The sequence below is a fragment of the Hydrogenophaga aromaticivorans genome, assembly GCF_013387465.1.
Classification (GTDB): Bacteria; Pseudomonadota; Gammaproteobacteria; order Burkholderiales; family Burkholderiaceae_C; genus Hydrogenophaga; species Hydrogenophaga aromaticivorans.
The window spans coordinates 168,486-223,893 of the sequence record NZ_VYGV01000001.1; the positions used below are offsets into that span (position 1 = coordinate 168,486).

Annotated in this window: 53 protein-coding genes, 1 pseudogene and 1 riboswitch (2 of these 55 only partly in view); of the genes and pseudogenes, 9 read left to right on the forward strand and 45 right to left on the reverse strand. The window is 67.4% G+C overall.

What is annotated here, in order from left to right; all coding sequences use genetic code 11:
* On the reverse strand, positions 1-766 hold the 5' portion of the coding sequence (gene ahcY / locus F3K02_RS00815; RefSeq protein ID WP_177132295.1) for an adenosylhomocysteinase. The gene continues 671 nt to the left of window position 1, outside the view; 766 of the gene's 1,437 nt are visible here — the first part of the coding sequence; its start codon is at positions 764-766; its stop codon lies beyond the left edge, outside the window.
* Between the two features lie 68 nt (positions 767-834).
* A riboswitch (S-adenosyl-L-homocysteine riboswitch) is annotated at positions 835-922 on the reverse strand.
* Between the two features lie 54 nt (positions 923-976).
* Between ahcY and F3K02_RS00820 the strand changes: the two genes are divergently transcribed.
* On the forward strand, positions 977-1,789 hold the full coding sequence (locus F3K02_RS00820) for an HAD-IIB family hydrolase (RefSeq protein ID WP_177132297.1): 813 nt from the start codon (positions 977-979) through the stop codon (positions 1,787-1,789).
* Positions 1,786-3,021: an MFS transporter gene (locus F3K02_RS00825; protein WP_177132299.1), complete on the forward strand. Its 1,236-nt coding sequence runs from the start codon at positions 1,786-1,788 to the stop codon at positions 3,019-3,021. Before F3K02_RS00820 ends, F3K02_RS00825 begins: the two co-directional genes overlap by 4 nt.
* Here the strand turns inward: F3K02_RS00825 and F3K02_RS00830 are convergent, their stop codons facing one another.
* Positions 3,022-4,158, reverse strand: a complete 1,137-nt coding sequence (locus F3K02_RS00830; protein ID WP_218179315.1) for a YeeE/YedE family protein — start codon at positions 4,156-4,158, stop codon at positions 3,022-3,024.
* A 131-nt stretch (positions 4,159-4,289) separates the two neighbouring features.
* Here F3K02_RS00830 and F3K02_RS00835 point away from each other — a divergent pair, with 131 nt between their 5' ends.
* Complete coding sequence (locus F3K02_RS00835; protein ID WP_177132301.1) at positions 4,290-4,676, forward strand: hypothetical protein; 387 nt, start codon at positions 4,290-4,292, stop codon at positions 4,674-4,676.
* 30 nt (positions 4,677-4,706) lie between these two features.
* On the opposite strand, the gene F3K02_RS00840 is transcribed toward F3K02_RS00835, so the two are convergent.
* Complete coding sequence (locus F3K02_RS00840) at positions 4,707-5,438, reverse strand: class I SAM-dependent methyltransferase (protein WP_246309047.1); 732 nt, start codon at positions 5,436-5,438, stop codon at positions 4,707-4,709.
* Between the two features lie 28 nt (positions 5,439-5,466).
* Positions 5,467-5,799, reverse strand: a complete 333-nt coding sequence (locus tag F3K02_RS00845; RefSeq protein ID WP_177132304.1) for a hypothetical protein — start codon at positions 5,797-5,799, stop codon at positions 5,467-5,469.
* 127 nt (positions 5,800-5,926) lie between these two features.
* Here F3K02_RS00845 and F3K02_RS00850 point away from each other — a divergent pair, with 127 nt between their 5' ends.
* Positions 5,927-6,829 carry an SMP-30/gluconolactonase/LRE family protein gene (locus F3K02_RS00850; protein WP_177132306.1) on the forward strand — a complete coding sequence of 301 codons (903 nt, stop codon included), beginning with the start codon at positions 5,927-5,929 and terminating at the stop codon, positions 6,827-6,829.
* A gap of 33 nt (positions 6,830-6,862) precedes the next feature.
* Here the strand turns inward: F3K02_RS00850 and uvrA are convergent, their stop codons facing one another.
* The gene (uvrA, locus tag F3K02_RS00855; protein WP_177132308.1) at positions 6,863-12,760 is read right to left on the reverse strand and encodes an excinuclease ABC subunit UvrA; all 5,898 of its coding nucleotides are present in this window, start codon (positions 12,758-12,760) and stop codon (positions 6,863-6,865) included.
* A gap of 130 nt (positions 12,761-12,890) precedes the next feature.
* Between uvrA and F3K02_RS00860 the strand changes: the two genes are divergently transcribed.
* Complete coding sequence (locus F3K02_RS00860) at positions 12,891-14,024, forward strand: ABC transporter substrate-binding protein (protein ID WP_177132309.1); 1,134 nt, start codon at positions 12,891-12,893, stop codon at positions 14,022-14,024.
* A gap of 58 nt (positions 14,025-14,082) precedes the next feature.
* On the opposite strand, the gene F3K02_RS00865 is transcribed toward F3K02_RS00860, so the two are convergent.
* From F3K02_RS00865 to F3K02_RS00935, 15 genes are all read right to left on the reverse strand, one after another.
* On the reverse strand, positions 14,083-14,520 hold the full coding sequence (locus tag F3K02_RS00865) for a universal stress protein (protein WP_177132312.1): 438 nt from the start codon (positions 14,518-14,520) through the stop codon (positions 14,083-14,085).
* A gap of 135 nt (positions 14,521-14,655) precedes the next feature.
* Positions 14,656-15,330: a 2-hydroxychromene-2-carboxylate isomerase gene (locus tag F3K02_RS00870; protein ID WP_177132766.1), complete on the reverse strand. Its 675-nt coding sequence runs from the start codon at positions 15,328-15,330 to the stop codon at positions 14,656-14,658.
* 29 nt (positions 15,331-15,359) lie between these two features.
* Entirely contained in the window at positions 15,360-15,575 is a 216-nt protein-coding gene (locus F3K02_RS00875) for a DUF1289 domain-containing protein (RefSeq protein ID WP_177132314.1), read from the reverse strand.
* Positions 15,572-16,099, reverse strand: a complete 528-nt coding sequence (locus tag F3K02_RS00880; RefSeq protein ID WP_177132316.1) for a YbaK/EbsC family protein — start codon at positions 16,097-16,099, stop codon at positions 15,572-15,574. The genes F3K02_RS00875 and F3K02_RS00880 overlap by 4 nt, the downstream gene beginning before the upstream one ends.
* A gap of 24 nt (positions 16,100-16,123) precedes the next feature.
* Positions 16,124-16,777, reverse strand: coding sequence for a LysE family transporter (locus tag F3K02_RS00885; RefSeq protein ID WP_177132318.1), 654 nt, complete (start codon positions 16,775-16,777; stop codon positions 16,124-16,126).
* 5 nt (positions 16,778-16,782) lie between these two features.
* On the reverse strand, positions 16,783-17,691 hold the full coding sequence (locus tag F3K02_RS00890; RefSeq protein WP_177132320.1) for a hydroxymethylglutaryl-CoA lyase: 909 nt from the start codon (positions 17,689-17,691) through the stop codon (positions 16,783-16,785).
* 65 nt (positions 17,692-17,756) lie between these two features.
* Positions 17,757-18,677: a 2-hydroxyacid dehydrogenase gene (locus F3K02_RS00895; protein WP_177132322.1), complete on the reverse strand. Its 921-nt coding sequence runs from the start codon at positions 18,675-18,677 to the stop codon at positions 17,757-17,759.
* Between the two features lie 130 nt (positions 18,678-18,807).
* Positions 18,808-20,814 (reverse strand): acetyl/propionyl/methylcrotonyl-CoA carboxylase subunit alpha, encoded by a 2,007-nt coding sequence (locus F3K02_RS27930; RefSeq protein WP_177132324.1) that lies wholly within the window; start codon positions 20,812-20,814, stop codon positions 18,808-18,810.
* Between the two features lie 8 nt (positions 20,815-20,822).
* Complete coding sequence (locus F3K02_RS00905) at positions 20,823-21,548, reverse strand: DUF4126 domain-containing protein (RefSeq protein ID WP_177132326.1); 726 nt, start codon at positions 21,546-21,548, stop codon at positions 20,823-20,825.
* A 27-nt stretch (positions 21,549-21,575) separates the two neighbouring features.
* A complete protein-coding gene (locus tag F3K02_RS00910) occupies positions 21,576-22,361 on the reverse strand; it encodes an enoyl-CoA hydratase/isomerase family protein (RefSeq protein ID WP_177132328.1) in 786 nt (261 codons plus the stop codon).
* Entirely contained in the window at positions 22,358-22,894 is a 537-nt protein-coding gene (locus tag F3K02_RS00915; RefSeq protein WP_177132330.1) for a DinB family protein, read from the reverse strand. Before F3K02_RS00915 ends, F3K02_RS00910 begins: the two co-directional genes overlap by 4 nt.
* Positions 22,891-23,292 carry a type II toxin-antitoxin system VapC family toxin gene (gene vapC, locus F3K02_RS00920; RefSeq protein ID WP_177132333.1) on the reverse strand — a complete coding sequence of 134 codons (402 nt, stop codon included), beginning with the start codon at positions 23,290-23,292 and terminating at the stop codon, positions 22,891-22,893. The genes F3K02_RS00915 and vapC overlap by 4 nt, the downstream gene beginning before the upstream one ends.
* Positions 23,289-23,612: a type II toxin-antitoxin system VapB family antitoxin gene (locus F3K02_RS00925; protein WP_177132335.1), complete on the reverse strand. Its 324-nt coding sequence runs from the start codon at positions 23,610-23,612 to the stop codon at positions 23,289-23,291. Before F3K02_RS00925 ends, vapC begins: the two co-directional genes overlap by 4 nt.
* Before the next feature lie 44 nt (positions 23,613-23,656).
* On the reverse strand, positions 23,657-25,279 hold the full coding sequence (locus F3K02_RS00930; protein WP_177132337.1) for a carboxyl transferase domain-containing protein: 1,623 nt from the start codon (positions 25,277-25,279) through the stop codon (positions 23,657-23,659).
* 13 nt (positions 25,280-25,292) lie between these two features.
* Entirely contained in the window at positions 25,293-27,020 is a 1,728-nt protein-coding gene (locus F3K02_RS00935) for an AMP-binding protein (RefSeq protein ID WP_177132338.1), read from the reverse strand.
* Between the two features lie 127 nt (positions 27,021-27,147).
* Between F3K02_RS00935 and F3K02_RS00940 the strand changes: the two genes are divergently transcribed.
* Positions 27,148-28,188, forward strand: coding sequence for an AraC family transcriptional regulator (locus F3K02_RS00940; protein WP_177132340.1), 1,041 nt, complete (start codon positions 27,148-27,150; stop codon positions 28,186-28,188).
* Positions 28,189-28,234: 46 nt separating this feature from the next.
* Here the strand turns inward: F3K02_RS00940 and F3K02_RS00945 are convergent, their stop codons facing one another.
* The 4 genes from F3K02_RS00945 to F3K02_RS00960 are packed head-to-tail and all read right to left on the reverse strand — an operon-like array spanning position 28,235 to position 30,635.
* The gene (locus F3K02_RS00945; protein WP_177132342.1) at positions 28,235-29,125 is read right to left on the reverse strand and encodes a hypothetical protein; all 891 of its coding nucleotides are present in this window, start codon (positions 29,123-29,125) and stop codon (positions 28,235-28,237) included.
* A gap of 9 nt (positions 29,126-29,134) precedes the next feature.
* Positions 29,135-29,791, reverse strand: a complete 657-nt coding sequence (locus F3K02_RS00950) for an HAD family hydrolase (RefSeq protein ID WP_177132768.1) — start codon at positions 29,789-29,791, stop codon at positions 29,135-29,137.
* A 5-nt stretch (positions 29,792-29,796) separates the two neighbouring features.
* Positions 29,797-30,192 (reverse strand): YchJ family protein, encoded by a 396-nt coding sequence (locus F3K02_RS00955; RefSeq protein WP_425485552.1) that lies wholly within the window; start codon positions 30,190-30,192, stop codon positions 29,797-29,799.
* A 5-nt stretch (positions 30,193-30,197) separates the two neighbouring features.
* On the reverse strand, positions 30,198-30,635 hold the full coding sequence (locus F3K02_RS00960; protein ID WP_177132345.1) for a rhodanese-like domain-containing protein: 438 nt from the start codon (positions 30,633-30,635) through the stop codon (positions 30,198-30,200).
* A gap of 139 nt (positions 30,636-30,774) precedes the next feature.
* Here F3K02_RS00960 and F3K02_RS00965 point away from each other — a divergent pair, with 139 nt between their 5' ends.
* A complete protein-coding gene (locus F3K02_RS00965) occupies positions 30,775-31,482 on the forward strand; it encodes a glutathione S-transferase N-terminal domain-containing protein (RefSeq protein WP_177132348.1) in 708 nt (235 codons plus the stop codon).
* Positions 31,483-31,575: 93 nt separating this feature from the next.
* On the opposite strand, the gene F3K02_RS00970 is transcribed toward F3K02_RS00965, so the two are convergent.
* The 12 genes and pseudogenes from F3K02_RS00970 to F3K02_RS01025 form a co-directional block, all read right to left on the reverse strand.
* Positions 31,576-33,036, reverse strand: a complete 1,461-nt coding sequence (locus tag F3K02_RS00970) for a TrkH family potassium uptake protein (protein WP_177132350.1) — start codon at positions 33,034-33,036, stop codon at positions 31,576-31,578.
* 9 nt (positions 33,037-33,045) lie between these two features.
* Positions 33,046-34,518 carry a TrkH family potassium uptake protein gene (locus F3K02_RS00975; RefSeq protein WP_177132352.1) on the reverse strand — a complete coding sequence of 491 codons (1,473 nt, stop codon included), beginning with the start codon at positions 34,516-34,518 and terminating at the stop codon, positions 33,046-33,048.
* A 16-nt stretch (positions 34,519-34,534) separates the two neighbouring features.
* Complete coding sequence (gene trkA, locus F3K02_RS00980) at positions 34,535-35,926, reverse strand: Trk system potassium transporter TrkA (protein WP_177132354.1); 1,392 nt, start codon at positions 35,924-35,926, stop codon at positions 34,535-34,537.
* Between the two features lie 47 nt (positions 35,927-35,973).
* Positions 35,974-37,101, reverse strand: coding sequence for an acyl-CoA dehydrogenase family protein (locus F3K02_RS00985; RefSeq protein WP_177132356.1), 1,128 nt, complete (start codon positions 37,099-37,101; stop codon positions 35,974-35,976).
* A gap of 30 nt (positions 37,102-37,131) precedes the next feature.
* A pseudogene (locus F3K02_RS00990) lies at positions 37,132-37,801 on the reverse strand (SDR family oxidoreductase).
* Positions 37,798-38,190: a VOC family protein gene (locus F3K02_RS00995; RefSeq protein WP_177132357.1), complete on the reverse strand. Its 393-nt coding sequence runs from the start codon at positions 38,188-38,190 to the stop codon at positions 37,798-37,800. Before F3K02_RS00995 ends, F3K02_RS00990 begins: the two are co-directional and overlap by 4 nt.
* A gap of 22 nt (positions 38,191-38,212) precedes the next feature.
* Positions 38,213-39,400 carry an acetyl-CoA C-acyltransferase gene (locus tag F3K02_RS01000; RefSeq protein WP_177132360.1) on the reverse strand — a complete coding sequence of 396 codons (1,188 nt, stop codon included), beginning with the start codon at positions 39,398-39,400 and terminating at the stop codon, positions 38,213-38,215.
* 19 nt (positions 39,401-39,419) lie between these two features.
* The gene (gene aceK, locus F3K02_RS01005) at positions 39,420-41,255 is read right to left on the reverse strand and encodes a bifunctional isocitrate dehydrogenase kinase/phosphatase (RefSeq protein WP_177132361.1); all 1,836 of its coding nucleotides are present in this window, start codon (positions 41,253-41,255) and stop codon (positions 39,420-39,422) included.
* Positions 41,256-41,286: 31 nt separating this feature from the next.
* Entirely contained in the window at positions 41,287-41,955 is a 669-nt protein-coding gene (can, locus tag F3K02_RS01010) for a carbonate dehydratase (RefSeq protein WP_177132363.1), read from the reverse strand.
* A gap of 74 nt (positions 41,956-42,029) precedes the next feature.
* On the reverse strand, positions 42,030-43,211 hold the full coding sequence (locus F3K02_RS01015; RefSeq protein ID WP_177132365.1) for an isovaleryl-CoA dehydrogenase: 1,182 nt from the start codon (positions 43,209-43,211) through the stop codon (positions 42,030-42,032).
* A 79-nt stretch (positions 43,212-43,290) separates the two neighbouring features.
* The gene (locus tag F3K02_RS01020) at positions 43,291-43,737 is read right to left on the reverse strand and encodes a PaaI family thioesterase (RefSeq protein ID WP_177132366.1); all 447 of its coding nucleotides are present in this window, start codon (positions 43,735-43,737) and stop codon (positions 43,291-43,293) included.
* Positions 43,738-43,841: 104 nt separating this feature from the next.
* Positions 43,842-44,420: a TetR/AcrR family transcriptional regulator gene (locus F3K02_RS01025; RefSeq protein ID WP_177132368.1), complete on the reverse strand. Its 579-nt coding sequence runs from the start codon at positions 44,418-44,420 to the stop codon at positions 43,842-43,844.
* An 82-nt stretch (positions 44,421-44,502) separates the two neighbouring features.
* Here F3K02_RS01025 and F3K02_RS01030 point away from each other — a divergent pair, with 82 nt between their 5' ends.
* Positions 44,503-44,940: a VOC family protein gene (locus tag F3K02_RS01030; RefSeq protein WP_177132370.1), complete on the forward strand. Its 438-nt coding sequence runs from the start codon at positions 44,503-44,505 to the stop codon at positions 44,938-44,940.
* Between the two features lie 58 nt (positions 44,941-44,998).
* Here the strand turns inward: F3K02_RS01030 and F3K02_RS01035 are convergent, their stop codons facing one another.
* Positions 44,999-45,415, reverse strand: a complete 417-nt coding sequence (locus F3K02_RS01035) for a MerR family transcriptional regulator (protein WP_177132372.1) — start codon at positions 45,413-45,415, stop codon at positions 44,999-45,001.
* Positions 45,416-45,539: 124 nt separating this feature from the next.
* On the opposite strand from F3K02_RS01035, the gene F3K02_RS01040 reads away from it, so the two are divergent.
* Positions 45,540-46,610: an MBL fold metallo-hydrolase gene (locus F3K02_RS01040; protein ID WP_177132374.1), complete on the forward strand. Its 1,071-nt coding sequence runs from the start codon at positions 45,540-45,542 to the stop codon at positions 46,608-46,610.
* Between the two features lie 3 nt (positions 46,611-46,613).
* Here the strand turns inward: F3K02_RS01040 and F3K02_RS01045 are convergent, their stop codons facing one another.
* The 8 genes from F3K02_RS01045 to F3K02_RS01080 all read right to left on the reverse strand — a co-directional run.
* A complete protein-coding gene (locus F3K02_RS01045; RefSeq protein WP_177132375.1) occupies positions 46,614-47,519 on the reverse strand; it encodes a M48 family metallopeptidase in 906 nt (301 codons plus the stop codon).
* 8 nt (positions 47,520-47,527) lie between these two features.
* Positions 47,528-48,286: a lysophospholipid acyltransferase family protein gene (locus F3K02_RS01050; protein ID WP_177132378.1), complete on the reverse strand. Its 759-nt coding sequence runs from the start codon at positions 48,284-48,286 to the stop codon at positions 47,528-47,530.
* A gap of 13 nt (positions 48,287-48,299) precedes the next feature.
* Positions 48,300-48,890 (reverse strand): D-glycero-beta-D-manno-heptose 1,7-bisphosphate 7-phosphatase, encoded by a 591-nt coding sequence (gene gmhB / locus F3K02_RS01055; RefSeq protein ID WP_177132380.1) that lies wholly within the window; start codon positions 48,888-48,890, stop codon positions 48,300-48,302.
* A 103-nt stretch (positions 48,891-48,993) separates the two neighbouring features.
* On the reverse strand, positions 48,994-51,114 hold the full coding sequence (gene glyS / locus F3K02_RS01060) for a glycine--tRNA ligase subunit beta (RefSeq protein ID WP_177132382.1): 2,121 nt from the start codon (positions 51,112-51,114) through the stop codon (positions 48,994-48,996).
* A gap of 16 nt (positions 51,115-51,130) precedes the next feature.
* Positions 51,131-52,075, reverse strand: coding sequence for a glycine--tRNA ligase subunit alpha (gene glyQ, locus F3K02_RS01065; RefSeq protein WP_177132384.1), 945 nt, complete (start codon positions 52,073-52,075; stop codon positions 51,131-51,133).
* 124 nt (positions 52,076-52,199) lie between these two features.
* Positions 52,200-54,002, reverse strand: a complete 1,803-nt coding sequence (gene lnt / locus F3K02_RS01070; protein WP_177132387.1) for an apolipoprotein N-acyltransferase — start codon at positions 54,000-54,002, stop codon at positions 52,200-52,202.
* A 39-nt stretch (positions 54,003-54,041) separates the two neighbouring features.
* Complete coding sequence (locus F3K02_RS01075; RefSeq protein WP_226464832.1) at positions 54,042-54,908, reverse strand: CorC family transporter; 867 nt, start codon at positions 54,906-54,908, stop codon at positions 54,042-54,044.
* Between the two features lie 122 nt (positions 54,909-55,030).
* Positions 55,031-55,408, reverse strand: the 3' portion of a protein-coding gene (locus tag F3K02_RS01080) for a GNAT family N-acetyltransferase (protein WP_177132397.1). Its footprint extends 360 nt past the window's final position; only the last 378 of its 738 coding nucleotides appear in the window; the start codon falls outside the window, past its right edge; the stop codon is at positions 55,031-55,033.

A 55,408-nucleotide genomic window follows, 5' to 3' on the forward strand; every position in this document is an offset into this window, starting at 1 on the left:
TCACGTCGGTGGCGCGCTTGATGCCGTCCACCAGGCTCTCGCGGCAGCCGTAGAGGTTGTCGAACTTGCTCTTGGTCACCGAGTCGTTGACGTTGATGGCGCGGAACATCAGCGTGCCCTTGACCGACATCTCCTTCAGGCGGTGCACGCCGGTGGTGGTTTCTTCGGTCACGCCGATGATCTGGGCGCTCTTGCGGCTGTACCAGGTGCTGTCTTCGGCCAGCTTGGCCTTGATGGCGGCGAACAGGATGCGCTCTTCTTCGCTGCCGGGGTTGGCCAGCACGCTCTGGTCCTTCTCGGCCTGCTTGCCCAGATGCATCAGCAGCGTGGCGTCGCCGCCGTCGTCCAGGATCATGTTCGGGCCTTCACCTTCGCTGCCCTTGGGGCCGAAGTCGAAGATGCGGTGGGTGTAGTCCCAGTAGTCGGTCAGGGTTTCGCCCTTGACGGCGAACACCGGCGTGCCGGCGGCGGCGATCGCGGCGGCGGCGTGGTCCTGCGTCGAGAAGATGTTGCACGACGCCCAGCGCACTTCGGCGCCCAGCGCTTGCAGGGTCTCGATCAGCACGGCCGTCTGGATGGTCATGTGCAGCGAGCCGGTGATGCGCGCGCCCTTGAGCGCCTGCTTGGGTGCGAACTCTTCGCGGATGGCCATCAGGCCTGGCATCTCGGTCTCGGCGATGCGGATTTCCTTGCGGCCCCAGTCGGCCAGGCCGATGTCGGTGATGACGCAGTCGGCGTTGACGGCGTTGGGAATGCGTGCGTTCATGGTTCGCTCCAGTTGAGGTTGGCAAAAACCACTGGACGCGGGGGCAAAAAAAAGCCCATCGCACGTTCAGTGGATGAGCGTCGTTGCATGGATTTCCGAGCCTCACGCCCCGCGCTGACCGGTGGTCAGGGGTGCGCTGCAACGCTCCTCGGATCGCAAGATTCTACCGCAGACGGGTTTTTTTGACATCTGCGAAACTGTTCAACCTTTATGCCTCATCTCTCGCTTTCAGATTGGCCAGCGGCCGCGCGCAGCCACATCCACGGTGTGCTCACCGACATCGACGACACCCTCACCACCGGAGGAGCGATCACGCCCGACGCGCTGGCCGCCCTGCACGCCCTGCGAGCCGCGGGCCTGCCGGTGTTCGCCATCACCGGCCGGCCCGCGGGCTGGAGCGAAGCCTTTGCGCTGGACTGGCCGGTCAATGCCATCGTGGCCGAAAACGGTGCCGTGGCGCTGTCGCGCGGCGCGGACGGTGGGCTGCACAAGACCTACCTGCAGGACACCGCGACGCGGCAAACAAACTTCGCGCGCCTGCAGGCGGTGGCGCATCGCATCCTGACCGAGCTGCCACAGACCCGCCTGTCGCAGGACAGCCCCGGGCGCGAAACCGACATCGCCATCGACCACAGCGAGTTCACCCAGCTGGACGGCGCGACCATCGCGCAGGTGGTGCGCCTGATGCAGGCGGGCGGCCTGCATGCCACGGTGAGTTCCATCCACGTCAATGGCTGGATCGGCCAGCACGACAAACTGGCGGGTGCGCGCTGGGTCGTGCGCGAACAGCTCGGTCGGAATCTGGACGCCGAACTCCAGCACTGGGTCTACGTGGGCGACTCGACCAACGACGCGGTCATGTTCGGCCACTTCCCGCACAGCGTGGGCGTGGCCAACGTGGCGCGGTTCTGGGACCGGCTCACGCACCGACCGCGTTATGTGACAGCGGGCGAACGTGGTGCCGGCTTTGTCGAGGTGGTGCGGGCCCTGCTGGACGGCCGCGGGACGGAGACCGCGGCATGAGCGAACACCCGCTGCCTCCTGGCCACAGCGGCACCACCCTCCCGGCGGTGGCACCGACCCACGCCCGGCTCGGCCTGGTGGCCATCTTCGGCTCCACGTTTTTCGAGCTGGTGGGCTACTTCATGCTCATGCCGCTGCTGCTGTTGCGCCTCAAAGGGGACGGCGTGTCCAACGCGTTGGCCGGCCTGCTGGCGGCCACGGGCTGGGTGGGCGTGTTCGCCATCACGTCGTTTGCTTCGGCCATCACGCAGCGGCTGGGGCGGCGGCCCACACTGTGGCTGGCGGCGCTGGTGCCGGTGCTGAGCACGACCGGCTTCCTGTTCACCAACTGGTTGCCCGCCTGGTTCGTGTTCGAGTTCGTGGCCGGTGCGGCGTCTGGCCTGCGCTGGGTGCTGGCCGAAGCGGTGGTGGCCGAGTTCGCGTCACCCCGCCAGCGCGGGCGCATGGTGGGCCTGTTCGAAACCATGGTCGGCACCACCTTCGTGATTGGCCCCGCGCTGCTGGCGGCCGTGGGTGCGCAGAGCGCGCTGGCGCTGTGGCTGGTGCTCGCCAGCATGACCATCGGCCTGGTGTGGAGCCTGCTGATCCCGCCGCTGCCTCGCGCCCACGATGCCCACAGCGCGCGCGTCGGACTGCACGGCGTATGGCACGCGCTGCGCGCGCACCCGCTGATCATGACGGTGGGTTTTGTCGGTGGCTTTTTTGAGAGCGGGCTCACGTCCATCCTGCCGCTGTACGGGCTGGCCCTGGGCCTGGGCGCCACGGCGGCGGCCCTGCTGGTCTCGGCCAGCGGTCTGGGCAGCGCGCTCATGATGCTGCCCGCCGGGTTGCTGGCCGACCGGCTGAGCGCACACCCGCGCTGGGGCAACGAGGGTCGCGCGCGGCTGGCGATCATGCACGCCTGCGCGCTGGTCACACTGGCGGCCACGGCGCTGATTCCTTTCGTGGCCGGCACGCCCTGGCTGGCGGCGGCGGTGGCCTTCCTGTGGGGTGGCGCCGGCGGCAGCCTCTACACGCTGGCGATGATCGACATCGGCTCGCGCGAACAGGGCATCACACTGGTCAACAGCACGGCGGTGCTGGTGCTCTCGTACACCCTGGGCGGCGTGCTGGCGCCCGCGCTGGGGGCGGCCATGCTGGACTGGGCGCCGGTGGTCGGCTTTCCGGCGCTGCTGCTGGCCGTGGCCGGGCCGGGCTGGTGGTTGCTGCGCCGCGCCAACCGCGCCGTTTGATCAGGGGGCAGCGGTCGGAGCGCTCGCCGCCAGCGGGGCGGGCATCGACGAAGGGGCCGGCGCAGGCGCCGGCTTGTGGGCACCGTCAAACACCCGGTCGGCCACGCCGCCACCGATCCACATGCCCACCAGCGTCACCCAGGCCGTGACGGCGAAGATGGCGCCGCCGGTCATGCCCGCGCCCACGGCGCAGCCGCCGGCCAGCATGGAGCCAAAACCCATCAGGATGGCACCGATGATGTAGCGCGGCATGGTGTAACCACCGCCAAAACCTTCGAGCTTCCAGTCCCGGCCGACCAGGGCGCCGATCAGCGAACCCAGGAACACGCCGGGCATGAGGCCAAGGTCAAAGTTCCAGGGCTCGCCAGGGTTGCTCAACACCCGCATCAGCCATTCGGCCGACGGGCCACTGAAGGTCATGCCCTGGACTTGCACCGGCTCGAACGAATGCGCCAGCACCTGGTAGGTGGCCAGCCAGGCCAGCGCCACAGCCAGCCCGGTGCCGATGCCGCCAGCCCACTTCCAGAAGCCCCAGCCGCTGTAGTAGGCAAAGAAGCCCGCCGTCACCAGCCACACCGCGGCGAAAGCCAGCCCGTCCATCGGGCCGACGCCCAGCAGCGCCAGCAGGCTGCGCGCGGGGCCACCGTCCACCGTCCACCAGCCGGCGATGGTTTCGCGCCAGGGCGCCAGCACGCCACTGAGCGAAGCCTGCGCCGTCACGGCGAAGATCAGACCCGAGAGCAGCGCCCGCAGGTTGCCGTTGGCCGAGAGCACCAGCAGGCGGCTCGCGCAGCCGCGCGTCATCACCATGCCCACGCCGAAGATCAGACCACCGATCAGCGCGCCCGATAGGCTGCCGCGGGAAGACAGCTGGCGTGCGGTGCTCACGTCCAGCAGCCCGGAGACCACGAACAGCTGCACGGCCACCACGGCGGTGGAAAAGGCCAGCAGCCAGACCGCGAGCTTCTCGCCGAACTTGCCGTGCCAGAACTCGATCACGGCCGCGCGCAGGCAGAACCTGGAGCGCTGCGCAAAAAAGCCGAAGGCCAGCCCGGTGAGCAGGCCACAGACCGCCAGCACACCCGGTTCACCAAAACGCTCGATCCAGCCCGTCCAGTCCATGGCCACTCTTTTCATGAAAATATGCGCAAGCGACCATGTTACGCCGCGCTGCGGCGTGGGACTTGATGCGGCGCAACATCTGGCGCCGTGGTGATAGCGGGTAAGCTCAAACCACCACCCTGCCCACTGTCCCTGAAAGGAACCCCATGGCCATCCCCTGGCTGGTTGCCCTGAAAGTCATTCCCTGGGGCGACGTGATCGAACATGCGCCCAAGGTGCTCAACGCCGCGCGCAAGTTGCTGGACCGGCAGCGCGCTCCGGCGCCGACCCCCGAAGCGCCGAAAGAGGTGATCGACCCACCGGGCGCCGCCCAGCCCAGCCTGGCCGCACTCAACGCCCGCCTATTCAGCGCGCAACAGGAGATCACCCAGTTGACGCAGACCCAGACCCAACTCGCCCAGACGGTGACCGAACTCGCCGAGCAGAACGCCCGGCTGGTCGGCGCGGTGGAGGTGCTGCGGGTGCGCACGCGCCTGCTGCTCTGGGGCGTGGCCTTGCTGCTGTTGGGCGTGGTCTGGCTGGCCTGGCGTTGATCCGGCTTCAGCGAAGGGGGTGACAGCGGTTCAGCGCCGCTGAAACGGGGCCTGGTACAGCCACACCGGTTTGCCGTCCACGTTCTGCAGCCGTGCGCGGTGCGCCCAGCCGACCGCCTCAAACTCCAGACTGACCAGCCAGCTCCCCGACCGCAGTTCCCTGGCCGCCTTGTCCATCGCGCGCGACATGCTTTCCGGACGCTGGAACAGATAGACCAGGTCGTAGCCCGACCAGTCCGCGGCCCAGATATCGGCCCGGCGCACCTTCGCAAAACGGCAGCGCAAGGCGCACAGGGCCGTCAGCGGCCAACTCCATTCGAGGCCCAGGATGCGCGCCTGGGGGTATTCACCGTGCAGCGCCTTCAGACCGGCACCGAGCCCGCAGCCCGCGTCCACCACGTGGGCACCGGCGGGCAGCGGCGCTTTCAAGGCCAGGCCTTTCAGCGCCAGGGCCGGTGTGGGGAACAGCGGCGCGTCGCGCCAGGTGTTGAGCGGGTACAGCGCCAGCAGCAGCGCCAGCGGCACCAGCCAGACCCAGCCTGGCAGCGCACCGGCAGCCCCCGTGACCAGCAAGGAGAGCGGAAAGCCGCCGAGCATGAACGCCCGGCGCCAGGGGGTTCGGCCGGTCCAGGCCGGCGCGCCCGAGACCAGCAGCGCCAGCACGAACGCCGCCACTGCCCCCAGCCCCGCCGCCCGCAACCCCACGAAGACCGCCCAGGCGAGCGCCCAGGTCAGCAGTGCGGGGAGGGGCCAGATCAGCATGGTGAGCGGCATTGTCGCCGCTACGGGATCAGGTTTTTTGTTCGGACGGCAGGGTCTGCAGCGTCGCGTCGCAGCCCACACCGGCAGCGATCCAGCGCCGCGCCAGCCGGCGCAGCAGCGGCGCAGCCCAGCGCCAGCGCGGACCGAGCACGCCTTCGGCATCGCTGACCGCACCGCAACGGTACAGCGCCTCGGCGTCGCTCCAGCGCAGCGCGTCACAGGCGCCATGCCGCTTGCGCGAAATCACCTGACCCAGCGGGCAGGGTTCGGCCAGGCAACACACGCCGCAGCCGTTGCAGGGCGCGCCCGGCACGGGCTTGAGGGGCGCGGCCGGGTGGATGTGGATGACCTGATGTGCCATCGGCGCAGGGTACCGCACGGGCTTCGCGGAGCGCCGCGTCGCGCAGGTGATTGGTTCCGCTTGCGGCCGGCCAGCGTCGTGCCCTAAGGTGGAGCCGTTCCCACCCCCACAACATTCAGGAGACACCATGACCATCCCCGCGCCGTTTTCGCCGTTCATCTCGGGCTACACCTTCTTTGAAAGTCCGCGCTGGCACGACGGGCAACTCTGGCTGTCGGACTTCTACACCCAGCAGATCGTGCGGGTGACCCTGCAGGGCGAGGTGACGCCGGTGGCCGAGGTTCCCGAGCAACCCTCTGGCATGGGCTGGCTGCCCGACGGTCGCCTGCTGGTGGTGTCGATGCGTGACCGCCGGATCCTGCGGCAGGAAGCCGACGGCAACCTCGTCACCCACGCCGACCTCTCGTCGGTGGCGCTCGGACACATCAACGACATGGTGGTCGATGCCCAGGGCCGCGCCTATGTCGGCAACTTCGGCTTCGACCTCATGGGCGGAGGCACGCCGCGCACAGCCACCCTGGCGCGGGTCGATCCCGACGGTTCGGTCCAGGTGGTGGCCACCGATCTCTACTTCCCCAACGGCAGCATGATCACGCCCGACGGCCAGACCCTGATCGTGGGCGAGACCATGGGCAACCGCATCTCGGCCTTTGACATCCGGGCCGATGGCAGCCTGGGGCCCCGCCGCGACTGGGCACGCTTCGGTGAACTGCCGGCACTGACCGACATGGCCTCGGTGCTGGGCAGCCTGAGCGCCGCACCCGACGGCGCCACACTCGACGCCGACGGCGCGGTCTGGTTTGCCGACGCGGTCGGCCACCGCGTGGTGCGCATGGCCCCCGGCGGCGAGGTGCTCGAAAGCCGTTCTACGGGCGAACAGGGTGCCTTTGCCTGCACGCTGGGCGGCCCGGACGGGTGCACCCTGTTTGTTTGTGTCGCCCCGGACTTTTACGAACACGCCCGCCGGGCGGCACGCGAAGCCGCGGTCTGGACCACGACGGTCAGCGTGCCGGGCGCCGGGCGCCCCTGAGAGCCTTCGACAGGCTCGGTCCGAACAGATATTTCAGGTCCGCGCGAGCACCGGCCCGAGCACGCGCCCGGTGTGCGTGTCCAGCCGCACCACCTCGTCGGGTGGGGCTTCGGCCACCACGCGGCCACCGCCGCCGCCGCCTTCGGGCCCGAGGTCGATGATCCAGTCGGCTTCGGCCATCACGTCGAGGTCGTGTTCGATCACGATCACGCTGTGGCCGCCATCCACCAGGCGGTGCAGCACGCGGATGAGTTTTTCCACGTCGGCCATGTGCAGGCCCACGGTCGGCTCATCGAGCACATACAGCGTGTGCGGCGCCTTCTGCCCGCGGCGCGTGACGTCGTCGCGCACCTTGCTGAGTTCGGTCACGAGCTTGATGCGCTGGGCTTCACCGCCGCTCAGCGTCGGTGATGGCTGCCCCAGCGTGAGGTAACCCAGGCCCACGTCTTTCAGCAGCTGCAGCGGGTGGGCGATGTTGGGCATGCTGGCGAAGAACTCGACCGCTTCGTCCACCTCCATCTGCAGCACGTCGCCGATGCTCTTGCCCTTCCAGCTCACAGCAAGTGTCTCGGGGTTGAAGCGCGCGCCGTGGCAGACCTCGCAGGGCACTTTCACGTCGGGCAGGAAGCTCATTTCGATGGTGCGCATGCCCTGCCCTTCACAGCCCGGGCAGCGGCCTTCGCCGGTGTTGAAGCTGAAGCGCCCCGGGCCGTAGCCGCGCGCCTTGGCTTCGAGCGTGTCGGCGAAGAGCTTGCGCACCGTGTCCCAGAAACCGATGTAGGTGGCCGGGCAGCTGCGCGGGGTTTTTCCGATGGGCGTCTGGTCGACTTCGAGCACGCGGTCCACCACCTCGGAGCCGAGCAGCTTGTCGCAGCCGGTCCAGGTGGGCCGGGTGCCGTCGTTGTCCCAGGCCTGGCGGCCGGCGAAGGTGCTGCGCTGGGACACGGCGGCCGCAGCGTTGGTGAGCAGCACGTCGCGCGCGAAGGTTGACTTGCCGGAGCCACTGACGCCGGTGACCACGACCAGGCGCTGCAGGGGGACGGCGACGGTGAGGTTGTCGAGGTTGTGCAGGCGGGCGCCGCGGACTTCGAGTGCGGGAGCCGTCGAATCCACGGCTCGCCGCGGCTGCAGCGGGTGTTTCATCGCGTGCAGCAGGTAGCGCCCGGTGACCGATTCGGCGTTGGCCGACAGATCGGCCACCGACCCTTGCGCCACCACACGACCACCGCGTTTGCCGGCACTGGGGCCGATGTCGATGATGTGGTCGGCGCGGCGGATGGTGTCTTCGTCGTGCTCCACCACCACCAGCGTGTTGCCCATCTCGCCGAGTTTGTGCAGGGCGTTGAGCAGGATGGCGTTGTCGCGTGCGTGCAGGCCGATGGTCGGCTCGTCGAGCACGTAACACACGCCCTGCAGGTTGCTGCCGAGCTGCGCCGCGAGGCGGATGCGCTGCGCTTCGCCGCCGCTGAGCGTGGGTGCGCCGCGGTCGAGCGTGAGGTAGTTCAGGCCCACCTCTTCGAGGAAGGCGAGGCGGCTTTCGATCTCGGGCAGCAGGTCGCGCGCGATGTCGGCTTCACGGCTCGTCAGCACGGCCACCTTCAGCAAGCCCTGCACCCACGCGCGCACTTCGTTGACCGACAGGCGCGCCACGTCGGTGATGCCGACACCACCGAACTTCACCGCCCGCGCCTGCGCATTGAGACGAGTGCCTTCACAAGCCGGACACGGTTGATCCGCCAGGTCTTCCACCTCGGGCTCGGCGAAGCTCTGCTCGCGGCCGCGCTCGTTGTCGTCGCGCACCGAATCGTCGAGCGCCTTGCGCTGCTCGCGCGAGAGCGCGAGGCCCGTGCCCACGCAGTCGGGGCACCAGCCGTGTTTGCTGTTGTATGAAAACAGGCGCGGGTCCAACTCGGGGTAGCTGGTGGCACAGACCGGGCAGGCGCGGCTGGTGGAAAACACCTCCAGCCGGCCCAGCCCCACGGTGGACGTGCCGTCGGCCATGGCTTGTTCCAGGCCTTGCATCTGGTGCAGCACATGCACCTGGCCCTTGCCGATCTCCAGCGCCTTGGTGAGCTGGCTGCGCAGCCAGGCTTCGTTGGCCGGGTCCACCACGCCGTCGGCCACCGGCAGTTCGATGGTGTGTTCCTTGAACCGGTCGATGCGCGGGAAACCGCTCGTGGGCAGGAACTCGCCGTCCACGCGCAGGTGGGTGTGGCCGCGCGGGCGTGCCCAGTCGGCCAGCTCGGTGTAGACACCTTTGCGGTTGACCACCAGCGGCGCTAGCAGGCCGATGTGTTGTCCGGCGTAGCGCGTCAGGATGGCGGCGGCGATGCTCTCCGGGCTTTGCGGCATCACGGCCGCGCCGTCGTGCACGCAGTGCTGCGTGCCCAGCTTCACGTAGAGCAGGCGCAGGAAGTGCCAGACCTCGGTGGTGGTGCCCACGGTGCTCTTGCGGCCGCCGCGGCTGAGACGCTGCTCGATGGCGACAGTGGGCGGGATGCCGTAGACCGCGTCCACCTCGGGCCGACCCGCAGGCTGAACAATGCTGCGCGCATAGGCGTTGAGCGATTCGAGGTAACGGCGCTGGCCTTCGTTGAACAGGATGTCGAAGGCCAGCGTGGACTTGCCCGACCCGCTCACGCCGGAGATCACGTTGAACTGCCCGCGCGGAATGTCCACGCTCAGGTGCTTGAGGTTGTGCTCCTTGGCGTTGACGATGCGGATGGCGTTACTGTGGCCCGCGGTGCGCGCGGCCGAGGCGCGTTGGCGCTGCGGTTGCTTCAGGTAGTCGACCAGCCGGCCTTCGTGCACCGCGTGCACCTCACCCATGGACTCGGCGTAGGCGCGCAGGGCCTTGGCGGTGTGGCTGCTGGGGTGCTGGCGCACGTCTTCCGGCGGGCCTTCGGCCACCACCAGGCCACCACCCGTGCCGCCCTCGGGACCGAGATCGATCAGCCAGTCGGCGGCGCGGATCACGTCGAGGTTGTGTTCGATCACGACCAGCGAATGCCCGGCTTCGAGCAGCTTGCGCAGGCTGCGCATGAGCTTGGCGATGTCGTCGAAGTGCAGGCCGGTGGTGGGCTCGTCGAACAGGAACAGCGTGCCCTTGCGCGAGACCGGCTGGCGGCTCGCGCTGGCGCTCTTGGCGGCTTCGGCCAGGAAACCCGCGAGCTTCAGGCGTTGCGCCTCGCCGCCCGACAGGGTCGGCACCGGCTGGCCCAGTTTCACGTACTCCAGCCCCACGTCCACGATGGGCTGCAGCGCGCGGATGACTTCGCGGTCGCCGACGAACAAGGCGGCGGCTTCGCTCACGGTGAGGTCGAGCACGTCGGCCACGCTGAACCAGCGGGCACCGCGTTCAATCTTCACCTCCAGGATCTCGGGCCGGTAGCGTTTGCCGTCGCAGTCGGGGCAGCGCAGGTACACGTCGCTCAGGAACTGCATTTCCACGTGCTCGAAGCCGGAGCCACCACAGGTGGGGCAACGCCCGTCGCCGCTGTTGAAGCTGAACTTGCTCGCGGTGTAGCTGCGCTGACGCGACAGCGGCGCGTCGGCAAACAGGGCGCGCACGGCGTCCCAGGCGCCCACATAGCTCACCGGGTTGGAGCGCGCGGTCTTGCCGATGGGCGACTGGTCGACGAAAACGACCTCGCTCAGGAAGTCGGCGCCGAGCAGGCGGTCGTGTGCGCCCGGCGAGTCGGTGGACTTGCCGAAGTGGCGCAGCAACGCGGGCGCCAGCACGTCCTGGATCAGGCTCGACTTGCCCGAGCCGGACACGCCGGTGATCACCACCAGACGCTGCAGCGGGAACTCGACACTCACGTTCTGCAGGTTGTGCTCGCGCGCGCCTTCCAGGATCAGCCGCGGTGTGCTGTCGGTCACCATGCGCTTGAAGCCCATGCCCACGGTTTTGCGCGCGCCGAGGTAGGCGCCGGTCAGTGTGTCGGCGCTGCGGATCTGCTCGGGCGTGCCGTCGAACACGATCTGGCCGCCGCGTTCGCCCGGGCCGGGGCCCATGTCGATCAGGCGGTCGGCGGCCAGCATCACGGCCGGGTCGTGCTCGACCACGACCAGCGTGTTGCCCGCGTCGCGCAGGCGCAGCATGGCGTCGTTGATGCGCGCCATGTCGCGCGGGTGCAGGCCGATGCTGGGTTCGTCGAGCACGAAGAGCGTGTTGACCAGCGAGGTGCCGAGCGCGGTGGTGAGGTTGATGCGCTGCACCTCGCCACCGCTCAGAGTGCGGCTTTGACGGTCGAGCGTGAGGTAACCAATGCCGACTTCGCAGAGGTAGCGGATGCGGGTGTTGATCTCTTCGAACAGCAGGCGCACCGCCTGCGCCTGGCCCGCGCCCGCGAGGTCCGAACCCGCCGGGACCAGCGTCTTGTCCAGCGCCGCAAAGAACACCCGCAGCTTGTCCAGCGGCATCAGCATCAGGTCGTGCAGGCACAACCCCGGCAGCGCTTCGAGCTGCGCACGCGACCACTTCACACCCTTCGGCAGATAGCGTTTTTCGGCAGGCAGCACCGCGTCAGCCTGTTCTTTGGTTCCAATGCGCCAGAGCAGGCTGTCGGTCTTCAGGCGCGCGCCGCCGCAGCTGGGGCATTCGGTGTAGCTGCGGTATTTGGACAAGAGCACGCGGATGTGCATCTTGTAGGCCTTGCTCTCCAGGTACTCGAAGAAACGCGCGATGCCGAACCAGTGCTGGTTCCACTTGCCGTTCCAGTTGGGCGAACCGGCCTTCACCCAGTGCTGCTGCTCGGGCGTGAGCTTGTTCCAGGGCGTGTCGCGCGGGATGCCGGCCGCTTCGGCGTGGCGCATCAGGTCATCCTGTGCCTCTTTCCAGGCGGGCGTCTGGAACACCTTGATCGCGCCGTTGCGCAGCGTGAGCTTGTCGTTCGGGATCACGAGGCCGTAGTCCACCCCGATCACGCGACCGAAACCGCGGCAGGCCTCGCAGGCGCCCACGGCCGAGTTGAACGAGAACATCGAGGGTGTGGGGTCGGTGTAGCGGATGTCGCTCTCGGGGCAATGCAATCCTGTCGAGAACCTCCAGATCACCGGCTCGGCACCCTCCTCGCCCAAGACATAGACCATCAGCTTGCCGCTGCCGCGCTTGAGGCCCGCCTCGATGGCTTCCATCACGCGCGCCTGCTCGGCCGTGCCGATGCGGAAGCGGTCGGCTACCACGTCGAGCACCTTCACCGATTCGCTGGCCGTGGCGCCTTTGGCGGCCTTGGCCTTGGTGGTCTTGGCGGCTTTCGCATCGGGCGCCGGTGCGGCACGCTGCACGATGCGCTCGGCCTGCACCCGCGTGTAACCGCTGGCCGAGAGCCATTGTTCGATTTCTTCGGGTGTGGTGCTGGCCGGCAGCTCCACGGGAAAAGTGACCACCAGCCTGGGATCGTTCAACGCCACACAACGCTTCTGCAGCTCGGCGTAGATCGACTCCGGCGAATCGTGCCGCACGGGCAGCGCGGTCTCGCGGTCGAACAGGTCGGCGCCGCGCGCGAACAGGAGCTTCAGGTGGTCGTTCAGCTCGGTCATCGTGCCCACGGTCGAGCGCGAGCTGCGCACCGGGTTGGTCTGGTCGATGGCGATGGCCGGCGGCACGCCGTCCACCCGGTCCACCGCGGGTTTGTCCATGCGGTCGAGGAACTGGCGCGCGTAGGCGCTGAAGGTCTCGACGTAGCGGCGCTGGCCCTCGGCGAACAGCGTGTCGAACACCAGGCTGGACTTGCCCGAACCGCTGGGCCCGGTGACCACCGTGAGTTCACCGGTGCGGATGTCGAGGTCGATGTTCTTCAGGTTGTGCTGGCGCGCGCCGCGGATGCGGATCAGCCCGGTCTCGGTGTGCGCCGGGCTGTCTGCCGGCGCAGCGTCCGCGGGTTCGGACGGGGACGAGGGGTTCAGGAGCGGGTGCGCATCAGACATGAGGGGGTTTCCGGTGGGGAGGCGAACATTCTAGGAGCGCAAGGACCCGCACCGTGCGCGGCTACGTCATTTCCACAATTTCCCGGAACGGCGCCGCGCCTAGACTGGCGCCATCGCTGGAGACAAACACATGACACACACCCGCCCAGGACGTCGCCTGGCTCTGGTCACCGCCTGCCTGGCGGCCCTCACCACCCTCGCCATGCCCGCCTGGGCCCAGCTGCGCATCGGCCAGCCCTCGGGCTTCACCGGTTCGGTGTCGGCCGGCGTGAAAGAGAACACCGAAGGCGCCAAGCTCTACCTGGACGCGGTCAACGCGCGCGGCGGCGTGAACGGCCAGAAGATCGAACTGATCTCGGTGGACGACCAGTTCGACCCCAAGCGCACGGTCGAGATGGCCGGCGAGCTGATCACCAAACAGAAGGTGCTGGCGCTGTTCCTGAACCGCGGCACACCGCACGCGCAGGCCCTGTTGCCGCTGCTGGCGGAGCACAAGCTGCCGCTGGTGGGGCCCAGCACGGGCGCCATGGCGCTGCACACGCCGGTCAATCCCTGGGTGTTCAACGTGCGCGCCACCTACCAGCGCGAAGCGGCCAAGGCCATCGAACACCTGGCTAGCATCGGCATGACGCGCATCGCGGTGCTGCAGACCGACGATTCGTTTGGTGCGGATTCGGCCGCCGGGGCCCAGAAGGGTTTTGAGAAGGTCGGGCAGAAACCGCTGCTGCTGGAGAAGTTTCCACGCGACAAACCCGAATTTGCCGCGCTGGGCCAGCAAGTGACCCAGCAGAAGGCCCAGGCCGTGATGGTGATCGGCTCGGCCGGCAACACCGCCAACGCGGTCAAGGCGATCCGCGCCGCCGGCTCAAGGGCGCAGATCGTCACCCTGTCCAACAACGCGTCGGAGGGTTTCATCAAGCTGCTGGGTGAACACGCACACGGCGTGATCGTGACCCAGGTCTTCCCGAATGAGCGCTCGCTGACCTACCCCCTGATCCGCGAGGCGCAGACGCTGGCCAAGGCCAAGGGGATGGAGGGCGTTTCACCCGCGATGATCGAAGGCTTTGCAGCGGCCAAGGTGCTGGTCGAAGGCCTGCGCCGCGCCGGGCCCAACCCGACATCCGAGGGCCTGCGCGACGCGCTGGAGGGCCTGCAGAACTTCAACATCGGCGGCCTGAGCGTCAGCTACGGACCGGACAACCACACCGGTCTGGACTTTGCCGACCTGTCGATCGTGGACGCCTCGGGCAGGTTCCGGAGGTAACCCCCTGCGTCGCCGCCCCCTTGAGGGGGTAGCGCGAAGCGCTGCGGGGGTGTTTCCTTCAGCCCTTAACGATCATCACCGGCACACGGGCGTGCGTGAGCACTTTCTGCGCGACGCTGCCCAGAATCAAGGCCTTGACGCCCTGGCGGCCGTGCGACGCCATGACGATCAGGTCGCAACCTTCGGCCTGCGCGGTCTCGATCACGCCCTCGTAGACCACGTTGCGCTCGATCGTGTCACCGGCGAAGGGCACGCCTTCGTCTTTGCAGACCTGGCCCAGGGCCTCCAGCGCTTGTCCGGCGGCGCTGCGGGCTTCGGCCATGTAGGCCTGCAAACCGACGGCGGATGCATCACCGATGCCGATGTAGGGAAACGGGTCGATCACATACACGCCCACGACCTGCGCACCCTGGCTCTTGGCGAGCTGGGCGGCGATGGTGGCTGCGCTCTGCGCCAGGGTCGAGCCATCGGTGGGGACCAGAATTTTTTTGAACATGCCATATCTCCTTGTGGGTGAAAGTGTTTCAGTTCCAGCCCGAGGCCCGTTTGGAGGCCCCGGCCGCGACGGGTGCGCACCATCTTAGCCGTCCTCGCGCACCCCCCGGCTTGAGGCCCGTCAACAACAAGGGCGTCAGCCCCCGCGGCGCACGCCCACGGGCAGCGCCGCTGCGGCATCCCAGGCACCGGAATCGAACCAGGGATCACCTTCCAGCTGGGCCCGCAGCATGGGCAGCGCATCCTGCCCCCAGAACACATGGCCACGGGTCTCCAGCGCCGGCACGCCGAACAGGCCGAGCGCGAGCGCTTCGTCGGTGTTGCTGCGCAGGCGCTGTTTCACCAGCTCGCTGTCGGGCGCGTGCCAGGGCTTCTCGCGCTGGGCCATGTGGTCCTGCAGCAGCGTCTGCAGCGCGGCCAGGCGATCGGGCGCTACCGCATCGCCGCCGCCACGCCAGACGTGGTGGAACAGCTGCTCGGTCACGTAGCGGTTGGTCTCGCCAGGCACGTCATCGGTGGCGGTGGCCAGGCCCAGGCGCAGCAGCGCCAGCGGGTTGAACGGGTGGGCGGCCGGCAGGTCGAGCGTCACGCCGTGCTGGTGCGCCAGCCAGCTCACCTGGCGGTAGGTCCAGTCGCGTTTGGAAGGAATCTCCGCCGGCCCGAGCTGGCCGTTGGCTTTGAGCAAGGCGGCGAACAGCACCGGCTTGTAGCGCACGCGCACGCTCAGCCCCATCAGCGCTTCGGGCAGACGCTCGAACGCGAGGTAGGCGTAGGGCGAGATCGGGTCGTACCAGAACGTGATGTCGTGCAGGGTGTCAACGCTCATGGGGTCCTCTCGGGTCAGGCGCTCTGGCGCGCCTCGATGCGTTCCCAGATCACCAGCTTTTCCGCATCCGCCAATGCGCTCCAGGTGGCGATTTCGGGCAGGGTCCGGTAACAGCCTTTGCAGCTGCTGCTGCGTTCGTCCAGTTCGCAGATGGACACACAGGGCGAGGGCACGCCGGGGCCAGGGTGGCGCTCGCGCGCGTCGCGCAGGTTGATCAGAGGCGCATTCATGAGAGCGGCGCCAGCGGCGCGGTGACATCGTGCACCGGCGCGCCGGTCAGGCTTTGCAGTTCGTGTGGGCTGAGGCGGAACACGCCGTGCGGGTGGCCCGCCGCGGCCCAGATTTCGGCAAAACGGAACAGCTGGTCATCGATCAGCGTCACCGGCGGCGTGGCGTGCGCCAGCGGCGACACGCCGCCGATGGAAAACCCGGTCTTGCTCTTGACGAAATCGGCGTCGGCACGACCGAGCTTGCCGCCCTCGGCGCAGACGATGGCCTGCACCTTCTTTTCGTCCACGCGCAGGTCGCCCGAGGTGATGACGAGCACGGCCGCGTCGTCGCTCTTGCGGCGGAAGATGATGCTCTTGGCGATCTGGCCCAGGGCCACACCCAGGGCGTCCGCCGCCTGCTGCGCGGTGCGCGCGGCATCGTCGAGCATCACGGGCGTGTGCGGGTGGCCACGTTCGGCCAGCGCGGCCATGACACGCTGCACGCCGGGCGGCAGCTCCACAGAATTCAAGGTGTCGTCAGTCATGGGCGGGAATGGTACCTGCCACCATCAGGCGGCCCGTTTCACCAGCATCAGGCTCGCACCCATGGCCACCAGCACGCCGCCGAACACGCGGTTCTGCGCACGGCGCGCCTTCGCGGTGGCCAGCCAGCGCTGCGCGCGCGAGGCCAGGAAAGCGTAGCCGTGCATCACCACCAGATCGACCGAGATCGAGGTCACCAGCAGGATCAGCAGCTGCAACCACAGCGGGCGCAGCGGGTCGATGAACTGCGGCAGCACCGCCACCATGAACACGATGCCCTTGGGGTTGGTCACGTTGGTCATGAAGCCGATCAGCACCCGCTGGCGCACCGTGGGCAGCCCGGGCTGCAAGCCGGCCACACCATCGGCGGCTTGTTGGGGAGCATGGGCTGCATGCACCGGCGAACGCCATTGCTTCACGCCCAGCCAGATCAGGTAGCCCGCGCCCAGCACCTTGACCACCGTGAACGCGGTGGCCGACGCGAGCAGCAGCGCCCCCACACCCACCCCGGCGATCAGCAGGATGACCGACAGCCCCAGCTGCAAGCCGGCGATGGTGGCGCTGGTGTGGCGCACGCCGTAGGCCAGACCGTGGCTCATGGACAGCACCGCGCCCGAGCCGGGTGAAATCGCGATCACCCAGGAGGCGGCGAAGAAGGCGAGCCAGATGTTGAGATCCATGGTGTTCAGCCCTGGCGTTTTGCGAGCAACGCACGCGACACGCGCGAACCACTCGGGCGGTTGAGGTGTTCGCTGATGAACTGGCCAGCGTCCACCAGCGCATCAAGATCGATGCCGGTTTCAATGCCCATGCCGTGCAGCAGGTAGACCACGTCTTCCGTCGCCACGTTGCCGGTGGCACCCTTGGCATACGGGCAGCCGCCCAGCCCGGCCACGGAGGACTGGAAGTTCCAGACGCCCAGCTCCAGTGCCGCCAGCGTGTTGGACAAGGCCTGGCCATAGGTGTCGTGGAAATGCCCGGACACCTGAGCGATGGGAAAGTGCTTGAGCGTCGCTTCGATGGCCGCCTGGACCTTGTGCGGCGTGCCGACGCCGATGGTGTCGGCCACGTCCACACGCTCGACGCCGATGCCCTTCATCAGCCCTGCCAGGTAGTCCACGCGCTCGGGCGGAATCTCGCCTTCGTACGGACAGCCCACGGTGCAGCTCATGGCGCCCCGCACCGCTATGCCTGCAGCCTTGGCCGCGGCGACCACTGGCGCGAAGCGTTCGATGCTCTCGGCGATGGAGCAGTTGATGTTCTTCTGGCTGAAGGCCTCGCTGGCCGCACCGAAGACCACGATCTCATCGGGCCGGTCGAGCAGCGCGGCCTCGAAACCCTTGAGGTTGGGCGTGAGCACCGAATACCGCACACCCGTCTGGCGCGCGATGCCACTCATGACCTCGTGGTTGTCGGCCATCTGCGGCACCCACTTCGGGCTCACGTAGCTCGTGACCTCGATTTCCTTCAGACCCGCGGCCTGCAGGCGGTGCACCAGCTCGATCTTCACCGCGGCCGGCACGGGCTGCTTTTCGTTCTGCAGGCCGTCGCGCGGGCCGACGTCGATGAGGTGGACTTTGGATGGGATGTTCATGAATGTCTCCGAAGGGCTTGCCCCCTCTCCCGCTCAGCGGGAGAGGGTTGGGGTGAAGGCTGAATTCAATAACCCCTGACAGGATCGACCACACCCGCAACGGGCTGACCCGCTTCCAGCGCGCGGATCTTGCCCGCGATCTGGGCGATGCTCTCGTCGCGCAAGGTGCGTGCCGAGGTGTGGGGGGTGATGGTGATCCTGGGGTGGTTCCAGAACGGGTGGTCAGCGGGCAATGGTTCGGTGCGGAACACGTCCAGCGTGGCGCCGGCCATCTGGTCGCTCTCCAGCAGGGCCAACAGATCGGCTTCGACCAGGTGCGCGCCGCGCGCCACGTTGATCAGGTAGCCACCGGGCTTCAGGCGCCCGAGTGTGTCGCGGTTGAGGATGTCCCGCGTGTCGGGCGTGAGCGGCAGCAGATTCACCAGCACCCGGCAGTTTGAGAGGAAGGTATCGAACCCGGCCTCTCCGCTGTGGGTGACCACACCCTCGATGGCCTTGGGCGTGCGGCTCCAGCCATGCACCGGAAAGTCGAACACCCGCAGCGCCCGGGCCACGCGCTCACCGAGCACGCCCAGGCCCATCACGCCGATGGAAAAGTCCTGGCGATCACGCGGCTTGCGGTACGACCATTTGCCGGCCTTCACGTCGGCCTCGTAACCGTCGAATTCGCGGAAGTGGCGGATGACCGCGTGGCACACGTATTCGGCCATCTGCACCGACATGCCCGCGTCGTCGAGACGCACGACCTTCACGCCCGGCGGCAGGTGCAGCTTGAGCAGCGCGTCCACACCCGCGCCGATGTTGAACAGGCCCTTGAGCGCCTGCTGTTGATCCAGGAACTGTTGCGGCGGCGCCCAGACCACGGCGTGGTCGGCCTGTGGCGCGCCGGGTTCCCAGACCTCGACGGACGCTTCGGGAAAGGCCGCGCGCAGGCCGTCCAGCCAGGGTTGTGCCTTGGTGTCGGTGCAGCAGAAAGTGATGTTCATGCGGCGAGCTTATGGCAAGACGAATAGCCCGTTGGCTGGGAGGCCCGTTCGCTCAAGGCCCTTCGACAGGCTCAGGTCGGACGGTGGATGCGGGTCCGCACCGCCTTGCAACACAGGCCCGTTGTTGTGGTCAGGCGGTCTGGATCTTCAGCAGCTCAGCGCCCTCGGCCACCTGGTCGCCCGGCGCGTAGAGCAGCTCGGCCACGGTGCCATCGGCCGGCGCGGCGATGGTGTGTTCCATCTTCATGGCCTCCATCACTGCCAGCGGCTGGCCCTTCTTCACCGCGTCGCCGGCCTTCACGGCGAACGACACCACCTTGCCCGGCATGGGCGCGGTGAGGCGCCCAACGTCGTGAGCGGCTTCACCGGCGTGGGCGAGTGCGTCGAGCTCGGTGATCTGGGTGGCGCCCAGGGCACAGAACACGTGCACGATCTCTTCGCGCTGCCAGGTCTGCACCGTCTGGCGCTGGCCCATGAAGCGCAGGTCCATCAGCGTGCCGTTCTCCGCTGGCAAGGCGTCGAATGTCAGCAAGCCGCTGACCTCTCCCAGCGCCAGTTGCAACGCACCGTCGTGCAGGTAGGTCAGGCTGGCCTGCATGGCCTCGCCCAGGTATTCGAAGTCGAAGCGGCGCACGGTCAGGCCGTGCGGGCGCCAGCCGTCGCGGCGCGAAAACGGGTCTTTGCCTTCGCTCGCGCGCTCGGCCAGCAGGGTCTGCGCCACGGCGGCGGCCACGGCCAGGTTCAGGCCGACCTTGTCCTGGTGGAACAGCACACCCGCTTCGCGCGGGATCAGCGCCGTGTCCAGGTTCGCCTGCGCAAACGAGGGGCTGGCGACCACGTGGCGCAGGAACTGCACGTTGGTCGACAGGCCGACGATGCGCGTTTCGGCCAGCGCCGCGTCGAGCCGGGCCAGCGCTTCAGCGCGTGTGCGGCCGTGCACGATCAGCTTGGCGACCATGGAGTCGTAGAACGGGCTGATGGCGTCGCCCTCGCGCACGCCGTCGTCCACACGCACCGAGCCGCGTTCGAAGCTGGTGCAGGTGGGCTTTCGGTAGACGTCGAGCCGGCCGGTGGCGGGCAGGAACTGGTTGTCCGGCGTTTCGGCGCAGATGCGCGCCTCGATGGCGTGGCCGTCGATGTGCAGTTGCTCCTGTGTCAGCGGCAGCGGCTCGCCGCTGGCGATGCGCAGCTGCCACTCCACCAGATCCAGCCCCGTGATCGCCTCGGTCACCGGGTGCTCAACCTGCAGGCGCGTGTTCATCTCCATGAAATAGAAGCGCATGCCGCCTTCGGGCGGCTGCTCGACGATGAACTCCACTGTGCCCGCGCCCACGTAGTTCACGGCGCGCGCCGCGGCCACGGCGGCCAGGCCCATCTGCTGGCGCAGCTCGGGCGTCATGCCCGGCGCGGGCGCTTCTTCCAGCACCTTCTGGTGGCGCCGCTGCACCGAGCAGTCGCGCTCGAACAGGTAGACGCAGTTGCCGTGCGTGTCGCAGAACACCTGGATCTCGATGTGGCGCGGGCGCTGGGCGTATTTTTCGACCAGCACGGCGTCGCTGCCGAAGCTGTTGATGGCCTCGCGTTTGCACGAGGCCAGCGCGGCGGCAAAGTCTTCCGCCTTCTCGACCGCACGCATGCCCTTGCCGCCGCCGCCGGCGCTGGCCTTGATCAGCACCGGGTAGCCAATGCGGTCGGCCTCGTGCTGCAGCATGTGCGGGTCCTGGTCGGCGCCGTGGTAACCCGGCACCAGCGGCACGCCGGCGCTCTCCATCAGGCGCTTGGACTCGGCCTTCAGGCCCATGGCCTGGATGGCCGACGCGGGCGGGCCGATGAACACCAGGCCGGCTTCGGCGCAGGCGTTGGCGAAGGCTTCGTTTTCGCTCAGGAAACCGTAGCCGGGGTGGATGGCCTGGGCGCCGGTGGCCTTGGCCGCGTCGAGGATGCGCTGCCACTGCAGGTAGCTTTCTTTCGGCGCACTGCCACCAATGTGCACCGCCTCGTCGCAGGCCGCCACGTGTTTGGCGCTGGCGTCGGCGTCGGAGTACACGGCCACGGTGCGCACGCCCATGCGACGGGCGGTGGCGGCGACGCGGCAGGCGATCTCGCCTCTATTCGCAATCAGGATCTTGGTGAACATTCGAGGCCTCAGGCAGTAGCAGAAGAAAACAGGGACTGCGCGCGGCGGAACACCGCGCGCAGGAACTTGAACAACATCCAGGTGACGATCCACATCAGCACCACAGCAATGACCAGCAGCACGCCGAACACCAGCGGATGGTGGGTGGCCAGCCAGACCGCGCCGACCACCAGGCCGTCTTCGACCAGGCTCATGGCGATGTTGGAAAACGGCTCGGGCGAGGTGTTGATGGCCGCGCGCGTGGTGGTCTTGGCGGCCTGACTGCTGGCCGCGAGCGTGCCGCCGAGCAGCGCGCCCACCAGGGCCATGGTGCTGCCGTCAGCACCCAGCGCGCCCGCCGCCAGCGCGGCACCGGCGGGGATGCGGATCACGCTGTTGACCATGTCCCACAGCGAGTCGAGCCCCGGGATCTTGTCGGCAAAAAATTCCACGAACAGCAGTGCGCCGCTGGTGATGAGCATGGCCGGGTGTTGTAGCACCTGCAGGCCTTCGGGCAATGGCATCCAGCCCAGCGCGCCCGACGCGCCCACCAGGAACACCACCGCGTAAAGCCGGAAGCCGCTGACCCAGCCGAGCGCGGCGGCCAGCGCCAGCAGGCTGGGCATGTCGAGCTGGCTGGCGGCGGCGCTCACACCCTCGACCACCTGGCCACCGACTTCATTGACCACGCCCGTGCCCGCGTGCAGGCCCAGGCCGTGCAGCCAGTTGACGAGGGTGGTCCAGAGTGCGTCCATGGTGTTCTCCTTCAGGGAAGAAACCGCCTAGCCCGCCAGCCACGCGGGCTTGCGCTTCTGTAGGAAAGATTGCACGCCCTCGCGGCCTTGTTCGCTCGCGCGGATGTCGGCAATGCCCTGCACCGTGGCGGCGATCAAGCCAGCGTCGATTTCGCGCTCGGCCACGTCCTGCACCAGCCGCTTGCAGGCGCGCACGGCGGCCGGGCTCGCGCTCACCAGCGCCTGGGCCAGTTCATTCACCTTTGCGTCCAGCGCCTCGGCGCCCACCAGCTCGTGCACGAAGCCGATGCGGTGCGCCTCCTGCGCGCTGAAGCGCTCGGCCGTGAGGAAGTAGCGGTGCGAGGCGCGCGCGCCCATGGCGCGGATCACGTAGGGGCTGATGGTGGCCGGGATCAGGCCCAGCTTCACCTCGCTCAGGCAGTAGGTGGCGGTGTCCACGCTCACCGCCATGTCACACGCCGCCACCAGACCCATGCCGCCCGCGAACACGTCGCCCTGCACGGCCGCGATGGTGGGCTTGGGGCATTCGTAGATCGTCTTCAACATCGCCGCGAGCTGGCCCGCATCGGCCACGTTTTCGTCGCGCGTGTAGTCGGCCATGCGGCGCATCCAGTTGAGGTCGGCCCCGGCGCAGAAGGCCGGGCCCACCGCGGCGAGCACGACGGCGCGCACGTCGTCGCGCGCGCCCACGGCTTCAAACGCGGCCTTGAGTTCCTGGATCACGGCGTCGTTGAAGGCGTTGCGCACCTCGGGGCGGCTGAGCGTGATGCGGGCGATGCGGTCTTGCACCGCAATGGTCAGAGCTTGGCTCATGGTTTCTTCGCCTCTGCGGCTTCCAGTTGCAGGTGGTACACCCAGTCCAGCTCGGGGCCGGGCTGGCCCAGGGCGGTGAGCGCGGCGGTGATCTGGCCGCGGTGGTGGGTGGCGTGGTTGAACACGTGCGCCAGCGTGGCCGCGAACGGCAACGACTGCGGCACGCCCTTCATGGTCCGGTAGTCGAGCTGGCCGTTGAAGCGCTCGGCGGGCCAGCTGGCGATCAGGTGTTCCCAGTTCGCGGCGCCGCCTTTGAGCGCCTGGCCCAGGCGTTCGCGGTCGGGTTCAATCTCGGCGTCCAAAGCGAGCATGGGCGAGGCGCCCTTGGAGAAACGTGCATACCAGAGCAAGTGCTCGCCCACCAGCAAGTGGTTCAACGTGCCGTGGATGCTCTTGAAGAACAGGCCGACGTCACGCTTGTAGTCTTCGTCGGACACACGCGAGACCGCGTCGAGCAGGCGGTGCGTGGCCCAGACATGGTAACGCGCCTGTCGGATGAAGTGGGTGTGAAAAGGACTCAACGAGGTACTCATTGCGGCCATGTGTCCAACCCTCCCAAAGTTTTGAGCGATTCGAAGTCGGCGTCGCGGTGCAGCAGCGTGTGCCCGTGGGTGATGCAGTAGCTGGCGAGCAGCACGTCGATGGGGCTGCGCACGGTGCGGCCTTGCTTGCGCAGCTGGCGGTAACGCTCAGCGGCCTGCAGCACATGCTCTGTGCCGCCGATCTCGACCTGTGGCAGCGCGCTCATCAGTGTTTGTGCTTCCCGCATCAGCTTCCCTTCTCGGAACCCACGCATCACCTCGAACAGCACGAGATCGGCCATACCGACTTCCATACTGGAATCTCCCAGGCACTGGGCCAGCGTGTTGCTTTGCGCGTCCCGTCCATCACGGAAGAAGTCGATCCAGACGCTCGAATCCACCAAGATCATTTGACCTTGCTCCGCGCGACGGCCGCAGGCCTTTTTGCCTTTGCCGACCGGACAATCGCAGCGGCCTTGGCCTGCACGGCATAAGAACCCTTGGTCTCTTGCACCGCCATGGCAGGCGCCTCTTCGGCGCGGGCAAGCGCCCAAGCCGCATCCGAGTCGTCCCACTGCAACTTGCCTCGCAAGGCCAACAAGCCGTCGTAAACCTTGCGCCGTCGCACAAGGCGCAAGCCTTCTTCTACCGCTTCCTTCTTGGTCTTGAAGCCGCCCGCCTCCATGGCTGCGGCCATCAAGTCGTCGTCAATGTCGATATTGGTTCGCATGTCGAACCTCCTTCAATGTGTATGAAATGAGAAAATCATACACATTACATGCGGAAAAGTCCAAACTTCGTCTCGGGGATCGGCGCGTTGAGCGAAGCCGAGAGCCCCAGCGCCAGCACGCGGCGCGTGTCGGCCGGGTCGATCACGCCGTCGTCCCACAAGCGCGCGGTGGCGTAGTACGGGTGGCCCTGCACCTCGTACTGTTCCTTGATGGGCGCCTTGAACGCGGCTTCTTCTTCCGCGCTCCAGCTGCCGCCCTTGCCTTCAATGCCGTCGCGCTTGACGGTCGCAAGCACGCTCGCGGCCTGCTCGCCGCCCATGACCGAGATGCGCGCGTTCGGCCACATCCAGAGGAAGCGCGGGCTGTAGGCGCGGCCGCACATGCCGTAGTTGCCGGCGCCGAAGCTGCCGCCGATGATCACCGTGAACTTGGGCACCGCGGCGGTGGCCACAGCCGTCACCATCTTGGCGCCGTTGCGCGCGATGCCCTCGTTTTCGTACTTACGGCCGACCATGAAGCCGGTGATGTTCTGCAGAAACACCAGCGGCGTCTTGCGCTGGCAGCAGAGTTCGATGAAGTGCGCGCCCTTGAGCGCCGATTCGCTGAACAGGATGCCGTTGTTGGCGATGATGCCGACCGGCATGCCCTCGATGCGCGCGAAGCCGCAGACCAGGGTAGTGCCGAAGCGCGACTTGAACTCGTCGAAGTCCGAGCCGTCCACGATGCGGGCGATGATCTCGCGCACGTCAAACGGCTTGCGGGTGTCGGTCGGGATCACGCCGTACAGCTCCTCGGCCGGATACAGCGGCGCGACGGGGTCGATGGTCGTGATCGGCGGCACTTTGCGCGCGTTGAGGTTCTTCACCGCCTGGCGCGCCAGGGCCAGCGCATGCAAATCGTTCTGCGCCAGGTGGTCGGCCACGCCCGAGAGGCGCGTGTGCACGTCGCCACCGCCCAGGTCTTCGGCCGTGACCACCTCGCCCGTGGCGGCCTTCACCAGCGGCGGGCCGCCCAGGAAGATGGTGCCCTGGTTCTTGACGATGATGGTCTCGTCGCTCATGGCCGGCACGTAGGCGCCGCCGGCCGTGCACGAGCCCATGACCACCGCGATCTGCGCGATGCCCTGCGCGCTCATGTTGGCCTGATTGAAGAAGATGCGACCGAAGTGGTCGCGGTCGGGGAAGACCTCGTCCTGGTTCGGCAGGTTGGCGCCGCCCGAGTCCACCAGGTAGATGCAGGGCAGTTGGTTCTGTTGTGCCACTTCCTGCGCGCGCAGGTGCTTCTTGACGGTGAGCGGGTAGTAGGTGCCGCCCTTCACCGTGGCGTCGTTGCAGACGATCATGCAGTCCACGCCGCTCACGCGGCCGATGCCAGCGATGACACCGGCGCAGGGCGCGCTGTCGCTGCCGTCGCGGTCCGGGTACATGCCCATCGCGGCCAGCGGGCTCAGTTCCAGGAAGGGCGTGCCCGGGTCCAGCAGCATCTGCACGCGGTCGCGTGGCAGCAGCTTGCCGCGCGCGGTGTGTTTGGCGCGTGCCGCGTCGCCACCGCCGAGGGTGGCTCTTTCCACCTGCGCCTTCAGGTCGTCGACCACCACCTTCATGGCGGCGGCGTTGGCCTGGAAGTCGGCGGAACGGGCGTTGAGTTTCGTGTCGAGTGCGGGCATGGGGTTCTCTCGGTCAGGCTGTTTTGGCTTCGGCCAGCCCCAGCTGGTCCTTCATGGCATCGCGGATCTTGAACTTCTGGATCTTGCCGGTCACGGTCATGGGGAAGGCGTCCACAAAGCGGATGTAGCGCGGCACCTTGTAGTGGGCGATCTGGCCCTTGCAGAAGGCACGCACCGTGTCTTCGTCCAGCGCCTGGCCGGGCTTGACGATGACCCAGGCGCACAGCTCTTCGCCGTATTTCGCATCGGGCACGCCGACCACCTGCACGTCCTGCACAGCGGGATGGCGGTAGAGGAATTCTTCGATCTCGCGCGGGTAGATGTTTTCGCCGCCGCGGATCACCATGTCCTTGATACGGCCGACGATGTTGACGTAGCCCTCGGTGTCCATGGTGGCGAGGTCGCCGGTGTGCATCCAGCCCTCGGCGTCGATGGCCTCCGCCGTCTTGGCCGGGTCGTCCCAGTAGCCGTGCATCACCGAATAACCGCGCGTGCACAGCTCGCCCGACTGGCCGGTCGCCATCACCTCGCCGCTGTCGGGGCTCACGATCTTCACTTCCAGGTGCGGCTGCACCGTGCCCACGGTGGACACGCGTCGGTCCAGCGGCGTGTCGGTGCTGCTCTGGCAGCTCACCGGGCTGGTCTCGGTCATGCCGTAGGCAATGGTGATCTGCGAGAGGTGCATGTCGCTCACCACGCGCTGCATCACGGCCGTGGGGCACGGCGAGCCGGCCATGATGCCGGTTCGGAGGGTGGACAGGTCGAACTCGGCAAAACGCGGGTGGTCCAGTTCGGCGATGAACATGGTGGGCACGCCGTGCAGGCCGGTGCATTTCTCTTCCTGCACCGTCTGCAGCACGGTCAGCGGGTCGAAGCCGTCGTTCGGGTAGACGATGGTGGCGCCGTGCGTGAAGCAGGCCAGGTTGCCCAGCACCATGCCGAAGCAGTGGTACAGCGGCACGGGGATGCACAGACGGTCGGCCGGGGTGAGCTTCATGCACTCGCCGATGAAAAAGCCGTTGTTCAGGATGTTGCGGTGCGTGAGCGTGGCGCCCTTGGGGAAGCCGGTGGTGCCGCTGGTGAACTGGATGTTGATCGGGTCGCTGGCCTTGAGCGTGGCCGCCAGCTGCGCCACGCGCGGGTCGGCGGCGTCGCCCTGGTCGAGCAGCGCCGAGAAGCGCATCAGCCCGGGCTCTTCGGCGCCCTGCCCGGGCTCGTCGATCCAGACCACGGTCTTCAGGTGCGGCAGCTGCCGCGCGTCCAGCGCGCCCGGCCGGCCGTGCGCCCACTCGGGCGCCAACTCGCGCAGCATGCCCAGGTAGTCGCTGGTCTTGAAGCGCGCCATGGTCACCAGCAGCTTGCAGCCGACCTTGTTGAGCGCGTACTCCACTTCAGACGTGCGGTAGGCCGGGTTGATGTTCACCAGCACCAGGCCCACCTGTGCCGTGGCCAGCTGCATCAGCACCCATTCGGCGTTGTTGTGCGACCAGATGCCCACCCGGTCGCCCGGATTCAGGCCCTGCGCCAGCAACGCGCTGGCCAGGCGGTGCGCGTCGGCCTGCAGCGCGCGGTAGGTGTAGCGCCGCCCCTGGTGCACGCTCACCAGCGCCTCGTGCTCGGGCTGGCGCGCCACCATGGCGTCAAAAAAAGCGCCAATGGTCTGTTCGATCAACGGCACGTCGGTCGCGCCACGCGCCAGGCTGAGCGTCAGGGGCAGGGCCGCGTTTCGGGGGTCGCTCATGGGCTTGTCTCCTCGGGTTCCAGGGTCCGGCTCGCACCGGACTGCAGGGCCTAGCTTAGGAGGCTTGCGCCGCCGCCGCTTGCCAGAATGGTTGCAAATCACGCCACCCATCAGGCACACTGGCGCCATGCCCAGCCCCCGCGCCACCCTGTCCAGCCCATCCGACCGCGCCGCCACGCCCATGGCGTTCGTGCAGGCCATCGTGATCGCCTACCAGCAGCGCGGGCTGGACCCGGCGCGGGCCCTGGCGCAGGCACAGATTCCGCCAGCACGCGTGGCCGATCCCGCGGCACGCATCACCGCCGCCCAGATGGAAACCCTCTCGGGCGCCGCCATGCAGGAACTCAACGACGAAGCCCTGGGCTGGTTTCGCCGCGCCCTGCCCTGGGGCAGCTACGGCATGCTCGCGCGCGCCTCGCTTTCGGCGCCCACGCTGGGCGTGGCACTCAAACGCTGGTGCCGCCACCACGGCCTGCTCACGCCCGACATCACGCTCGCCGTGACCACCAGCGGCGACGTGGCCAGCATCGCCCTCACCGAACACCGGCCGCCGGGCGGCGACGGCAGCCTGCGCGAATTCTGTGGCGTCTCGGTGCTGCGCAACAGCCACGGACTGGCCTGCTGGCTGGTGGACTCGCGCATCCCGCTGCTGGGCGCGAGCTTCCCGTTCGCCGCGCCAGCGCACGCCGAGGTCTACCGGGTGCTGTTCGATGGCCCGACGGTGTTTGACGCCGACCAGACCGCGATCCACTTCGACGCGCGCTACCTCGCCCTGCCCGTCAAGCGCGACGAAGCCGCCATGAACCAGATGCTGCAGCGCGCCCTGCCGATCCAGGTGCGACCCTACCGGCGCGACCGCCTGCTGGTGCAGCGCGTGCGCCAGGTGCTCACGACCCAGCCGCTGGACGCCCACAACGCCAACGACCTCGCGGCCCTGCTCAACACCTCGGCCCGCACGCTGCACCGGCAGCTGAAAGACGAAGGCGCCACATTGCAGGCACTGAAAGACGAGGTGCGACGCGACCGCGCGCTCGACCTGCTGCAGCGCACGACCCGACCGATCAAACAGGTGGCCGAAGCGGCCGGGTTTCAGAACCAGAAGAGCTTCATGCGCGCGTTCAAGGCCTGGACGGGCGTGACGCCCGGTGAGTGGCGGGCCTCGCGCTGAATCGACGCGAATGCATCGACTGCTTGACCGACATCCCTGCCCTCTGTCAACGCGACAGGAAATCTGACACCCCAGCCCCCGAAGGCGCCGGAATGTCCCGGCCTTCCACGTTGGGCGAGGTCACGGGGAACGCGTTGCTCGATGGTGTCGTCGGCACCGATGCGGGAGCCGATGCAGGCTTCAGTGCCGGAGAAGCCGGCGCAGCCGCGGGCGATGAAGCAGGCATGGCCTTGCCCAGCCCCAGCTGATTCACCAGACTCTGCACCGCCGCATCCACCTGCACCTTGAGCGACTCGCGCGCCGCAGCGGCGTTGTCGTCGTTCAGGCGCGGCCCGCGCAGCAGCGCGGGCGCGGGCACGCGCTGGGCAGTGGACACGGTGGCTTCGCCGAGCACGGTGCCGAAGGTGCTGGGCACCAGCAGGTCGACACGCAGCGAGGCGTGGGCGACCGACTCGGTGCCGAGTTGCAGGATGCTGCGCTGCGCGATGCCCAGACCGAAGAAGCCTTCGCGGGTGGCCCAGATGCTGTCGGCCGACGGCGCGCCCGAGATGAGCAGCACGTGGTCGGTCGGCGTCTTGAGTTCCTTCAGCTCCTTGAGCGCTTCTTCGCGGCGCGTGGCGGTGATGGTCACGCGCTGCACGCTGGAGAAGCGCCCCGAGGCCCTGAGCAGCTCGACGGTGCGGTTTTCGAGCTGCTCCTTGTAGCCCCAGTCGGGCACGAAGGCCTCGCCGAACTCGTTGTTGAACAGGGTGGTGCCGCGCCAGCTGAGGCGCAGCGTGGTGCCGATGGTGCTGATGACGGTGATGGACTTGCCCCGCAGGCGCGACTGCACGCTGGTCGTTTCGACGGTGGAGCAGGCGGTCAGGCCGAGGCCGGCCAGTGGCAAAAATGGCAGGGCTGCGCTGTGCGCGAGCAGTTGGCGGCGGGTGGTTTGCATGGCTTGTTTTTACCGCAGTGCGGGCAAGGCCTGCGCCAGTTCGTCCATGTGGCGAAACACCCGCGCCACGGGCAGGCCGTCGAACGCGCGGCCGTGCCCCTGCGGGCAGTAACCCCAGACGGTGGCGCCCGCGGCCAGGCCGGCCTGGGCGCCGGTGGCGGTGTCTTCGATCACGAGGCAGCGCGCCGGGTCGGCACCGAGGTGGGTCGCTGCGGCCAGGTACACGTCGGGGTGCGGCTTGGAGCGCGGCAGGTCGTGGCCGCTGAAGATGCGGTCGCCGAAATACGGCGCCATGCCGGCCATGCCGATCTGCATCACGACCTTGGGCCGGTCGGCGCCGGAGGCGCAGGCGATGCGGCCGGCGGTGTGCGCGTGCGCGGCGATGACGGCATCGAGCGCGCCCTGTACGGTCTGCAGTTCGGCGCGCAGGCGTTCATCGCGCCGCGCGTAGAAGGCGAGCATCCATTGTTCGGTGAGCGGCCGGCCGGTTTCGGCCTCGATGCGCGCGCGTTCGTCGCGCACGGCCTTGCCGATGAAGATCTGCATGCACTCGGCCTGGCTCAGCGCCCAGCCGGCTTCGTTCAGCACCTCGCGCAACACGCCGTTGGTGATGGGCTCGCTGTCGACCAGCACGCCGTCGCAATCAAATAGAACCGCTTCGAACATCGCACTCACTTCAGATCTCCATCCACATAAAACCAGCGCCCGCCTTCGCGCACGAAACGGCTGGACTCGTGCAAGCGTTGCCCGCGGCCGGCCACGCGCGAGCGGGCCACAAACTCGACTTCGGCGTGATCGGCGTCGATCACGCGGTGGCGTTTCACGTCCAGCCCCAGCCACTTCACATCGGGTTCCAGTGTCAGGTCGGCCGGGCGGGTGCTGGCGTGCCAGCTGCTCTGCAGGTACGCCACCCGCTCCAGCACGAAGGCGCTGTAGCGCGAGCGCATGAGGCTTTCGGCGTCGGGCGCTGGCGTGTCGTGGTCCAGGTAGCGCCCGCAGCAGGCTTCGAACGCACTGGCTTTGCCCCGCGCGTCGGTCCGGCCACAAGGGCAGGCGGTCACGGTCACCCCACTCAGGCGGCCTTGCGCGCCGCGTGTCGCGCCTTGTGCGCCTCCAGGGTTTCGGTCGGCGCGTCGGCCCTCGTCCACGCAGCAAAGCCGCCGTCGATGTGGGCCACGTTGCTCATGCCCATGTCTTGCAGGGCCTTGGTGGCCAGCGCGCTGCGCCAGCCGGCGCCGCAGAACAGCACGAACTCCTTGCTTTCGTCGCCGAACACCGGCTTGTAGTACGGCGACTCGGGGTCGACCCAGAATTCCAGCATCCCGCGCGGCGCGTGCAGGGCACCGGGCACGGTGTCTTCGCGTTCGAGTTCGCGAACGTCGCGGATGTCGACCACCTGCAAGGTGGCGTCGCCCGCTTCGAGGCGCTTGCGCACCTGCTCGACGCTGTAGGTGGTGATCTGCGCCGTGGCTTCGTCCACGAGCGCGCGGAATCCTTTGGTGATGGGCATGGGTCGGTGTCTCCTTGTGCTGGAATTATCGTTGCCACCGGGCTACGACAAACGCCATGGGTTCGCTGGCACAAGGGCATTGCGCGGCGGTGTTCAATAGCTGCTTCGCGGCAGCCCGCCGCCCTGCCCTGGAGCGTCCATGACCGACCTGTCCTCCTTCCCCATCACGAACAAATGGCCTGCGCGCCACCCGGACCGCCTGCAGCTGTATTCGCTGCCCACGCCGAACGGCGTGAAGGTCTCGATCATGCTGGAGGAAACCGGCCTGCCCTACGAAGTGCACCGCGTCGCCTTCGACAGCAGCGACCAGCTCTCGCCCGAGTTCCTCTCGCTCAACCCGAACAACAAGATCCCCGCCATCCTCGACCCCAACGGCCCCGGTGGCCGGCCGCTGGCGCTCTTTGAATCGGGTGCGATCCTGATCTACCTGGCGGAAAAGACGGGCCAGTTCCTGCCGCAGGACGCGGCTGCGCGCTACGAAACGTTGCAGTGGCTGATGTTCCAGATGGGCGGCGTGGGGCCGATGTTTGGCCAGCTCGGCTTCTTCCACAAGTTCGCCGGCAAGGACTACGAAGACAAGCGCCCCCGCGACCGCTACGCCGCCGAATCGCGCCGCCTGCTGGGCGTGCTGAACCAGCGCCTGACGGGCCGCGACTGGATCATGGGAAACGACTACAGCATCGCCGACATCGCCACCTGGCCCTGGGTGCGCAACCTGGTCGGCTTCTACGGCGCAGGCGATCTGGTGGGCTTCAATGACTTCCCCGAAGTCGCCCGCGTGCTGGCCCGGTTTGTCGAGCGCCCCGCCGTGCAACGCGGCCTGAACATCCCGGCAACCCCGGTCTGAAAAGCAGCCGCGAAACACGCGATCAGTCGCGCCCGAAGTGCCTTCACCCAGGGCACTGGAGGGGGTGACGCCGCAGGCGGCGCAGGGGTGAGCCTACTTCCTCCAGAAGGACCCCGTGAACAGCACCAGCACGGTCAGCAGTTCCAGCCGGCCGAGCAGCATGGCGAAGGTCAGCACCCAGATCTGGAAACCGCTCAGCACGCCGAAGTTGCTCGCCGGTCCCACCTGCCCCAGGCCCGGACCGATGTTGTTGACCGTGGCGACCACGGCAGAAAACGCGGTCACGATATCCAGCCCGGTGAACAGCAGCAGCATGGTCAGGCCCATGGTGACCGCGCCGTAGATCAGCATGAAGCCAAAGGTGGCGTTCATGACCGACATGGGCAGGATGGCGCCGCCCATCGTGACCGGGTTCACCACGCGCGGGTGGATGCTGCGCACCAGCTCACGCCGCGCCTGTTTGATCAGCAACACCATGCGCACCATCTTGATCCCGCCGCCGGTGGAGCCGGCACAGGACACGAAACAGCCCAGGAACAGCAGCAGCACCGGCGCGAACACCGGCCACTGCGCGTAGTCGGTGGAGGCGTAGCCGGTGGTGGTGGCCAGCGACACCACATGAAAGGCGCTGGTGCGCAGGGCCAGGGCCGAGTCGTCGTACACGCCGTGCCCCAGCAGCAGGCTGGCGACCAGCCCGATCGAAACCAGCAGCACGCTGACGTAGGTGCGGATCTCGCGGTCGCGGATGAGGGGCCGCAGCGAGCGGCTGCGGATCACGATGAAATAGCGCACGAAACTGATGCCGGCCAGGGCCATGAACACCGTGGCAACAGCCTCGATCGTCGGCGAGCTGAAATGGCCCAGGCTGGCGTCGTGCGACGAAAAGCCACCCAGGCCCATGGTGGTGCACATGTGCATGAAGGCGTCGGCCCAGCTCATGCCAGCCCAGCGGTAGGCCAGCATGCAGGCCACCGAGAAAGCGGCATACACCCCCCAGAGCCCGCGCGCCGTCTCGGAAATGCGCGGCGTGAACTTCGCGTCTTTCATGGGCCCTGGCGTTTCGGCCTTGTAGACCTGGTAACCGCCCAGCCCCAGCATGGGCAGCACCGCCACCACCAGCAGCATGATGCCCAGGCCGCCCACCAGCTGCAGGAAACAGCGCCACACATTGACGGACACCGGCAGGTAGTCCAGCCCGGAGAGCGCCGTGGCCCCGGTCGCGGTGAGCGCGCTCATGGCCTCGAAATAGGCCTTGGTCCAGCCGATGCCGGGCACCGTGAACAGCAGCGGCAAAGCGGCGTAGGCCGGCAGCACGATCCACACCAGATTGACGAGCAGGAAGCCGTCGCGCGCCTGCAGTTCGCGGCGATGGCGGTTCGTGGCGGCCCACAGCGCCAGGCCGCTGAGCGCGGCCAGCGCAAACGCCCCTTCCCAGACGTAGCGGTACTGCTCGTGGTCTTCGCTCCAGGCCCAGGCCAGCGGCACCAGAAAACTGAAGGCGAACGCAAACAGGATGCGCGAAAACACATTCAGGACCGGCAGCAGCGTGTACAAGGGCGTGCCCTACTTGCGCCAGAAGCCGGGCGTGAACAGCACCAGGAACGACAACATTTCCAGCCGGCCCAGCAGCATGGCCACCGTGCACACCCAGGTCTGGAAATCGGTCAGGCCCGCAAAATTCCCCGCCGGGCCCACCTCGTTGAGCCCGGGCCCCATGTTGTTGACACTGGCCACGACGGCCGTGAACGCGGTGTCGAACGGCATGTCGGTCAACAGCAGCAACATGGTCAGGCCGATGATCGTGCCGCCGTACACGAGCATGAAGCCCAGCACCGAAAAGATGGTGCTGCTGTCGATCAGGTGGCCGCCGAGCGTGACCGGGTTGACCGCGCGCGGATGCACGATGCGCGACATCTCGCGCTTCGCCTGCTTGAACAGGATCACCAGCCGCGCCATCTTGATTCCTGCACCGGTGGACCCGGCGCTGGTGGCAATGCCCGACAGCATGATCATGAACAGCGGCGCAAACACCGGCCAGGTGGTGTAGTCCACGGTGGAATACCCGGTGGTCGACCCGATCGACACCACGTTGAACAGCGCCACGCGCAGGGTGTCCAGCGGATCGCTCATGGTGCCCTTGAAAAGCAGCAAGCCGGCGATGAAAACACCCGAGCCCACCAGCAGGGCCATGGAACCGCGCCACTCGGCATCGCGCCAGATGCGCGCCGGGTTGCGCTTGGTCAGTGCCACGAAATAGAGCGCGAAATTGCAGCTGGCGAGCAGCATGAACACGATCGCCACCCACTCCATGGCGGGCGACTGGAAGAAGCCGAAACTGCTGTCGTGCGACGACAGGCCGCCCAGGCTCAGGGTCGAGAACATGTGGATCCAGGCGTCCAGCGCCGGCATGCCGGCCAGCCAGTAACCCAGCACACACGCCAGCGACAACAGGCTGTACACGCTCCACAGGCCTTTGGCGGTTTCGGTGATGCGCGGCGTGAGCTTGGCGTCCTTCATGGGGCCGGTGGCTTCGGCGCGAAAGAGCTGGCTGCCCCCCACGCCCAGCATCGGCAGGATGGCGACCGCCAGCACCAGGATGCCCATGCCGCCCAGCCACTGCAGGAAGCAGCGCCAGAGGTTGATGGAGGCGGGCAGCGCGTCCAGGCCGACCAGCACCGTCGAACCCGTCGTGGTCAGCCCCGACATGGACTCGAAGTAGGCGTCGGTGAACGACATGGGCGAGGCCGTGCCCGAGAAATAGAGCAACAACGGCAGGCTGGCGAACAGCGGCAGCAGGGTCCACACCATCCCGACCAGCAGGATGCCGTCGCGCGCCTGCAGGTCCAGATGGCGCCCCACGCGCCAGACCGCGCTGCGCATGAGCAAGCCCGCCGCGAAGGTGACCAGCATGGCCAACGGGTACGCCGCTTCGGCGCCGTCGTGCGTCCAGGCCGAGACGCCCAACGGCACCAGCATGGTCAGGGCGAACACCATCACGATGGCGCCGAGCACGGGAAAGATGCGCAGAAACGGCATGGCGACCCTGCGGAATTCAGCCAAAGAAGGTGGCGGTCACCTGGAACAGCTTCTCGACCTCGCGCACCAGGCGCTTGTTCGGGATGAAGATGATGATGTGGTCATCGGCTTCGATCACCGTGTCGTGGTGCGGCATCAGCACCACGGAGCTGCGACCCTCGCCGCGCACGATGGCGCCGATGCGCGTGCCCTGGGGCAGCTTGACCTCTTCGACCTTGCGGCCGACCAGCTTGGAGGTTTTCACGTCGCCGCGGGCGATGCCCTCCAGCGCCTCGGCCGCACCGCGGCGCAGGCTGTGCACCGCCGCCACGTCACCACGACGCAGGTGGGTCAGCAGCTCGCCGATCACGGTCTGCGCGGGTGAGATGGCGATGTCGATGGTGCTGCCCTGCATCATGTCGGCGTAGGCGCGGCGGTTGATCAGCGACATCACGCGCCCCGCGCCGAGCCGCTTGGCGAGCATGGCCGACATGATGTTGTCTTCGTCGTCGCTGGTGAGCGCGAGAAACAGGTCCATCTGGCCGACGTTTTCTTCCAGCAGCAGGTCTTCGTCGGCGCCGTCGCCGTGCAGGATCAGCATGTTCGACGGCAGCTGGCTGGCCAGGTACTCGCAGCGCGTCTTGTCGCGCTCGATGATCTTCACCTCGCACTGCCCCACCAGGCTGCGCGCCAGCCGCAGGCCCACCTTGCCACCGCCGGCGATCATCAGCCGCTGCACCGGCTTGTCGATGTTGTGGATGGCGCCCAGCACGTAGCGGATCTTGTCGGTGTCGGCCAGCACGAACACCTCATCGCCCGCGAGGATGCGGGTGCTCTTGGTGGCCTCCATTTCGGTGTCGAGCCGGTAGAGCGCCACCACCCGCATCTGGGCGTGCGGAAAGCGCTCGCGGAATTCGCCGATGGTGTGGCCCACCAGGGCGCCCCCGTGGGCCGCCCGCATGGCGATCAGGCTGGCGCGGCCGTCGGCAAACTTCAGCACCTGAAGCGCTTCGGGGTAGCTGATGAGCTGGTGGATGTAGCGCGTGACGGACTCTTCGGGGCAGATCACGTGGTCCACCGAAAAGCCGTTCTTGCCCAGCAGTTCATCGCCCTCGACGAACTCGGGCGAGCGCAGGCGCGCGATGGTGCTGGGCACGTTGAACACGTCGTGCGCCACCTTGCAGGTGACGAGGTTGGCCTCGTCGGCCGCGGCGCAGGCGATCACCATGTCGGCGTCCCGTGCCCCGGCTTCCTGCAACACGGAGGGCTGGATGCCATTGCCCACCACACCCCGCAGGTCCAGTTTTTCTTCCAGCAGCCGCAGCCGCGCCGGGTCCTGGTCGATGACGGTGATGTCGTTCTGCTCGGAAACCAAGCTCTCGGCCACGCTCTCCCCGACGCGGCCGGCGCCCAAAATGATGATCTTCATAACAGGATGTTACCCCCCGCGCCGCCTGCGGCGGGGGCGGTGGGCGCTTACAGCGCCCTTTGAATAATGATTTTCTGCACGTCGGACGTGCCTTCGTATATCTGGCAGACGCGCACGTCGCGGTAGATGCGCTCGACCGGGAAGTCGCTCACGTAGCCGTAGCCACCATGCACCTGGATCGCCTGCGAGCAGACCTGTTCGGCCATTTCGCTGGCAAACAGCTTGGCCATGGCCGCCTCCTTCAAACAGGGCTGTCCGGCGTCGCGCAGCGCGGCGGCGTGGTGTGTGAGCGCGCGCGCGGCCTCGATCTGCGTCGCCATCTCGGCCAGCTTGAAGCCGACCGCCTGGTGGTTGAAGATGGGCTGACCGAAGCTCTCGCGCTGCTTGGCGTAGGTCACCGCGCATTCGAACGCGCTGCGCGCCATGCCGATGCTCTGCGACGCAATGCCGATGCGCCCGCCTTCGAGTGCGCTCAAGGCGATCCTGTAGCCTTCGCCTTCATTGCCGATCAGGTTCTCGGCCGGAATGCGGCAGTTGTCGAAGTTGATCTGCGCCGTGTCGCTGCTGTGTTGACCGAGCTTGTCTTCCAGACGCGCGACCACATAACCCGGCGCCGCGGTGGGCACGATGAAGGCGCTCATGCCTTTTTTACCGGCGCCCTTGTCCGTCACCGCGATCACGATGGCCACGTCGCCGTTTTTGCCGCTGGTGATGAACTGCTTGACGCCATTGATCACGTATTCGTCGCCCTGCTTCACTGCAGTTGTCCGGAGTGCGGAAGCGTCCGAGCCCACGTGTGGCTCGGTCAGGCAGAAAGCACCGAGCATCTGGCCGGCGGCCAGTGGGCGCAACCACTGCGCCTGCTGCTGGGCGTTGCCGTAGCGCATCAGGATGGCGTTGACCGGGCAGTTGGTCACGCTGATCACGGTGCTGGTGCCGCCGTCGCCGGCGGCGATCTCTTCGAGCACGATGGCCAGGGTCTGGTAGTCCAGCCCCGCGCCGCCCAGCCCCTCGGGCACGCAGATGCCGTAGGCGCCCAGTTCGGCCAGGCCCTTGTGCACCTCCTTCGGGAAATGGTGTTCCTTGTCCCACTTCGCGGCGTTGGGCCAGAGCTGTTCCTGGGCAAAGGCGCGCACGGCGTCGCGGATCATCACCTGGTCTTCGGTCAGCAGCATGTTGTGTGTCTCGTTGGTGTTTTGAAAGTCTTACCAGTGCTCGGCGCGCCGGCCGTCGTGGTGGATCAGGCGGCCGTTGTCTTCGGGTGCCACGCTGGCGAGCACGGCCCGCAAACCGCGCACGCTGGCCTCGGCCGTCAGCGGGCGCAGCGCCGCCGCCCATGTCGGTTTGCACCCAGCCCGGGTCCAGCGCCACCAGCCGGGCCTTCGGGTAGTCGAATCGTGCGCTGCTCACCGCCATGTTCAGCGCCGCCTTGCTCACGCGGTAAAGCCAGCTGTTGCTGCCCGGCACGCTGCCGATCTGGCTCATGGTGCTGGACAGCGCGCCGAACACGCCGCCGGCTTCTTCCACCAGGGGCAACACCTGCGGGATCACCTGCATGGCGCCCATCACATTGGTGTGCATCACGCGGTCAAAGGTCGGTTGGGTGGGCGGCGAGGTGGCACAGGCGCGATCGATCACGCCAGCCACATAGAGCGCCACATCCAGCTTCTCGCCATCGAGTTGCCAGGACAGCGCACTCACACTGGTAGGCTGCCCCACATCCAGCCGCAGCGGCTCGGCACCGAGCGCGCGCAGGCGCTCCAGCCCGGCGTCGTCGCGCGCGGTGGCAATCACACGCTCGCCCGCCTCGCGGTACTGGCGCACGAATTCGAGGCCGATGCCGCGCGACGCGCCGATGATCAACACCGTGCTCATGCCTCAGGCTGGTGGCAAGCCACACAGAGTTTGTTGCCGTCCGGATCGCGGAAGTAGGCACCGTAGTAGTGGGCGTGGTACTCGGGGCGCAAGCCGGGCGCCCCTTCGTCTGCGCCACCCAGGGACGTTGCCAGCCGGTGCACATCGTCCACCTGGTTCCGACTGCGGGCGGCAAACGCCACCATCTGGCCGTTGCCCGGCGCCTGCACGCCCTCGAACGGCCGCGCAATGACGAACAGTGGTCGCTGCCCGCCTTCGGCATGCCAACCGGCCCAGGGGCGCTCCGGCTCGCAGAAGCGCTCCTGCAAACCCAGCGCGGCCATCACCGGCCTGTAGAAGGCCAGGGCACGGTCGAAGTCGGACACGCCCATGAAAACGTGGGAAAACATGCTCGCGAACCGCCGGTCGGCTTCAGACCAGTTCAATCGCCATGGCGGTGGCTTCGCCGCCACCGATGCACAAGGTGGCCACACCCTTCTTGCCGCCACGCGCCTGCAGCGCGTGCAGCAGCGTGACGAGGATGCGCGCCCCGCTCGCGCCGATGGGGTGGCCCAGCGCGCAGGCACCGCCGTTGACGTTGACCTTCTCGTGCGGGATCGACAGCTCGGTCATCAGCGCCATCGGCACGACCGCAAAGGCTTCGTTGATTTCCCACAGGTCCACGTCGGCCACGGTCCAGCCGGTTTTGGCCAGCAGCTTCTGCGTGGCGCCCACGGGGGCGGTGGCGAACCAGTTGGGTTCCTGCGCGTGCGTGGCGTGACCAACGATCGTGGCCAGCGGCTTCAGGCCCTGCGCCTTCGCGGTCGAAGCGCGCATCAGCACCAGCGCGGCGGCGCCATCGTTGATGGACGAGCTGGAGGCGGCGGTGATGGTGCCGTCTTTCTTGAACGCGGGCTTGAGCGAGGTGACCTTGTCGAGCTTGACCTTGCCCGGGCCTTCGTCGGTGGAGACCACGCGTTCGCCGCTGCGGTCTTTCACCGTCACGGGCGCGATCTCTTTGGCGAAGGCGCCGCTCTCGGTGGCGGCCTTGGCGCGCGTCACCGAGGCGATGGCGAAGGCGTCCTGCTGCTCGCGGGTGAAGCTGTATTTGGCGGCGCAGTCTTCGCCGAAGGTGCCCATGCTGCGACCGGCTTCGTAGGCGTCTTCCAGGCCGTCGAGCATCATGTGGTCGTAGATCTTGTCGTGGCCCATGCGGTAGCCGCCACGGCCCTTGAGCATGAGGTAGGGCGCGTTGGTCATGCTCTCCATGCCGCCCGACACCATCACGGTGGCGCTGCCGGCGAGCAGCATGTCGTGCGCGAGCATGGTGGCCTTCATGCCCGAGCCGCACATCTTGGACAGTGTCACCGCGCCGGCCGACAGCGGCAGCCCTCCCTTGAGCGCGGCCTGGCGCGCGGGCGCCTGACCCTGGCCGGCCATCAGGCAGTTGCCGAACAGCACCTCGTCGACCAGCGACTTGTCCACGCCACTGCGTTCGACCGCGGCTTTGATGGCCACGCCGCCGAGGTCGTGTGCGGACTGGGAAGCGAAGTCGCTCTGGAACGAACCCATGGGGGTGCGCGCGGCGCCGACGACGACGATGGGATCTGTTGGGTTCATGGAAATCTCCTGTGAAAGTTCAAGCTAAAAGTTCTTTGTCCGCCTGGACATGGAAGCGCCGGTCGCGCTCGTAGGGAAAAACGTCAAACACATGGCCCGCGGCGATGCGCTCTTTGTGAGCCTGCCAGAAGGCGGCGTCGAGCAGGTCCGCGTGGTGCTTCATGAACTCCTCGCGCACCATCGGGTTGCCGAGCAGGAAGGGGCCGAAGGTCTCGGGGAACACATCGTTCTTCGCCACCGAATACCAGACCTCGCCCGACATCTCGTCTTCTTCGTTGCGCGGCGCCGGCACACGGCGGAAGTTGCAATCGGTGATGTACTCGATCTCGTCGTAGTCGTAGAACACGACCTTGCCGTGGCGCGTGATGCCGAAGTTCTTCCACAGCATGTCGCCCGGGAAGATGTTGGCCGCCACGAGGTCCTTGATGGCGTTGCCGTACTCCACCACGGCGCGGGTGAGCTGTTGGCGCGCGCGCTTGAGCGACAGGTCGTCCGCCCCCTCGCCCCGCAGTGCGTCAAACGCCTCCTGCAGATATATGTTGAGCGGGATCATGCGCCGCTCGATGTAGCAATGCTTGAGGATGACCTCGATGTCCCCGTCCCCGTTGCGGTCGCTGATCTCCAGCTGGCTCGGCGCGAATTTCTGGATCTCGGCGATCAGCTCGTCGGTGAAACGCTCGCGCGGGAACCCCACCTCGGAAAACTCCAGCGTGTCGGCCATGCGCCCCACGCGGTCGTGCTGCTTGACCAGCAGGTACTTGCCACGGATCTGTTCGCGCGTGGTGTCCTTCTGCGGCGGGTAGAAGTCCTTGATGACCTTGAATACAAACGGAAAGCTCGGCAGGTCGAACACCAGCATCACCATGCCCTTGATACCGGGCGCGATGCGGAACTTGTCGGTGCTGTGCCGCATGTGGAACAGGAAGTCGCGGTAGAACAGCGTCTTGCCCTGCTTGGCCAGACCGAGCGCGTTGTAGAACTCGGCGCGCGGCTTGCGCGGCATCATGCTGCGCAAGAACTGCACATAGGCGCTGGGGATTTCCATGTCCACCATGAAGTAGGCACGAGCAAAGCTGAAGAGGATCAGCAGGTCGTCTTCACCGAACAGCGCCGCGTCCACCACCAGCAATCCGTCTTCGTTGTGCAGGATGGGCAGCGCGAACGGCACTTCCTGGAAGCCGTTGATGATCTTGCCGACCACGTAGGCGCCCTTGTTGCGGAAGAACAGGCCCGAGAGCACCTGGAACTGGAAGTTGGCGCGCAGCTTCACGTGGTCGAAGTGCGGCTTCATGGCTTCGAGCACCAGATGGGCATCGCGCGCGAGGTCTTCGAAGGGCACACGCAGGTCGAAGTCCGCGATCATGCGCAGCACCTCGGCCTCCATGTTGGCGGCCGTCGGGTAGTGGCAGCGGTAGGTGGGCCGGGCTTGCGGCTCCTCGTTTTCGATGTACTCGGTGGACACCGCCGGGCGCACGAAGATGAAGTCGTTCTGGAAATAGGCCCGCTGCAGGATCTTGGTGCAGACCGAGTTGAAGAAGGTCTCGGCCAGCTCGGGCTGGTGGTGGTTCACCAGCAGGCCGATGTAGTGCAGCTTGACCTGCTCCCACACGTCCATGGGTTGCTGCTCGGCCTTGAACTCCTTGTGCAGCCGCATCACGCATTCGTTGACGCGCAGGTCGTAGAACTCGATGCGCTCGCGCTGTGCACGCTGCTGGCCGCGCCAGTCGCGCGTCTCGAAGCGGTGTTTGGCGCGCGCCGACTCGGTGCGGAACAGCCGGTAGTGGCGGTTGAAGCCGTCCATCATCGCCTTGGCGATGGCGTAGGCCACGGTGGAGTCGAGTCGCTGGGGAAACATGCAGGGCCTTGGGGCAGCTGTCTCAATATCTCTAGGCAGCCGTGTTCCGGCGCTTGGCCGCCACACCCGCCAGCGCCGCCTGGTAGATCGACTCCAGCCCTCCGGCGCCATCCACCGTCATCAGCATGTCGCGCAACAGGCCGTCGCTCAGGGCGTACACCCAGGCGTGCAGCGTGAGCGACTGGCCACGCGCCCAGGCGTCCTGCACCACGGTGGTCTGGGCCACGTTCATCACCTGTTCGATGGCGTTGAGTTCGCACAAGACCTCGACGCGGAAGTCTTCGGGCGTGGCCGCAATGAGCGCGGCGTGGCGGTCGCGCACGTCCTTGATGTGGCGCAGCCAGTTGTCGGCCAGGCCCACGCGGGTGTCGTTCAGCGCGGCCTTCACGCCGCCACAACCGTAGTGCCCCACCACCATCAGGTGCTTCACCTGCAGCTGGTCCACCGCAAACTGGATCGTGGACAGGCAGTTCAGATCGGTCGGCACCACCACGTTGGCCACGTTGCGGTGCACGAACACCTCGCCCGGCGCCAGACCGGTGATCTGGTTGGCCGGCACGCGGCTGTCGGAACAGCCGATCCACATGTATTGTGGGCTCTGCTGCGCCAGCAGGTCGGTGAAGAAGGTGGGCTTCTCGCGAACCATGGCCGCAGCCCATTCGCGGTTGTGGTCAAACAGGTCTTGCAGCGATGAACTCATGAGGCAATCAGAAGTGGTTGAACAGCCTGGCCATTGTCGGGCAAGGCCGGTTCACCCCGATGTCAATCGGTGTTTCAGCAGGTCTCGGCGAACAGCTCGCGCCCGATCAGCATGCGGCGGATTTCACTCGTGCCGGCGCCGATCTCGTACAGCTTGGCGTCGCGCCAGAGGCGGCCCAGCGGGTACTCGTTGATGTAGCCGTTGCCGCCGTAGATCTGAACGCCCTCGCCCGCCATCCAGGTCGCCTTCTCGGCGGTCCAGAGAATGACCGAGGCACAGTCCTTGCGCACCTGGCGCACGTGGTCGGTGCCCAGCAGGTCGAGGTTCTTGGCCACGGTGTAGGCGAAGCTGCGCGCGGCCTGCAGCACGGTGTACATGTCGGCCACCTTGCCCTGGATCAGCTGGAACTCGCCGATGCTCTGGCCGAACTGCTTGCGGTCGTGGATGTAGGGGATCACGTTGTCCATGACCGACTGCATGATGCCCAGCGGCCCACCGGTGAGCACGGCACGCTCGTAGTCCAGACCGCTCATCAGCACCTTGGCGCCCATGTTCAGGCCGCCCAGGATGTTCTGTGCCGGCACCTCGACGTTCTGGAACACCAGCTCGCCGGTGTGGCTGCCGCGCATGCCCAGCTTGTCGAGCTTCTGCGCGATGCTGAAACCTGGCATGCCTTTTTCGATCAGGAAGGCGGTGACGCCGCGCGCGCCCATCTCGGGTTCGCTCTTGGCGTAGACCACCAGGGTGTCGGCGTCGGGGCCGTTGGTGATCCACATCTTGTTGCCGTTGAGCAGGTAGTAACCGCCCTTGTCTTCGGCCTTCAGCTTCATGCTGATCACGTCGGAGCCGGCGCCGGGTTCGCTCATGGCGAGCGCGCCCACGTGTTCACCGCTGATCAGCTTGGGCAGGTATTTGGCTTTCTGCTCGGGCGTACCGTTGCGGTTGATCTGGTTCACGCACAGGTTGCTGTGCGCGCCATAGCTCAGGCCCACCGAGGCGCTGGCGCGGCTGATCTCTTCCATGGCCACCATGTGCGCCAGGTAACCCATGTTGGCGCCGCCAAACTCTTCGGGCACGGTGATGCCGAGCACGCCGAGCTCGCCCATCTTGCGCCAGCAGTCCATCGGGAACTGGTCGGTTTTGTCGATCTCGGCGGCGCGGGGCGCAATCTCGGCTTGCGCGAATTCGCGAACCGCGTCGCGCAGGGCGTCGATGTCTTCACCGAGCTGGAAATTGAGGCCGGGCAGGTTGTTCATGGGGTGTCTCCTGGGGATGGGGTTTTGGGGTATTCACGCCCTCTCATCCGGGAGAGGGCCGGGATGAGGGCAACAGCGGTCAGTAAGTCTTGGGCACCGGCACCAGGGTCTGCTGCATCACGGCGCAATCCGAGCGTTTGCCATCGGTGGCCACGTGCACCACCTCGGCCGCAGTGACGATGATGCGTTTGCCAGCCTTGGTGACGCGGCCCGTGGCCTGCAGCTCGCCGCCCAGGAAGGCCGCGAGGAAATTGATCTTGTATTCCACGGTCGTGACCTCCATGCCTTCGGGCGCCACGGTCAGCGCCGCGTAGCCGCCCGCGATGTCGGCCAGCGCCCCCATGGCGCCGCCATGAAAGCCGCCCTGCTGCTGCGTCACGCGGTCGGAGTACGGCAACGCCAGCGTCACGGTGCCGGGCGCCACGGCCAGCAGCCGAACGCCCAGCGCCTGCATCATCCCCTGGCGGTCCAGGCTGGTCTGCACGCGCTCGCGCAGGGCGTCGTTGGGGTTCACTGGCTCGGTCATGGGCGGTTTCAGTTGACGTTTACGTAAACGTCAATTATGACCCATGCATACCGGGTTCGCCAAGCCCGGGGCAACCCTGACCGGACCAAGGGCCAGATGCACGCTCAGGCGACCAGGCGCGACAGCAGCAGACGGATCGCCTGTTCGTAAGGCGCAGCGGATTCGCCCCGAGCGATCGCCAGCGCCGCGCGGTCGAACGCCGCCGACAACAGTACGGCGAGCTCGCGCAGCGGCACCGCGGTCTTGTCATCGCCCTGCAGCGCCTCTTGCAAGCCTTCCTGCAGAGCACCCAATCCGGCGACATCGCTCAACGCCATCACCTGCTCGGCCCTGAGCACGGCGGGCGCTTCCAGCAGCAGCAGGCGGGCGCGACCTTGGCGCACCATGGCCGCGAAATAGGCCTGGGCGCCGGCCATCAGTGCCTCGACCGGATCGCTGTGCCCGCTGGCCTGCCGGGCGATCTCGTCCGCCACCTCCTGCGCCAGCTGCCGTGCCACCGCTTCGAACAGCTCGGCCTTGTCGGTGAAGTGGTGGTAGAGCGCGCCACGCGTCACCTTCGCAGCCGCCACGATCTCGGGCGTGCCGGTGCCGGCGTAGCCGCGTTCCTCGAACAGCCCCCGCGCGGCCTGCACCAGCGCGGCCCGGGTGGTTTCGGTGCGTTCTCCTTGCGATCGACGGTTCATGGCGGCCCTTTATACATACAGTCTGTATGCTATATTGAACTTGCATGCATAGTGTATGTAACTTTCGCCCAGGAGCCCAGCCATGAAATCGACGCAGTACTACCCCGTTCTCATGACCGACCGCGTGGCGGCGACCGCCCGCTTCTACGAAATGCATTTCCGCTTCACACGCCAGTTCGACAGCGACTGGTATGTGCACCTGCAGTCCGCCGAAGACGCGTCGGTCAACCTGGCCATCCTCGACCGCGACCACGCCTCCATCCCCGAGGCAGGGCGTGGCCATCAGGCCGCTGGCCTGCTGCTCAACTTCGAGGTGGCGGATGTGGACGCCGAATACCAGCGCGCCGTCGCGCAGGGGCTGCCCATGCTGCTGGCGTTGCGCGACGAAGACTTCGGCCAGCGCCACTTCATCGTGCAGGACCCAAATGGCGTGATGATCGACGTGATCCAGCCGATCCCGCCGAGCGAAGCCTTCCAGCGCCAGTACGCCGAAGGTGCGGCCGCTGGCGGCGCCGCTTGAGGCTGCAGCAGCGCCGCAGCCCGGGGTAGAAAGCCACGGCCCTTGCAGCAGGAGCCAATCAGACCTTGTCGGGCTTGGTCGTTTTGTCCACCTTGGCCAGCAAGGCCCGCGCTTCCTTCTCGTGCACCTTGACCTCGTCCAGGTTGGCCACCAGATCGGCCATCTGCTCTTCGAGCTGGCGCTTGTGTTCGGCCAGCACGGCGAGGAACTTGCGCAGCTGTGGCCCGGTGTCGCGCGGGCTGTCGTACATCTGGATGATGTCCTTGGCCTCGGTGAGCGAGAGCCCCAGACGCTTGGCGCGCAGCGTGAGCTTCAGGCGCGTGCGGTCGCGCGCGCTGTAGACCCGGTTGCGCCCACCCGGCCCTTCGCGCTGCGGTTGCAGCAGGCCCATGTCTTCATAGAAGCGGATGGCGCGCGTGGTGAGGTCGAACTCGCGCGCCAGATCGCTGATGGTGTAGGTCGGGTTGCTCGCCATGGGGGCTGGTGGGTCTTGTCGGGTGGCGGACAGTGCATCGGAACTCCGCTCCGTAGAATGCCCTGCATCTCTTGACGTTTACGTTAACGTCATTCGTCGGCATCTTAACGGAATCCACCCGCGCATGAATCCCCCCACCCGAGAGCAGCTCGAAGCCCGCCTGCACTACCCGCTGGGCAACGCGCTGCCCGAAACTGGCCACACGCTCACGGTGGCGCCGGGGGTGAAGTGGATCCGCATGGCGTTGCCGTTTGCGCTGGACCACATCAACCTCTGGCTGCTGCGCGATGTACTGGACGGCGTGGAGGGCTGGACGGTGGTGGACTGCTGCATCTCGCGCGATGAAGCCAAGGCGCAGTGGGAGCAGATCTTTGCCAACGAACTCGACGGCCTGCCCATCCTGCGCGTGATCGTGACCCACATGCACCCGGACCACATCGGGCTGGCCTACTGGCTGTGCGAGCGGTGGGAATGCATGTTGTGGATCAGCGCCACCGACTACAACTCGGCGCGCATCGGCTCACAAAGCACCACCGGTTTTGGTGGCGCCAGTGCGGCCGACTTCTTTGCGTCCCACGGCATGACCGACCCCGACAGCCTGGAAAAGATCCGCGGCCGTGCGAGCTACTACCCCGGCATGGTGCCGGCGGTCCCGCCGCGCTACCGCCGCCTGATGGACGGCCAGACCGTGTCCATCGGCGGACGCGGCTGGCGCGGCATCAGCGGCCACGGCCACGCGCCGGAACACATCGCGCTCTATAACGACGAACTGCAGGTGCTGATCAGCGGCGACATGGTCTTGCCGCGCATCAGCACCAACGTGAGCGTGTACGACATCGAGCCCGAAGCCGATGCGCTGACGCTGTTTCTGGACTCGCTCGACAAATACCTGCCGCTGCCCGAAGCCACGCTGGTGCTGCCTTCGCACGGCAAACCCTTCACCGGGCTGCATGAACGCATCCAGCAGCTGAAAGACCACCACGCCGAACGCCTGGATGAACTGCTCGACGCCTGCCGTGAGCGACCCATCAGCGGCGCGGACGCGATTCCCCTGCTGTTCCAGCGCGAACTGGACCTGCACCAGACCACCTTCGCCATGGGCGAAGCGGTGGCGCATCTGCACCGGTTGTGGTTTGGCGGCCAGGTGCGGCGAGAACGCGATGCCGAGGGCATCTACCGCTTCAAGGCCGTTTGAGACTCACTCGCCGAGCGGCACCGCAGCCCGCTTGAGCGCGCGCCGCCGGGCCATGTGGTCCGGCATCACGCTCGCCACCACGTCCCAGAACTGCGGGCTGTGGTCCATGTGGCGCAGGTGGCTGAGCTCGTGCACCACGACGTAGTCCACCATCTCCATCTTCAGGTGGATCAGCCGCCAGTTCAGCCGGATGGTGCCGTCGGCGCTGGCGCTGCCCCAGCGCGTGCCGGCGCTGGACAGGCGCAATTTTTCATAGCGCACACCCAGCAGCGGCGAAAAATGATCCAGCCGTTCGGCGAACACGCGCTTGGCCTGGCGCATCAGCCAGGCCTGCGCCGCGTCGCGGATCTGGGTCTCGGTGGCGTTGTGGGCCAGCCCCAGCCGGAGGGCGCCCACGGCATCGGGCGCATCGATGGCAGCCGGCTCCAGCACAGCGCCGACCTGCGCGAACCCGTGCGCCGGGTCCAGCACCAGGCGCACGCGCTGGCCCAGAAAGTCCAGCTCGGCGCCATTGGCCCAGATGGTTCGGGCCTGCGCCAGCTCCCCGGCGCGCTGACGGGCGTTCTGCAGTTTTTCCAGCACCCAGCCGGCCTTGTCGTGCAGCAAGGCTTCGACCTCGCCCACCGGCGTCCAGCGCGGCGCACTCACGCTCAGGCCATCGGGCCCGACCGACAGGCCGATGGTGCGGCGCTTGCCGCGTTTGAACTCGTAGGCCACATCGCAACTGCCCAGCTTGAGCAGCCGGTTGGCGCGCGGGTGGTGCCAGGTGCCGGGCTGAAACACCTCACTCAGCGGTTCGGCGGGCGGTGCCGCAGGTCGGGGCTTCGCCACCGGCGCAGGCGGCTGGGACAGCACCACGGGCTCAGGCCCGGTCAGGAAATCAAGCGCCAGTTGCACGAAGCGCTGCATGGCAGTGGTCAATCCTTGGCGGGCGCGGGGTAAGCCGTGGGGTCGAGGCGCCGCATCTCGGTCTCGATCCAGTCCTCCACCTCGCGCATCAGCTCGTCCGGCTGACGGCCCGCGCTGGGGATCGGTTTGCCGATCGAAAACTCCACCACGCCGGGCTTCTTGATGAAGGCCTTGCGCGGCCAGCACTTGGCCGAGGTCACGGCGACCGGAATCACCGGCGCGCCGGTGCGGATCGCGAGGCGGGTGCCCCCGCTCTTGTACGTGCCCTTCTCGCCGCGGGGAATCCGCGTGCCCTCGGGAAACATGATCACCCAGGTGCCCTGGTCCAGCAACCGCTGCCCTTGCTGCACCACCTTGGCGAAGGCGCGCGCACCGTCGGCCCGGTCGATGTGGATCATGTCCATGCGCGCCATGGCCCAGCCAAAAAACGGCACCTTCAGCAACTCTTTCTTGAAGACAAAGGCCAGCGGGTGCGGCATCAGCGCGGCCATGCTGAAGGTCTCCCAGAGCGACTGGTGCTTGACCAGCAGCACCGCGGGCGCCGTGCTGCCCACCGGCAGGTTCTCGAAACCGATCACCTGGTTGCGGATGCCCAGGATCACCGTGCCACCGTCCACCGCCAGCTTGAGCCAGCGCGCGCACATCCAGTAGATCCGGTCAGGCTTCATGAACGGCGCGGCGATCACCACCGCCAGCGCCCACGGAATCACGGTCACCACCATGAACAGGAGATGCAGAACGGCACGCAGGAAGTTGACGACGATCATGGAGAGGGAGGGTTCAGGTTGGGGCCACTTCCTGCGCCAGCAGCCATTCGGCAAAGGCGGGCAGGTCATCGTGCAGCCGGGTGCCCGACGGCAGATGGGGGTGCAGCATGGCCAGGTCGGCCTCGGCATCCGGCCCGGCGCGCCCGCGCAGGTGCTCGGATTTGCCGGTCAGCAGCAGATGCGGGGTGCAGCCCGCGGCGCTGCCGGCCTGCACATGGCGCAGCGCATTGCCCGCCACGGGAACACCCATCAGTGGCACACCGAAACGCACGCCAATCTGCTCGAATAGACCCGGCGCAGGCTTGCGGCAGTGGCAAGCATCCTCGGGCGCATGCGGGCAGAAAAACACCGCCTCCACGCGAGCCCCGGCGGCAGCCAGCTGGCGGTGCATCTTGGCGTGGATCGCGTTCAATGAGGCCATGTCAAACAGGCCCCGGCCGATGCCGCTCTGGTTGGTCGCCAGCACCACGCGCCAGCCGCCCTGGTTGAGCCGCGCCACGGCTTCGAGCGCCCCGGGCAGGGCCTCCCACTCGTCGGGCGAGGCGACGTAGTCATCGCGGCTGCGGTTGAGCGTGCCGTCGCGGTCGAGGATCAGCAGTTTCATGCGGTGCTCCACAGAGGTGAGGGCCGCTGCGCCGGGCCGCCCCAAGCAAGGTCGCGCCCTCTCGGGGGGCAGCGACCCGCGTAGCGGCGGAGCGTGGGGGCTGTCATGTTGCCAGACGGGACAGGTCGGCCACGCGGTTCATGGCTTCGTGCAGATACTTCAGCAGGCCCAGGCGGTTGGCCTTGAGCGCCGGGTCTTCGGCGTTCACCATCACGCCGTCGAAGAAGGCATCGACCGGCGCGCGTAGCGCGGCCAGCGTCATCAGTGAGGCGGTGTAGTCGCCGTTGGCGAACTCGGCGTCGGCCGCTGGCACGGTCTTCTGCATGGCGGCAAACAGCTCCTGCTCGGCGGCTTCGACCAGGCGGGACTCCTGCACCGCGGCGCCCTCGCCTTCGGATTTCTTGAGGATGTTGCCGATGCGTTTGTTGGCGGCCGCCAGCGCCGCTGCGGCGGGCAGCGCCGCGAAGGCGCGCACGGCCTGCAGGCGCTGGGTCACGTCGGCCAGGCGCTGTGGGCGCAGGGCCAGAACAGCGTCGACTTCCTGGGCGCTGGCGCCCTGCTCGCGCAGGCCACCGGCAAGGCGGTCGTAGATGAAGTCGGTCAGTGCGCTTGTGGCGTCAGTGATCTTTTCGCCAAATGCGGGCGCGGCGGTAGCCAGCAGTGCGGTCAACTCCAGCGGCAAGTCCTTCTCCACCAACATCCGGATCACGCCCAACGCGTGCCGGCGCAGCGCAAACGGGTCCTTGTCGCCGGTTGGCAAGTTGCCGATACCGAACATGCCCACCAGCGTTTCCAGCTTGTCGGCCAGTGCCACCACCAGACCGGTCATCGTGCGCGGCAGCTCGTCGCCGGCAAAGCGGGGCTTGTAGTGGTCTTCGATCGCGAAGGCGATGTCTTCGCTCAGGCCGTCGTGGCGCGCGTAGTAGCCGCCCATGATGCCCTGCAGCTCGGGGAACTCGCCCACCATGTCGGTCAGCAGGTCGGTCTTGGCCAGTTGGGCCGCAGTGTCGGCGCTCTGCGCCAACACATCGCCGCCGAGCTGCTGGCCGATGGCACGGGCGATCGCGCGCACGCGCTCCACGCGCTCGCCTTGCGTACCGAGCTTGTTGTGATAGACCACTTTGCCCAGGCCTTCAACGCGCGAGGCCAGCGTCTTCTTGCGATCCTGGTCGAAGAAAAACTTGGCGTCGGCCAGGCGTGGGCGCACCACGCGCTCGTTGCCACCGATCACGGCGCTGGCGTCGTCCGGGCTGATGTTGCTCACCACCAGGAACTGGTTGGTCAGCTTGCCGTGGGTGTCGACCAGCGGGAAGTACTTCTGGTTGGCCTTCATCGTGAGGATCAGGCACTCCTGCGGCACTTCGAGGAACTGCTCCTCGAAGCCGCAGGTCAGCACGTTGGGCCGCTCGACCAGCGCGGTCACTTCGTCCAGCAGGGCCTCGTCCATCAGCACCTCGTAGCCCGGGCCCAGGCGCTCGGCGGCTTGCGCGAGCTGCTGCACGATGGCGAAGCGGCGGTCGTTGAAGCTGGCGATCACCGAGCCGTCGGTCAGCAGGGTCTGCGCGTAGCTGTCGGCATCGGCCAGCAGCACGGGCGACTTGGCTGCTTCGAAGCGGTGGCCCTGGGTGCTGTTGCCCGACGTCAGCCCCAGCGCCTTCACCGGCACCACGCTGCTGCCGTGCAGCGCCACCAGACCGTGCGCCGGGCGCACGAAGTGCACGCTGCTCCAGCCGGGCAGTTCGCAGTCGGTTTCGAGCTGGTAGCTCATCACCTTGGGGATTGGCAGCTTGGCAATCGCTTCGTCCAGCGCCTTCTGCAGGCCCACGGCCAGGTCCACGCCAGGCACCACGCTGTCGTAGAACAGCGCTTCGGCCTTGCCGTCGGGCGCACGCTTCAAGCCGGCCACGGCCGACGCGTCAGCACCCAGCGCCCCCAGGCGCTTGAGCAGCGCGGGCGTGGGCTGGCCGCTGGCGTCCAGGCCCACGCTCACCGGCATGAGCTTTTGCGACACGGCCTTGTCGGCGGCGCGCTCGGCCACGGCGCTCACGTGCGCCGCCAGGCGGCGCGGCGAGGCGAAGGGTGTCACGGTGGAGTCGGCAGCCGTCAGACCCTGGGCCTTGAGTTGTTCAAACAGCACGCCGGCGAAGGCATCGCCCAGCTTCTTGAGCGCCTTGGGCGGCAGCTCTTCCACAAACAGTTCGACGAGGAGGTTCTTGGTTGTCATTCTTGTGCTCTCCGGCTCACGCGGCCTTCTTCTGTTCGGCTTTGGCCAGCTCGGCCAGCACTTCGTCGCTCCAGGCCTTGGGCGCCATGGGGAAGCCCAGGCGGGCGCGGCTGTCGAGGTAGGCGCGGGCGACCTTGCGCGCGAGGTCGCGAATGCGGCCGATGTAGGCGGCACGTTCGGTCACGGAAATGGCGCCGCGCGCATCCAGCAGGTTGAAGCTGTGCGCGCACTTCAGGACCTGCTCGTACGCGGGCAGCGCGAGCTGCTGCTCCATCAGGTGTTTGGCCTGCTTCTCATGGGCGCTGAAGGCGGTGAACAGGAAGTCGGCGTCCGAGTGCTCGAAGTTGTAGGCCGACTGTTCCTTTTCGTTCTGCAGGTAGACGTCGCCATAGCTCAGACTGGAGCCATCGGCACGGTTCGTCCACACCAGGTCGTAGACATTGTCCACGCCCTGCAGGTACATGGCCAGGCGCTCCAGGCCGTAGGTGATCTCGCCGGTGATGGGCTTGCAGTCGATGCCGCCGACCTGCTGGAAGTAGGTGAACTGCGTCACCTCCATGCCGTTGAGCCAGACCTCCCAGCCCAGGCCCCAGGCGCCGAGCGTGGGGTTTTCCCAGTCGTCTTCGACGAAGCGGATGTCGTTCTTCTTCAGGTCGAAGTCCAGCGCTTCGAGCGAGCCCAGGTAGAGCTCCAGGATGTTGCTGGGTGCGGGCTTCAAGACCACCTGGTACTGGTAGTAGTGCTGCAGGCGGTTGGGGTTCTCGCCGTAGCGGCCGTCTTTCGGGCGGCGGCTGGGCTGCACGTAGGCGGCCTTCCAGGGCTCGGGGCCGAGCGCGCGCAGGAAGGTGGCGGTGTGGCTGGTGCCGGCGCCGACCTCCATGTCGTAGGGCTGCAGCAGCGCGCAGCCCTGGGCGTCCCAATAGGACTGCAGTTTCAGAATGATTTGCTGGAAGGTCAACATGCGGGAGGGGGCCGGTGCGAAGTCCGGGCCGGAAGTGTTCTGGGAGCGAGGGGCAGCCGCCCGGACGGGCGCACTGCGCAGAAGCTGGATTTTACGGGGCGCCAGCCTTTGGCCGTGGGGGCATTCAGGCGCCGCGCGCGCGGCGGCGCCGGGGTCGGCGGCTGGCCAGCAGCGCGACCACGGTCAGGCACGCCACCCAGACCGGCCAAAGACCCCAGCGCCCGGCCCAGCGGGCAAAGGGCGTGCTGCCGCTGCGCCCTTCGACCACGGCCTCCAGCCGGCCCCGGGTCTGGCGCGGCAACTGGTGTGTGACTTCGCCGCGGTGGTTGATGACCGCGGTGGCGCCGGTGTTGGTGGAGCGAAGCATGGGCCGCCCCAGCTCCAGGGCGCGCAAGCGCGAGATCTGCAGGTGCTGGTCGATCGCCACCGAGTCGTCAAACCAGGCAAGGTTGCTCAGGTTGACCAGCACCGTGGGGGCGGTCCCGGGGCTCTGAAACGAGGCGGCCAGCTCCTCGCCGAACAGGTCTTCGTAGCAGATGTTGGGCGCGATGCGCTGCCCGGCCCAGGACCAGGCGGGCTGCGCCAGTGCGCCCCGGTTGAAGTCGCCCAGGGGAATGCGCATCAGGTCGGTGAACCAGCGAAACATGGGCGGTATGAATTCGCCGAAGGGCACCAGGTGGTGTTTGTCGTAACGGAAAAACCCGTCGGGTTGTGGCGCCGCGGCGGTGCCCGGCTCGATGCCCCAGGCCGAGTTGGTGTAACCCTGCTCGTAGCTGCCCAGCGGCAGACCCAGCAACGCACCCACCGAGGCACCCGGTTGCGACAGCCCTCGCAGGAGCGGCTGCCAGAACGCGTCACCCAGTTGTTCGGGCAACATCGGCAACGCCGTCTCGGGCGCCACCACCAGCTGTGGCCCGCGCAGCGTGTCGACGCGCGCCGCCTCGGCCGCCACGGCGATCTGTTCCGGGTACCAGCGCAAGGCCTGGGCGACACCGGTGCCGGGTTCGAATTTCTGATCCTGGGCGATATTGCCCTGCAGCAGCCAGACCCGGAGTTCGCCATGGGCGGCTGTGTCGCGCTGCCCATGGTCGCGCCACGCGTCACCCCACAGCACGCTCGACAACAGCGCGCCCAGCAACACCGCGCCAGCGACCGCCTGGGTAGCGGCCAGCGCGCGGCCTCGCTGGTGGTACCAGCGCACGGGATCGGGGGCACCGGGTCGGCGCGTCGGGGGAACCATGGCGCTGAGCACCCAGGCCCCCATCGCCGACAACCCCACCGCGAGCGCATAAGCCAGCAGCGCGGCGATCGCGCCCATGCCGTACACCCCCACCCAGGGCGCCCAGGCCGCCATCAGGTCGACCTGGGCGTAGCCGCCGGCACCCCAGGGGAACCCTGTCAGCCAGCGACCGCGCGCGAGCTCGGCCAGGGTCCAGAGCGCCGCGAACATCCCGGCCTGCCGGAGGCGCGAACGCGGTGCCAGCGCGCACATCAGGCCCGCCGCCAGCGCGTAATAGAGCGCCAGCAGACCCGCCAGCATCACCACGGCCAGCGCCGCCAGCCAGGCCGGCAGGCCGCCGTAGGTGTGCATGGAAACAAACAACCACCAGAAGGTCGAGGCCAGCCAGGCCGTGGCAAACACCCAGGCGCGCCAGACGCCCTGGCGCGCCTGGTGCACATGCAGCAGGGCCAGCACCAGCAGCGCCAGCGATCCGATCTGCAGCCAGCCACTGGGCTCGCCGGGCGACAGGCCCGGCGGGCTCCAGCCGCGCACGGGCCAGGCCAGGGCAGCCGCCTGCAGCCAGCCGGCCAACACACAGATCACTAGCCAGAACAGGCCGCTGCCACGGGCAGGGCGTCCCGGTGGCTGACCACTGAGGGGGGAGAAGCTCGACGGCGTGTGCAGGTTACCGAACAGGCTGCGCATGGCGGTCCGGTGACATGTGGGCGTGATCGCGGGTCGGGCTCAATCGACCAAAGGTGTCGGCATCACCTTGAACCATTTGACCGCGCCGCCTTTGGTGTGCAACACCACAAAGCGCAGGCCATCGATCTCATGCTGCTCGCCGCGCTTGGGCACGTGGCCCATGGTGTGCGCGATGAGACCGCCGATGGTGTCGAAATCGTCCACCGCCAGCTTGAGGCCGAAGGACTCGTTGATGCGCTCGATGGAGGTGTCGCCGCTGACGCGCCAGGTGCTGTCGGCCAGCGCGAAGATGTCGCCGTCGTCTTCGACCACGTCGAACTCGTCTTCGATCTCGCCCACGATTTCTTCCAGCACGTCCTCGATGGTGATGAGGCCGGCCACACGGCCGAACTCGTCGATCACGATGGCCAGGTGGTTGCGGTTGCCACGGAATTCGCGCAGCAGGTCGTTCAGACCCTTGCTCTCGGGCACGAAGGTGGCGGGGCGCAGCAGGGCGCGGATGTTGAGTTCGGGCGCGCGCTGGAGCTTGAGCAGGTCTTTGGCGAGCAGGATGCCGATGATGTTTTCGGTCTCGCCCTCGTACACCGGGAAGCGCGAGTGCGCGGTGTCGATGACCAGGTGCAGCAGCTCGTCGTAAGGTGCATCGATGTTGAGCACGTCCATACGCGGGGCTGCCACCATCACATCGCCGGCCGACATGTCGGCGATGCGGATCACGCCTTCGAGCATGACGCGCGACTCGGCGTTGATGATGTCGTTGTCCTCGGCCTCGGCCAGGGTTTCGATCAACTCGTCCTTGGAATCCGGCCCGGGGTGGATGAACTCCGCGAGCTTTTGCAGGAAACCACGTTTGTCTTCATGCCGCAGGCTGCGCTGCGGCCCGGGACTGGGGGGGATGTCGGCCACTGAAGGAAGGGGTTGGTGGAAGGAGTTCGAAGGATACCGCAAGCCCATGACGGCATCCAGAGAGACGCCGTCCCGGAGCGCCCGGCCGGCCCGCACGGGACAACCGGATCAGCCTTGCCCCGTCAGCCGCGCACGCGTTCGCGCGATTCGCGCACGCCCTGGCGGATTTCCATCAGCAGGGCCAGCCCATCCCAGAACTGCCGTGCCTGGACCTTGAGGTGGTAGTTGGTCAGGGCCATCTGCTCGTTGACCAGCTCGGTCACGCGCGAGTCGAAATCGGCCGGGGGCAGGTGCAGGTGGGCTTCGCTTTCGGAGCCGTCGCGCACGATCGTGGCACCGGCCTTGCGGGCAATGCGCAGCATGGTGGTGTTTTCAGACAACGCATGGATGAACAGCTGGCTCACGCCCTCGTTGCGCGCGTGCATGACCGCCCGTTCGAAGAGGCGGCTGCCGTAGCCGCGGCCTCGGGCCTGGCGGGACACGGAGACACCGAACTCGGC

Excerpts from the sequence above, each read along its gene's own strand:
- F3K02_RS00960 (WP_177132345.1), bottom strand. The coding sequence starts at position 30,635 with ATGCCCATCACCAAAGGATTCCGCGCGCTCGTGGACGAAGCCACGGCG.
- F3K02_RS00875 (WP_177132314.1), bottom strand. The coding sequence starts at position 15,575 with ATGAATGCGCCTCTGATCAACCTGCGCGACGCGCGCGAGCGCCACCCT.
- F3K02_RS00975 (WP_177132352.1), bottom strand. The coding sequence starts at position 34,518 with ATGCCGTTTCTGCGCATCTTTCCCGTGCTCGGCGCCATCGTGATGGTG.
- F3K02_RS01000 (WP_177132360.1), bottom strand. The coding sequence starts at position 39,400 with ATGAACCCAACAGATCCCATCGTCGTCGTCGGCGCCGCGCGCACCCCC.
- F3K02_RS00830 (WP_218179315.1), bottom strand. The coding sequence starts at position 4,158 with ATGAAAAGAGTGGCCATGGACTGGACGGGCTGGATCGAGCGTTTTGGT.
- trkA (WP_177132354.1), bottom strand. The coding sequence starts at position 35,926 with ATGAAGATCATCATTTTGGGCGCCGGCCGCGTCGGGGAGAGCGTGGCC.
- F3K02_RS01050 (WP_177132378.1), bottom strand. The coding sequence starts at position 48,286 with ATGATCGTCGTCAACTTCCTGCGTGCCGTTCTGCATCTCCTGTTCATG.
- F3K02_RS01020 (WP_177132366.1), bottom strand. The coding sequence starts at position 43,737 with ATGACCGAGCCAGTGAACCCCAACGACGCCCTGCGCGAGCGCGTGCAG.
- glyQ (WP_177132384.1), bottom strand. The coding sequence starts at position 52,075 with ATGTTGACCTTCCAGCAAATCATTCTGAAACTGCAGTCCTATTGGGAC.
- F3K02_RS00850 (WP_177132306.1), top strand. The coding sequence starts at position 5,927 with ATGACCATCCCCGCGCCGTTTTCGCCGTTCATCTCGGGCTACACCTTC.
- aceK (WP_177132361.1), bottom strand. The coding sequence starts at position 41,255 with ATGTTTCCCCAGCGACTCGACTCCACCGTGGCCTACGCCATCGCCAAG.
- F3K02_RS00835 (WP_177132301.1), top strand. The coding sequence starts at position 4,290 with ATGGCCATCCCCTGGCTGGTTGCCCTGAAAGTCATTCCCTGGGGCGAC.
- F3K02_RS27930 (WP_177132324.1), bottom strand. The coding sequence starts at position 20,814 with ATGTTCACCAAGATCCTGATTGCGAATAGAGGCGAGATCGCCTGCCGC.
- F3K02_RS00940 (WP_177132340.1), top strand. The coding sequence starts at position 27,148 with ATGCCCAGCCCCCGCGCCACCCTGTCCAGCCCATCCGACCGCGCCGCC.
- F3K02_RS00865 (WP_177132312.1), bottom strand. The coding sequence starts at position 14,520 with ATGTTCAAAAAAATTCTGGTCCCCACCGATGGCTCGACCCTGGCGCAG.
- glyS (WP_177132382.1), bottom strand. The coding sequence starts at position 51,114 with ATGACAACCAAGAACCTCCTCGTCGAACTGTTTGTGGAAGAGCTGCCG.
- F3K02_RS00915 (WP_177132330.1), bottom strand. The coding sequence starts at position 22,894 with ATGAGTACCTCGTTGAGTCCTTTTCACACCCACTTCATCCGACAGGCG.
- F3K02_RS00965 (WP_177132348.1), top strand. The coding sequence starts at position 30,775 with ATGACCGACCTGTCCTCCTTCCCCATCACGAACAAATGGCCTGCGCGC.
- F3K02_RS01025 (WP_177132368.1), bottom strand. The coding sequence starts at position 44,420 with ATGAACCGTCGATCGCAAGGAGAACGCACCGAAACCACCCGGGCCGCG.
- uvrA (WP_177132308.1), bottom strand. The coding sequence starts at position 12,760 with ATGTCTGATGCGCACCCGCTCCTGAACCCCTCGTCCCCGTCCGAACCC.
- lnt (WP_177132387.1), bottom strand. The coding sequence starts at position 54,002 with ATGCGCAGCCTGTTCGGTAACCTGCACACGCCGTCGAGCTTCTCCCCC.
- F3K02_RS00905 (WP_177132326.1), bottom strand. The coding sequence starts at position 21,548 with ATGGACGCACTCTGGACCACCCTCGTCAACTGGCTGCACGGCCTGGGC.
- F3K02_RS00885 (WP_177132318.1), bottom strand. The coding sequence starts at position 16,777 with ATGGATCTCAACATCTGGCTCGCCTTCTTCGCCGCCTCCTGGGTGATC.
- F3K02_RS00845 (WP_177132304.1), bottom strand. The coding sequence starts at position 5,799 with ATGGCACATCAGGTCATCCACATCCACCCGGCCGCGCCCCTCAAGCCC.
- F3K02_RS00825 (WP_177132299.1), top strand. The coding sequence starts at position 1,786 with ATGAGCGAACACCCGCTGCCTCCTGGCCACAGCGGCACCACCCTCCCG.
- F3K02_RS00820 (WP_177132297.1), top strand. The coding sequence starts at position 977 with ATGCCTCATCTCTCGCTTTCAGATTGGCCAGCGGCCGCGCGCAGCCAC.
- F3K02_RS01015 (WP_177132365.1), bottom strand. The coding sequence starts at position 43,211 with ATGAACAACCTGCCCGGCCTCAATTTCCAGCTCGGTGAAGACATCGAC.
- F3K02_RS01045 (WP_177132375.1), bottom strand. The coding sequence starts at position 47,519 with ATGCAGCGCTTCGTGCAACTGGCGCTTGATTTCCTGACCGGGCCTGAG.
- F3K02_RS00945 (WP_177132342.1), bottom strand. The coding sequence starts at position 29,125 with ATGCAAACCACCCGCCGCCAACTGCTCGCGCACAGCGCAGCCCTGCCA.
- F3K02_RS00995 (WP_177132357.1), bottom strand. The coding sequence starts at position 38,190 with ATGTTTTCCCACGTTTTCATGGGCGTGTCCGACTTCGACCGTGCCCTG.
- F3K02_RS00860 (WP_177132309.1), top strand. The coding sequence starts at position 12,891 with ATGACACACACCCGCCCAGGACGTCGCCTGGCTCTGGTCACCGCCTGC.
- F3K02_RS00890 (WP_177132320.1), bottom strand. The coding sequence starts at position 17,691 with ATGAACATCCCATCCAAAGTCCACCTCATCGACGTCGGCCCGCGCGAC.
- F3K02_RS01035 (WP_177132372.1), bottom strand. The coding sequence starts at position 45,415 with ATGGCGAGCAACCCGACCTACACCATCAGCGATCTGGCGCGCGAGTTC.
- F3K02_RS00895 (WP_177132322.1), bottom strand. The coding sequence starts at position 18,677 with ATGAACATCACTTTCTGCTGCACCGACACCAAGGCACAACCCTGGCTG.
- F3K02_RS00950 (WP_177132768.1), bottom strand. The coding sequence starts at position 29,791 with ATGTTCGAAGCGGTTCTATTTGATTGCGACGGCGTGCTGGTCGACAGC.
- F3K02_RS00925 (WP_177132335.1), bottom strand. The coding sequence starts at position 23,612 with ATGCGAACCAATATCGACATTGACGACGACTTGATGGCCGCAGCCATG.
- can (WP_177132363.1), bottom strand. The coding sequence starts at position 41,955 with ATGAGTTCATCGCTGCAAGACCTGTTTGACCACAACCGCGAATGGGCT.
- F3K02_RS01030 (WP_177132370.1), top strand. The coding sequence starts at position 44,503 with ATGAAATCGACGCAGTACTACCCCGTTCTCATGACCGACCGCGTGGCG.
- F3K02_RS01040 (WP_177132374.1), top strand. The coding sequence starts at position 45,540 with ATGAATCCCCCCACCCGAGAGCAGCTCGAAGCCCGCCTGCACTACCCG.
- F3K02_RS00985 (WP_177132356.1), bottom strand. The coding sequence starts at position 37,101 with ATGCTGCTGACCGAAGACCAGGTGATGATCCGCGACGCCGTGCGCGCC.
- gmhB (WP_177132380.1), bottom strand. The coding sequence starts at position 48,890 with ATGAAACTGCTGATCCTCGACCGCGACGGCACGCTCAACCGCAGCCGC.
- F3K02_RS00930 (WP_177132337.1), bottom strand. The coding sequence starts at position 25,279 with ATGCCCGCACTCGACACGAAACTCAACGCCCGTTCCGCCGACTTCCAG.
- F3K02_RS00840 (WP_246309047.1), bottom strand. The coding sequence starts at position 5,438 with ATGCTGATCTGGCCCCTCCCCGCACTGCTGACCTGGGCGCTCGCCTGG.
- F3K02_RS00910 (WP_177132328.1), bottom strand. The coding sequence starts at position 22,361 with ATGAGCCAAGCTCTGACCATTGCGGTGCAAGACCGCATCGCCCGCATC.
- vapC (WP_177132333.1), bottom strand. The coding sequence starts at position 23,292 with ATGATCTTGGTGGATTCGAGCGTCTGGATCGACTTCTTCCGTGATGGA.
- F3K02_RS00935 (WP_177132338.1), bottom strand. The coding sequence starts at position 27,020 with ATGAGCGACCCCCGAAACGCGGCCCTGCCCCTGACGCTCAGCCTGGCG.
- F3K02_RS00880 (WP_177132316.1), bottom strand. The coding sequence starts at position 16,099 with ATGACTGACGACACCTTGAATTCTGTGGAGCTGCCGCCCGGCGTGCAG.